Below are 48,417 nucleotides of genomic sequence, written 5' to 3'. Positions count from 1 at the left end.
TATATTAATGGCCTGATAATTAATTCGAGTGTATTATTTATTGTGGCTTGATAAGAAGAAGGTGCTATTTCGATAATAAAAACATAATAACTAATGGATCTCTGCTCCGACCAAACAGGATTAGCGAAAGCTTGGTTGTTCGTTCCTTAGCGCTTGCATCTGGCTTGCTTGTTCGCATGGAGTCGAACAAGCAAGCCGGATGCAAGCCAGAAGCAAGCTCTAAGCAAGCCACAAATGGCGTTTATATCTCCATGCCTTTATATCGGTCTTACCTGGTTCTATTCAGGTTGGATAACATTTTAAGGTTCGATCTTTTACCAGATTATGCCCTTTAATTATTTGAAGAAACATGGAAGATATTAAAACTTGTGAGTAAGGTTTTTGGGTAATAAATATCGTTCCTCCAAAAGTTACAGTTCCGTAATTCTTCTTGTATCTATCACAGGGCTTAATTGGCTCCAAAAGTCTGGTTTAGAATAATACAGTTTTACCTTTTTTGTTAACGAGTCTTTTCTTTAAATTTCAAGCATTAGTGCCGCTTATACTAAAAATTCGATCTTTTATTTTCTCAATATAAAAGATCGCAACAGCAGGTTTATTTATCAAATCAAATTTCCTTTACCTAAAAATAAAAATAGTTTATAGTCCATACCAATTTTAAGATTGTAGCTTTTAGCAATCAATAATCCAGTTATTGAATTATTGATTGCTAAAAAAATTACGATAAAAAAGTTGTAGCTTTTTTGCTGACTAACAAAAGCGACATTATTTTCTTATTGGTAAGATTTAAGCGATGCCAATTGTTGTGAAGTTTTTGTATAAATAAGTCTCATCTCGAAAATATGTTAAACTATTTTATATATTATTCCGTTTAGATAATTTATTCACATATTTACATTTCACACATATAAAATAAATTCGATATGGCAAAAGTTACAGAGCAGGACATTATTACTTTTTTACAGGAAAAAGTTAGCACTCTACAAATTGAACTTAATAAAGCTCAATCTGCTCTAGAATCATTCTCAGGATCAGCACCTAAAGCAAATGCAAAGCCGGCGTCAGATACATCGGTTGAAAAAGTTAAATCTGTTCGCGGAAAGAAAGTTCCTGCTTTGAAACCAAGCAAGCCACTAGCTGTTCCCGAACAATTTAATGCTGATGATAAAATGGATAAAAAACTGGCTTACATATTATCAACTTTAGGAGCCTCTTTTAATTCGGAAGTAGTGAGTAAGATTCAAGAATTAGAACCCGAAAAAGATGCTGATAAATTGGGCAAAGCGGTTATTGTTAAACTAGCCTCTTTATTTAAAGCAGGTCGCATTAAAGGAACTAAATTAAATGGCAAATATAAATATGAGCTTTAAGTAGTTTAAACAAGACAATTAATTAATCATATAAAATAAAACCCCGATAAGACTGATCTTACCTGGGTTTTATTTTATATGATTTTTGATTTGAATTCAGAAGCAAAATTGCAATTCTTTATTATCCGATACTGAATTTCTAAATGGAATATAAAATCAGTAGTCAACATGCTAGCAATTTATGTAGTTCTTAAGCATTGAAGAATAAGTGCCTGCTATTTATTAATAAAGACAACTTTGCTTGGGCTGATTCCTACGTTAATACGATATCTTAATGTTCCCGTTTTATCAAAACAGAATACTTCTCCATTTGTTGAATAATTTTTTGCATCAGTTACAAATACTTCGCCTGAAATATCATCTACAGCAACTCCATATGGGGATGTTATACTTGTTCCATCGCTGATAAAGTTTTCTTTTTCAAGAAGTTCTGTTTTTACATTGAATAACTGAACCGTGCCATCCCATTTTGTAATATAAGCATAATCGCCACTGATGGCTATTGATCCACTGGTAAAGTCTTTTTGTGATTTAACTACATCTGTCTTGCTATCAATGATAGCCATGCTGGCGTTGATTGTGGTATAGTTACCAACTGATAATACATAAACGTCACCATATTGATCCGCAACAACGCTTCCTGGATTATCAACCACTGTAATTTTTTTGGTTTCAGTAAGTGTAGTCAAATCAATAACGGAAACGGTTTTGTCATAATTATTGGGCCAACCCAGACCACCTGAATTAGCTACATACAACTTTCCATTTGCTATAGCCATTCCTTCTGGGTTACGGCCTACGGTAATGTATTTGTCAATCGTTAAGGATGCGGTGTCCATTACGGCTACTGTACCGTCGAAACAAGAAATGAATGCTTTGTTTTTGTCAAATACAATACTACGGGGTTGTCTTGCAGTTGTTCCGTTCTTCACGTCAATCTTTTTAATTGATACCGCAGTTCGGGCGTTAACCACTTCTATTGTACTAGATACGTTTACTACAATGTACATTTTTGATCCGTACACTTGTACATCATTACCCGTATCGCCAAGTCCGCGGTTGTTCACTTTATTGAACTGATCAAAGGTAAATGCACGATTGTCGTAGTCAAAATAGGAGAGTGTTGAATTGTTAAGATTGATACCTCCCTGACTTAAAACATAGATTCCCTGACGTTCCGCCGTTGGCTCAGTTCCTGATCCGTCCTCTATTCTGTCTTTTTTACAAGATCCAAGAATGGTCAGTACAAGTAAAGAAGAGAGCAGAAATTTGAGTTTTAGTTGTTTCATATTAGTTTATTTTAATTTTTAAAGATTCGGAGATTAAATTTTTATTTGAAAAGAAAATCGGACAGAGCGCCCAGGCATAGGGAAACTCCGGATGAAGGCATACGAATTATTGAAGATGTTATTAAGTTCGGTGGAAAAGTTGATTGCATTTCCTCCTGCAAAAAACTGGTAACTAGCAGATGCATCACTTACTGTAAATCCGGGAACATAGTTTTCTGGGAGGTTCTCCCGTAAAAAATAGCGGGAAGAGGACACAATCTGGTTGTAATAAAGACTAAAGCGATTGTTATGAATGCCTGCATTTACAGCAGCAGTATGTTCGGGTGTATACGGAATTTGATTTAAGTAGACAGATGACGAGGGATCAGTTATGTCAATCGCTTCCTGGTAGGTATAGTTTCCGGAGATTGATCCTTGCAGGGAAGAGCTTAGTGGAAGTTCTGTTTTTATCCCCAGATCCAGACCTTTGATCTCCACTTTTCCTAAGTTCAGCATCGTCCATGTAAATAGATCTTTATTTGGGATGGCAATGATTTTATCTTTTACGTGGTTGTAGTAGGCATCGGCAGTAATGGTTAAATAATTCAACAGGTGTGTGTAAGCCTTGCTGTAGGTGATGCCGAGGTTTACTTGTTTGGCTAATTCAGGTTTCAATGTACGGTTGCCCAGACGGGTATAATACAAATCGTTGAAAGTAGGGTTGCGAAATATATCTTTATAAAATGCCCTGATCAGAAAAGGGGAATGCTCGCTTGGTTTATAGGTGGCGGACAGGGCTGGCGACCAAACAGTTTTCGATGGTGCTGCCGATCCGGTTTGAATCTGTTCCGTAATATGCGTATTGAGCAGGTTTCCCTGGAAAGTATATTTATTCCAGCTAAACCGTGATGCCAGGACATTTAAGTAGGTAAATCGTTCCGGGTAATCGTAGTTAACCAAATTGGTTTTTAAAGCGTTCCATGTAACGTCACTGGAATAGGAAATCTCCCAATTTTTAGAAAGTGCATAGGAAAGGGCTGCAGATTGATAGATTTCAGTCTGAGTGTATTTTTGATTGAGCTCTCCTGCTTCATTCAGGAAATCGGGATCCAGATAGCGAATATAGTTTTTAGCGTACTTTGCATTGAGAAGCAGGTGGAATCCATTGTCCCATTGTTTTTCGTATCCGCTTTGTAAAAATAGGTCACGGTTCCAAAGATGCTGATTGGACGTGGGGTTGTAATAAACGACTGCACCGGGAAGTCCACGATCTGCACGATAGTAATTAATCCGGAAATGAAAACGGTTACTGTCATTGCGACTCCAAAAAAGGGAAGCATTACTTTGCAGGGATTCTAAACTGGCATTATTGCGGGTGGCCAACGTATCCGATCCATCTCCATCCACTTTGTATTTGTAGCGGCCATTGGCCTTCTGCCAGTTGTTGGCCATGCTAAACGACCATTGTTTGCTGATCCGTTGTTGCCAAACGAAGGAAGGGTTGATCAATCCAAATGAACCTGTTTTGTAATTAAGTGAGAGATGAGTTGGCTTTTGGGATTCAAAACGGGGCCAGATGGTTTTAATCATCAGTATGCTGGAGGATGCAAATGAACGGGCGGGCTGACAAATATCTTCCGACGTTCCGTTAAAGAGGGTTATGGATTCTACGTTGTCGAGATTGATGGTACCCAGATCGATCTGTCCGTTTTGTGCATCGGTGAGTTGAACGCCATCATAGAGCACACCGGTATGGTTGGCTCCAAGACTTCGTACCGATACTGTTTTTATTCCCCCAATACCGCCGTAGTCTTTGATGCTGACACCCGAAAAGTTTTTGATGGCGTCTGCCACATTAAAGGCATTGTAGCGTTTGAAGTCGTCTGCGTTAACTTGCTGCGATGGATTGACGGTTTGTACTTGTGGAATAGAAGAGGTTGATACCTTGACTTCTTTTAAGGTGCGGGAAGTGTCTGCTTGTGCGAATGACTCTGATGAAAGGAACATCAGCAACAGTGAAACTGAATAAGTCAGTCTTTTGAAAAATTTACGCACCCCCGATTTTGTTTTCATACCTATGGTTTAATCCATAGCAAACGGCATAGAGAATACGATAAAATGGAAATACACCATTGGTATTTTCATTCCAGCTTCAATCCCCGAAAGCTATGAATCTATAATGCGATGGCAGGTTTTCTGACTTACTCCCTAATGGTACGGTCTTCCCATCCGCCGGAGCGGACAGTGACACTACATGTGTACCTTAGTTATAGAGCTTACAGCTGCGGGACAGTTCTGGAATTTTACCAGATTCCCTTTTAATCCCAATCAAGAATTGGGAACCAAAAGCGTACAAATGTAGGCCTTTGCTTTGTGAATAACAAGAGAGGAAAGCGGTTAGCTGATATAATCGCGGTCTTCGTCGCTTAGTTTACCGCGGTATACGTTCGTTAGGGGTTGGTTTTCATCCTCCTCCGGGTATTCTTTTTCTTCATCAGGTACAATGACCTTTTTGCGGGAACGCATGGCAAGGGCACCTACACTAAACCCGGCAAGGAAGACAGCTGCAAATATATAAAGCTTGGAAATTCGTTTAACGCCAAAGATCCACATATCAATTTCTTCGGTATTGTTCATTAAAATGATAGTTACCAATGCAGTGATCAGAATGATGAAAATGGTTTTGACTTTCATAGGTTAAAAGCTATAGGTTGCAATAGTTTCGAATACGGGATTACGATGTGGTTTCTCATTTAAAAATACAACTTTTCCACCAAAGTTAAAAATAGGAAGAAAAAAACGAAGTATGTTCACATCTGCACGAAGTTCTGCTCCATAAGACCGTGGAGAAAAACTTTTCCCTTTGCCGATGTTTTCGAAGTCGCTAAATAAACCTCCTTGAATCCGTTTGATGTAGGCGAGGGGGCCAATGGCAAAATCGGGATAAAAGAGTGGGAGCCGGTAATCCAGCAGCAGCGTATTGTTGGTGTTGCCTATTGGGGTCAGGAAGCTGTAGCCGGATACCCTGGGAATGTCTACCGAGTTTTGGTAACTGCCATCGCCATCCTGAAAATTGAAGCTTGCCGCAAAAGAATGATTTTCTGCAAGGCCAGGAAAATAGAAAGTGCTCTTTGCTGAAAATAGTTTTCCTTTTACCTGATCCTCAAAAGGGAAATGCCGATAGAGGAAGCTGAAGTTCTGTCCCCATTTTGGTGCCAGGTCTCTTGAGCTTCGCCTCGTATTATGAGAGGCATAAAACTGATAATGCATGGGGAAATTTAATCGGGTGATGAGCGAAGTCATTCCGTTTTCAACGTCATAGCGATTGGTGAAACTGGTTCCGGTTTTTAAACCCAGACTGTAGGAATGGTTGAAGCGGTTGAAGTTGAACGGGATGGTCATCTCGGCTTTAATTTCATTTTCGCGCCAGGTAACCGGACTGTAAGTGGTGACCTTATTGACAGTTGTCTGCCGATATATTAATCGTGGCCTGTTTGTATAGTTGACACTGAAAATAGGGAAGAATCTTTTATAGGCAAAACCGGCCAGGTATTCACTTTTCTGCAAAGCGTTATTGAACTGGTAGCCGGTATAAAAGCTCATGGTGTTCAATTTATTATCTGACTGGAGTTCGATACCAAAATTGGAGTCGTCGAAATAGGCATTGTCCTCCACAATGGGGATGATGCTGTGGAAGTAAAACAGGTTGCTCCATTCCCTGTATTTGCGGCTGGGATAGGTTTTGTAATTCACATTTTGCAGTACATTGTTGTTGCCTTCCTGCTCCTGGGCTTTGGCACCATAATCTACAAAATGACTTTCGAGGGTGTTTATGTTTTTATTTAAAAGAGATTTCGTATTTAGAGCCGCTATATCGTGTCCGAATACAGTATAGGTGTTGAAGGTTAAACGCCCTGAGATCGTGTCGTAGAAGGGGTTATATGCGCCGATTTTATCGGATGTAACCTGATAAGTTTGCCTGTCTGTTAAATTAAAGCGGTAAATGTTATCGGTTCCGTTGTAGTGTGCTTTGAAGAAAATGTCCTGATTGCCATAAACGGGACGAAGGATCTCCTGCAACTGGAAGGGTAGGAGGGAGGTAAAAGTGCCCGTTTTTGTATCCAGTTCATAGATCGTTTTGCCGCTATCATTTACACCCACAACCACAACTTTAGAGCCGTCCGGATTGAAGGATGGCATCTGCAGCATGTTGTTATCGGGACTGTCATATCGCTTCAGCTCCCGTCCATTTTCAGGATCAAATTCCACCAGTAAAATTTGATTGGAATAGGAGACAGAAACGGCAATGATTCGCTTGCCGTCCGGAGATAATGAAGGGGAAAATAACCGGGTTTTATGTGTGATCTGTCTGGCCCTTTTTGTGGTCAGGTTATAGACGTTGATGACGTTGAAAGAGCGTTGGTGAAAGCGGGCATCAGAGCGGTACTCATCCCATGTAATTTTGCCCCCTCCATAGCTGAACCATGGGAGCTCTTGGGCGCCTATATTTAGGATCTTTTTTTCTTTGCCTTCTGGCGTGATGAGGACTATTTTGGGAACGCTGGCTTTGCCCTGTTTCAGGGCAAGAATGTTGCCGCCTGCTACTGGTTGAGGGAGGTTGTAGTTCTCGGGTGTATTCGTTTTCCTTTTGTTAATGCTGGGGTAGTCTATTGGGTTAGATTGATCGGCCTGTGCCTGCCATAGATCCTGAAGTTCTTTGATGGTGGCGTCGTGCAGTTGACGGGTATTCATACCGGTTATTTTATGAATAGCACGACTGAGGTTGTAGGGCCTTAGCGGGTTCCGGGTCATGGTTGAGTAGATCGAGTCCATAATGTTGGCCCCATAGTCTTTTCGGAGTTTGCTGGTCATGAAGTAGCCGAGCTGGTAGTATCCGGGTGTGAAGTCTTTTAATGATCCGAGGTAGTTCTTGGAGTAGGAGAAGTTTCGCTGACTCAATGTGTTTGCCCGAAGGATATTGCTCCACTCTGGAATCCTTCCCCTACCTGCATCCGTTAGTGCGGTTTCCATACCTACTGCATCCCCTTCGTAAAACCAGGGGGGAAGGGTAATGCCAAATATAGCGAGGGCAAGTTCTTCAAAAAAAGGGGCGTTGAGCTTACCTGTCAGTTTGTCAAACTGGATCACGTGTCGCATCTCGTGTACAGCCAGACTATTGAGCCAGCTTTGGAAGTCGAAGCTTTGGGAAGGGGTGGTGTAAAACTCCGAACGACGAGGTGCTAGTTGCACAAATCCATTAGCGGTAGTGCCCTGGTTTTGCAATATGATGGAGATCTTCTTTTGCCGGGCTTTAATAGAGATTCGCTCCCTGACCATAATGGCTTCAAGAACGGAGAGGATCCGTTGGGCCTCTGACTCCAGCTCCATGGGGTAGATTACCTGCAGATATTCGGTATTAATTTGTCGCCATTTTATGGAAGGTGGATTTTGCTCTGAGTCGAATACTTGTGCATTTAACTTACCTGTTAAAATAGTTAAACTAAATATGAATAAAAAGCTGAATAGTAGTTTTATATGTTTGTTAAAAAAGATCAATAGTATCACTTGCTAAATAAATTAGTTAAAAAGAGAAGATAATGAGTGAGTTATATGCTTTAAAACTTTAGATAAATTAATTAAATTATTCATTATTAAAAATTTATATCTATTTGGTAACAGAATAATTTGCTTTAGCTAGTCTGAATTTACGCATTAATATCAACATTTTATGGGTATTGTTTTGTAAGCGGTGTAATTATTTACTTAAGGTCGAAAATCTCTTCAGTATTATACGATTTTGAGTGCAAGGTCTTTTCCTGTTAAGGGTAATGGATGGTGATTTGATTAGTGGATTTGAAATGTAGGAATCAAGATGAGGTAATTAAACAAGGCGAATCTTTGATTATATTCTGATGTTTTATAGGGGATCGGGTTTTTGCTTTCTGAAAGGCAGGGACAGATTAATGGGTCGTAGAGATGTGTGGAATGTTGATTTATACGACGCTAGAAGGAAGAAGAGGATAGATAGAAAAAGGAAATTACTCTATTTGTTGAGGAGCAAATTGGTTATGCTTAACATGTCAAAATGACTGTTTTTGGTTTTGATCAGCGGTTTAAGCTACAAAGATTTAAACTCTGAATGAGGTCTTCTTATCTGTTTAGTAGCAAACTATAGAGGGGGAAACAATAAGATTTCGGACAATTGGTAGCTGGATTTAGTCCCTCTGACTATAGTGATTCCTCTTTAGAGTACTAAGAATAACGTCCATTTGGTATGCGAAATAAGGCCCTCTATAGATCGCAATTCTTCTATATACCAATAGGAATTGCTCTATTTATTAGAACAAATTAACCCCTCTATAGATAGTAATTCTTCTTTATTACAATAAGGGAAGCTCTGTTTATTACCTCAAATGAGCCCTTCTGGCGACAGTAATTCTTCTTTATATAATTAAAACCAGGTAAGAAATAGGTGTTGTTTTCAATCATATAAAGATAATAGCCTTCAGATTTACATGCTAAAATCAATAAGATTTATTCTGAAAAATTGGATACAGCTATGCATATATCCTTTTAAAAAGGCATTAAAAACAGGAGTACTTGAATGAATTAACGTTTAAACCTGCGGCAATAATTTATCGATCCGATGCTTTTCAATCTTGTTTTTAAGATAAGGAAAGATGAAAATCGCACTCAAAATGATGACTGCCCCAGTATAAAAACCAAGGGTCATGTGTTCCTTTTTACCATAGAAAAGGAAGGCTAACATGATGCCATAAACGGGCTCCAGGTTGGTGATCAGGGCAACACGAAAAGCCGACAGTTCCCGCATCACAGAGACCCCGGCAACATAGGCTACAGAGGTACAAATGATCCCCAGGATCAACAGATAAATCAGGTCAGAATTGTGCAGTTTCATGGAAGAATTGAAGCCTCCGCTGATCAAAAGATACAGCGAAATCCAAACAATTGCCCCTCCTATTTCATAGAAACTGATGAGGCTTGCAGGGTGCTTTTGTACCTGTCGGGAGTTGATAATGGAGAACAAACTTGCACAGAATGCACTACATAATCCGAGGGATATTCCAAGGGTATATTTAGTCTCAAATTTGAAGATTAAAATGATTCCGGAGATGATTAAAAGGCCGGTAAATATCTCCAGTTTAGAGATCTTTTTGCGACTTATAAAGGGTTCTAAAATAGCAGTAAAGAGGGTCAGTGCGGAGAGGCAAACCAGGGCTACAGAGATGGTGGAACTCTTGATGGCCTGGAAGAATAAGATCCAGTGACTGCCTACCAAAGCACCCGTAAAAAACAGTTTCAACAGCGTTATTCCCGGTAGCTTGATGGATGTCCTTGTGGCCTTAAAATAGATGAATAAAGTAACAAAAGCGATGATAACACGATACCAAACGAGGTGTACTGCAGAAAGGTTAATAAGTGCTCCAAGGATACCTGTGAAACCCCAAACGAGTACTGTTCCATGGAGGATAAGAAGATTTCGATTACGAGAAAAAAATGGCATGTTTTTATTTGGGCGCTTTAAACAAGAGATAAACACCGAGAGCACCAAACACGATGTTAGGGATAAATACAGCAAGGAGAGGAGGTAATCCTCCCTTTAAAGAAAACATAGTTGCAAATTGAATAAACAAGATATAAGCGAAGCTTAGAAAGATTCCGACCCCTAAATGTAATCCTATACCTCCACGTACCTTTCGAGAGGACAGAGAGACTCCCATGAGGGTTAAAACGAAGGCTGATAAAGGGTTTACGAAGCGCTTATACTTTTCCAGTTGTAAGAGCTGCATCACTCCTGTTCCCCTGGTCTTTTCTTTTTTAATCCGTTCTGAGAGCTCGGATGTAGACATAGCCGAATAAATATTGTCGTATACAGCAAAGTCAACAGGTCTCATATCCAGTGTGGTATCCTTTTTAATACCGGATGTCATGGTTTCTTTAAGTCCGTTTATGGTCCGGATAGAGTAGTTATCAATTCTCCACTTCATTTGAACGGAATCCCATGTAATCCGGTCAGCCATAAGTCTTTCTACTAGTATATCGCCATTAAACTTCTCCATGATGAAGGTATACCCTACTTTCTGCACATTGTCGAAATTTTTGATAAAGACCAATGTGTTTTTATCAATCTGCATATGTGTTTCCGCCTTAGAGTCATTGTTTGCAGGCTTAATATATACATTTTCAAAGCCGATCATCAGCTTATTTGTTTGCGGTATGACATAGATATTGGCTACAAAACTAATGCTGAAAAGGATAAATGAGGCGACAAAATAAGGCCATAAGAACCGGTTAAAACTAAATCCTCCACTTAAAATAGGGACTATTTCTGTTTGATCGGCCATCTTTGCCGTAAAGAAAATTACGGCAAGGAAGTTGATTAAGGGCCAAAGGAAATTGAGATAAAAAGGAATAAACCCGGCATAATAATTAAATACAATTTTATAGAATGGAGCCGAATGTTTCAGGAAATCATCCAGCTTTTCGGAGACGTCAAAAATTACAATGATTACCGTAAAAATAGCACAGGTAAATACAAAAGTACCCAGATACTTCTTGATGATATACCAATCTATAATCTTGATGTATCTATTCATTTTCTTATAAACGTTGAGCTAATTGGATTACCATTTTCTTCTTCCAGTCATAAAATTCACCTGAAATAATCTTTTCACGGGCTTCATTTACCAGCCATAAATAGAAATGCAGATTGTGAAGTGTTGCAATTTGTGCGCCAAGTATTTCTTTTGACGTGATTAAATGACGCAAATATGCTTTATTATAAACCAAATCGGAAAACAGCTCACTGTCCGCTTCAATAGGAGAGAAGTCGTTTTTCCACTTTTCATTCCTCATATTCATGATCCCGTTTTTGGTAAAAAGCATGCCATTTCGGGCATTCCTGGTTGGCATAACGCAATCGAACATGTCAATACCAAGGGCAATATTCTCTAAAAGATTGACAGGTGTGCCTACTCCCATCAGGTAACGGGGCTTTTCAACAGGAAGAATGCCGCATACAAGTTCTGTCATGGCATACATTTCTTCTGCAGGTTCACCTACAGAGAGACCTCCAATAGCATTTCCTTCTCTCTCAAATGAAGCAATGGCTTCAGCAGATTTAATCCGCAGATCTTTATATACAGAGCCTTGTACGATGGGGAAAAGGGTTTGTGAATACCCATATTTGGGCTCGGTCGTATCAAACCGGTCGCAACAGCGCTTCAGCCAGCGATGAGTCATATCGATAGACTTCTTTGCATAATTGTAGTCGCATGGGTAGGGTGTACACTCATCAAAAGCCATGATGATATCACCGCCAATAACACGTTGGATATCCATGGCAACCTCCGGAGTGAACAAATGTTTGGAGCCATCAATATGCGAGCGAAAAGTTACGCCCTCTTCTTTGATTTTCCGTACATCTGAAAGAGAATATACCTGATATCCGCCACTATCCGTGAGAATTGGACCATCCCATCCATTAAATTTATGCAATCCACCCGCTTTTTCCAGTGTATTTAACCCTGGCCTTAAATATAAATGATACGTATTTCCCAGAATAATCTGTGCTTTAATATCATCCTTAAGTTCCCGCTGATGGACGGCTTTAACCGACCCTGCAGTGCCTACAGGCATGAAAATGGGTGTTTTTATGGTACCATGATCGGTACTGATTTCTCCAGCTCTTGCCTTCGAAAATTTATCACTTGCCTCTAGTTTGAATTTCATTTTAAACACGCAAAGGTAAGAATTTGATTGAGGTTCCAACTTTACTTTTAACTTTGCCTAAAGAAATGAACACACACCTTGACTAATTTCCCATTTTTACTTGTTTTTGCTTTATTACAAATCGCTCTGATTGTACAGTTATACTTTATTATTGTGGTCCATGGCCGACTAAGAGGGTATAAGAAAATTGATTCTGATGAAGATGTTTTATTACCGGTTTCGGTTATAATTTGCGCCCGTAATGAAGAAGTCAACCTGGAAGAGAACCTGAGTTTCTTTCTGGAACAGGACTATCCTGATTTTGAAGTAGTGGTTGTGAATGATTGTTCTTCGGACGACTCTGAATTCATATTGAAAAAATTCTCCGAAAAGTATTCAAACCTTAAAATTGTAACGCTGAATGAACACGATCGCTATAAACACGGGAAAAAGTTCGCTGTGACTCTTGGTATTAAGGCTGCCCAACATGAGCATTTGTTGTTTACCGATGCCGACTGTCGTCCTGCTTCCTTAAACTGGATCAGGCTGATGCAGCAAAACTTTAAGGGAAACACCGCTATTGTTTTAGGTTTCTCTCCTTATAAAAGATCAAAAGGCTTTTTGAATGTCTTTATACGCTTTGAAACATTCTATACAGCATTAAATTATCTTTCTTTTTCATTAGCCGGTAATCCGTATATGGGCGTAGGAAGAAACCTGAGTTACACCAAGACTTTGTTTTTTAAATGTAAAGGGTTTGCCTCACATATGCATATTCTTTCCGGAGATGATGATTTGTTTGTAAATGAAAATGCAAACCGCAGTAATACGGTTATTGAAATAGATCCGGAGAGCCATACCTGGTCGGAACCTAAGAAAACCTGGGCTTCTTTATGGAAACAAAAAATCCGTCATATGGGTGCGGGCAAGGCTTACAAAAGTAAACATAAACGGGTTTTAACCATCCAGGCAGGCTCTTCAATCGCTTTCTACGTCCTTTTGGGCGTGATGTCTTTTATGCAAATCCATTGGTGGGTATTGCTAAGTATCTATTTTATAAGGCTAATTGTTCAGATAATTGTTTATTTTCCGTCCATGCGGAAGTTAAAATGCAAAAATTTAATTTGGTGGTTTCCAATCTTGGATTTGTTCTATATTTTCTTTATAATCGTACTAGGGATAGGGTCTTCATTTAAGAGAAAAATCCAATGGAAGTAAATCCTAATTTTTCAAGTAATGCCATTAATGACTTTAATCAGGTAGTACGTGCCCGGGAAGGAGATCAGAAGGCTTACGCGGAGTTGATGCAGCGTTATAAGGACTCTATTTACTTTATGGCGATCAAGATGGTGAATAATAGGGACGATGCGATGGATCTGACTATTGAAACTTTTGCTAAGGCCTTTGAGAACTTAGAAAAGTACAAGCCTGATTTTGCATTCAGCACCTGGTTATTTCGCATTGCGACTAATAATTGCATTGATTTTATTCGTAAAAAGCGTCTCAATGTTGTTTCCATGAATGCGATGGAAGATAAAGAAGGCGAGGAACGGTTTTATGATATCAAATCGGATGTGCTTAACCCGGAAGAACGCGCCATTAAGAAACAGCAAAAGGAAACCCTTCAATTAATTGTAGATAAGCTGCCCTTGCGCTATAAAGTATTAATCAACCTCCGGTATTTTGAAGAGATGTCTTACGAAGAGATCTCGAAGCAACTGGATCTTCCCCTTGGAACAGTCAAAGCACAGCTGTTTAGGGCGCGTGATCTTTTAGCTAATATTTTAATCCGCCGCAAAAAAAACCCTGCAAGTGACTTCTGAACTTATTACATACTATTTTCCTGATCTCAGCACCGAACAAAAGAACCAGTTCAAACAGCTAGAAGAATTATATAGCATCTGGAATGCTCAAATTAATGTAATTTCCCGAAAAGACATCGAAAGTTTGTACTTGAAACATATTTTGCATTCGCTGGGTATTGCCCGGATCATCTCTTTTTTACCTGGTGAAAAGGTATTGGATGTGGGTACCGGAGGCGGTTTTCCTGGCATTCCACTGGCTATTCTTTTTCCGGAAACACAGTTCCACCTGGTGGATTCAATTGGCAAAAAGATTAAGGTGGTTAAAGAAGTTTCTTCGGCTATTGGTTTAAAAAACCTGGAAGCTACGCATGCCCGTGCAGAGCAAATCGATGACAAATTTCACTTTATTGTGTCACGTGCCGTTACTCAATTGAAAGATTTCTACCCCTGGATTAAAGGTAAGTTTGAATCGCAATCCCATAATTCTTTAAGCAATGGCGTCCTATATTTAAAAGGAGGCGATTTAGAGCAGGAGATAGCCGATTCCGGCTTGAAAAAGGTGACGATATACCCATTATCAAAATACTTTGAAGAAGAGTTTTTTGATACAAAATTAGTGGTATATTGCCCTGCCCAATAGAACCTTATGTCCGCTTTATACGAAATTGCCTTAACCCTTATTCCCGGCGTTGGTGTCGTTACTTCCCGTTTACTTTTAGATCAATTTGGAGATGCGGCAGACGTATTCAAAGCCAGCCGATCGCAGTTAATGTCTATAGCCGGTATTGGTCCCAAGACAGCAGATAGCATTCTTTCCAAGAGCTCTCTGGACCGTGCTGAAGAAGAGTTGCTTTTCGTGAAAAAGTATAAAATTCAAACCCTCTTCTATACGTCCCCGGACTATCCACAGCGCCTACAGAATTGTTATGATGCTCCGGTATTGTTGTATTATAAAGGTAATACCGACCTGAACAAATCCAAAGTGATCAGTATAGTAGGTACCAGGAATGCGACCGGATATGGAAAAGAACTCACCACTCAGCTCATTGAAGGCTTACAGCAGCACGATGTACTCGTTGTAAGCGGTCTTGCTTATGGTATTGATGTGGCAGCTCATAGGGCCTGTATGAAGTATGGCGTGCCCACTATTGGTGTTGTAGGTCATGGTCTGGATCGAATCTATCCCTCTCAGCATCGTTCACTGGCAGAAAGTATGTTAGGCTGTGGTGGTTTACTCACCGAATTTATTTCTCAAACCAAACCAGATAAGGAGAATTTCCCTAAGCGTAATCGGATCGTTGCCGGTTTATCCGATGCCACGATCATTGTGGAGGCGGGTTTAAAGGGTGGTGCCCTCATTACTGCGGAGTTAGCTAATTCCTACGACAGGGACGTCATGGCTTATCCCGGCAGAGTGAATGATATCTACTCCGCCGGATGTAATTTCCTGATCAAATCTAATCGTGCACACCTGGTTACAGGGATCAAAGATGTGGAGTATTTACTCGATTGGTTGCCCTCTGCTACTCCTAAACAAGTGAATGATCAGCTTCACCTGCCTTTAAATTTATATGGTGATGAAAAAGTTATCGTTGAATTTCTTAAAACGCGTGTTTCTGCGTCTTTAGATGAATTACAGCTCATAACCAATCTGATGCAATCTAAACTTGCCATGGTACTATTGAACCTGGAAATGCAGGATATTATCGTCGTGCTTCCGGGTAAAATGTACCGGTTAAGATAGTATTGAATCTATTTCTGTATCACTTTTAGGGAAGTCAAAAAACTTTAAACTCCCGGTCTCATAACTTACCATCTCCCAACTAGTGAAAGGAAAGTGGATCATGACCATGCCACAAGTAGGAAGGTTGTACATACCGCTATCACAAAGATGGAGAATCAGGTCAGTAAGCCCTGGATTATGGCCAATTAAAGCAATGTATTTATACTGATCATCAAACATATTAATCAATCCCAGCAAATCCGTAGAGGTAGCTTCATATACTTCTTTTGAATACTGGATCTCTTTATCTGCAATTCCCAATGTTTTTGCAAACATTTCTGCGGTTTGTTTTGCCCTTAATGCAGGACTGCTAACTATCTTTTGAGGGATGATGTTATTGTCCAGTAAACGCTGCGCCATCATAGGTGCATTTTTTAATCCTCTTTCGTTTAATGGGCGCTCGAAATCACTCAAATCTGGATTGTTCCAATCTGACTTTCCATGGCGAATTAAAAGTAATTTTTTCATGCTGTTATTATTAATACAAATTTAAACATCAGCTTCAATTCAGTAAATTCTGATTGATTCCACTTATTACGGCTCTAATCAGGCATTAAGAATTGCAGCTATTGCAGTTTCATTCTGATTATTCATACATTTAAAATGTCCTCTTGGACACTTTTTAAATCCAATTTTAGAGCAAGGCCGACAACTTAATCCCTTTACTTCCATGGCATGATGCTCATCAACCAGGTAAGGATACATGCCAAATTCAGGTATCGTATTGCCCCACACTGAAATGATTTTCTTATTGAATGCCGCGGCGATATGCATTAATCCGGTGTCGTGACTAATAATCTGTTGCGCTTCTTTAACCAGAAACGCAGATTCGTTCAAATTGAATTTTCCGCAGGCATTAAAAACATGCTTTCCTGCCGCTCGTACAACTGCCTCACCAGTATTAAAATCTTCTTTCCCGCCAAGTAAAACGATGGGGGACTGAACTAACTGACAAATGCTGATCAACTTATGGACAGGCAGCCTTTTTGTAAGATGTTGTGCTCCAATAACAAAGCCGGTATAAGAATGAGGACTGTCCGGCAAAAGTTGTTCCAGCGAATATTCCTCACCAAGAAAATAATCCAAACCTTTTCCATCATTTTTAACTCCCAGTGCGGATACCGTATTTAGATACCGATCTACAATGTGTACAGGAGGTAAAATATTGATCATCAGGTGAACCAGAATAAACTTAGCTATATTCAGCTTGTTAAATGAAAAGGAGGGAACGCCAAGAGCCCGTTTGATGCGGAGAGTCTTAAAGTTGTGATGCAGGTCAATAATATAGTCAAACTTTTCTGGTTTAAGCAGTTGAACCGCCTCTGAAACAGACCCACTAGACAGATGAAGCTTATCTATATATGGATTAAACTGCAGTACACTTTCATAAGCCTTTTTAGTGATATAATGGATTTCAACACCGGGAATCTGCTGCTTGATACAACGAATTACAGGAGTAGTGAGCACGATATCACCGATAGAACTGAATCGTATAATGAGTATTTTCAATTCCTTGTAATTAATCGTTTTCGTTCAAAAAATAGATTGATTTCATCGAGGCTGAGTGCGTTGAGGCAGTTTGCAGCCGAAAGCCCACCTTTCCTGGCGGCCATTACACCGTAGTGTGTATCGCGGAAACCATTTATACTATGCGCATCCGGATTAATGGAAAGCATAACTCCTTTCTCTAGCGCGTATTGATGCCAGCGCCAGTCAATGTCCAGGCGTAAAGGATTCGCGTTAATTTCAATAACCACACCATTTTCAGCACAAGCATCAATTACTTTTTTGATGTCAACAGGATACCCGCTTCTGCTTAATAGTAAACGTCCGGTTGGATGTCCCAGAATCGTTGTATATGGATTTTCAATCGCTTTAATCAACCTGCTTGTGGCTTTCTCTTCCGACATCTTAAATACGGAATGGATCGAAGCTACGATAAAGTCAAACCGTGATAAGATTTCAACAGGATAATCTAACGACCCATCAAAGAGAATGTCTGATTCAATGCCTTTAAAGACTTTGAAAGGGGCGTATTTGGTATTCAGCAGGTCAATTTCTGTTTGTTGTGCCAGCACCCGTTCTTCACTTAGTCCCTTTGCATAAAAGGCAGATTTGGAGTGATCACAAATTCCCAAATATTGCAGATGCATCTCCTCTTTACAATAAACAACCATCTCCTCCAGCGAATTGATACCATCGCTCCAGGTACTATGATTATGCAAAGAGCCTTTTAAATCTGTTTGCTTGATCAGAACAGGCAATGCTTTTTGATCTGCCAGCTTAAACTCAAATTCTCCTTCGCGTAATTCAGGTTCTATAAAAGGTAAATCGGCTAAAGTGTAGAGTTCTTCTTCTGATCCCACATCAGGGAGAGCGGAGCCTATTCTGATTTCCAGTTCTTTAATATGTTCAGGACTTCCCGACTGCAAAACCAAGTTCTTATAATAATTTTCGGGATTGCAGAAACGGATGTATACTTTAATGCCTGCCGGACTTTCTGCCTCAATGCTGTTATCTTTTGTTTCTACAACTTTAAGATAGTCAAGGGTATGTAAATAATCTAATAGGGTAGGGTTGAGAGCACATCCTACCAGTATATCCAGGCCATCTATAATTTCCACTTTTCTTCTAAAGGCGCCCACAAACGAAATTAATTCATGAGTAAGAACCTTTTTAAAGTCATTTAGCAAAATATTACCAAAGCTTTCCGCCTGGGAATATAAAAAGCGACCATTACTGGCCATCTTAAATTCAATAGCTTTTTTTATCTCTTCCTGCGTTTTTAAACCAAAACCTTTCGCTTCGATGAGCCTGTTTTCGTTACAGGCATAATAAAGTTCACCTATGTTTTCAATCCCCAGAGACTTCCATATTACCAGAACTTTTTTAGGTCCCAGACCTTTTATGGTCATTATTTCCACCACACCCGGAGGGGTATCGGCCAGTAATTCATCCAGTTCTTTTAAAGACCCAGTTTCAATCAGTTCCTGCACTTTTGCTGCAACACTTTTACCAATTGCTCTGATTCCTTCCATCTCCTGCAAACTTTTCTTCGCAATAGAAAAGGGCAGTTTGTCAATTGTAAATCCAGCAGTCGCAATAGTCTTAACCTTAAAAGAGTTTTCCTCATGGAGCTCCATCAGTTGACTTAGTAATTTTAAGACTCGTGCTATGGGTTTGTTTTCCATACTTGTCAAAAATAGGAAAAAGGTATAAAAAAAAGAGGCATGCAGGTTTTGCCCGTATGCCTCTTTTTAATTCAAGAGTTATTTTAATTGATATTAAGCGTATAAGGTAATCTGGCTTGAATGCCGGTTATCTTTAAAGCAGTTTGCAGTTGTTGATAATACACGTAGTTTTCTCCGAACTGTAATTTAGAAAAATGCTCTTTTAATTTATCCTCACCGCCACTGAATATCGCTTCAAAAGGATCTTTCTGTACTGGATAAGAAACTAATTTGTAATTTTTAACTTTAGCCATCTTAGCAGCAGAACGAATAGCATCGTCAATATTTCCTAAACGATCTACCAATCCTATTTTCAGCGCTTCGGTACCGCTCCAAACTCTACCCTGACCAATGCTATCCACATAAGCTTGTGTCTTTTTTCTGCCGTCCGCTACTCTTTTAGTAAAGGTAGCATAGATCCGGTTCACTTCAGTCTGAATAATAAAACGTTCTGATGCAGTAAGTGGCCTTACAGTGGAACCCAGATCGGCATGTTCAGCTGTCTTTACGCCATCGAAAGTAATGCCTAGCTTATTGTTAAAGAACTTCTGCATATTGGGGATAATTCCAAATACACCGATGGAACCAGTAATGGTATTCGGTTGAGCAAAGATAGAGTCAGCAGCACAAGCAATATAATAACCACCAGAAGCGGCAACATCACCCATAGAAACAATTACCGGTTTTACCTTTTTTGTTAACGCAACCTCTCTCCAGATTACATCAGAAGCAAGAGCACTTCCACCTCCCGAGTTAATCCGAAAAACAACTGCTTTTATTTTTGGATCCAGGCGCACCTTTCGCAGTGCTTTAGAAATTCGTTCAGATCCGATAGACTCATCGTCACCTTCTCCACCAGTAATTTCTCCTGAGGCATATACAACAGCTACACGTGAATCCAAATCGCCCTCTTCAGGCTTATTCGCCTTCATATAATCCATCAGGCTAACCGATTTGAGATCTGTTTTTTTATCAATACCCGTTCTGGTCTTTAATTCATCAATCACCTGATCTTTATAACGAAGACCATCAACCAGTTTATAGGTCACCGCATCCTGTGCTTTTTGAATTTTTAACTGATTAGCCATAGCAAATAGTGAATCTGTAGAGATCTTTCTGGAGCTTGAAACGCCGGAAAGCATATGCTGATACAGGGATCCAAGAAATGAAGTAACCTGTTTACGGTTGGCGTCACTCATTTTATCCAGGATAAAGGGTTCCACAGCACTCTTATACGTTCCCACTTTAATCACTTGAGCTTCAATTTCCAGTTTCTCCAGTGCACCCTTAAAAAAGGGCGATTGCGAACTTAAACCAGTAAATTCTAATATTCCTTCCGGATTAATATATATTTTATCGGCTACAGAAGCTAAATAATACGCCTTTTGAGAGTATATCTCACTGTAAGCAAGAATAAACTTTTTAGACTTTTTAAAATCCAAAAGACCGTTTCTGACTTCTTCCACCGTAGCCATACCTCCCTGAACACCAGAAAGATCCAGATAAATTCCCTTAATATTATCATCGGTTTTAGCACGTTTTAGTGCAGCAAGGATATCGTTCAATCCAAGCGTTTTATTAGACTGAATACCAGCAATATCAATATTGTCGAGTGGGTTTTTTACAGTCCGTTCTACAATCGGATAATTTAAGGAGAAATGAATGATCGAGTTAGCTTCTACTTTAGCCGGTTCCTCACCAGCAGCAGAAATTAAACCAACAATACCCACTACAAGAAGTAACCCCAGGACGATAAACGACAGGATAAACCCAAGCATGGAAGCGAAAACAAATTTAAAAAAACCCTTCATGGAAGTAAACTTTTATAGTAATACAATTATATGCAATTAGATATGAATATATTTGAAACGTTACAACCTAAATAAGTTTTTATGCATACTATATATTTGTTACTAGGCAGTAATCTTGGAGATAGATCATATTATTTGGGAGAAGCAGCTAACTTAGTATCCGAGGACATCGGTAGGATCATAGAAGGATCATCGATCTATGAAACGGATTCATGGGGAATAGAAAATCAGCCAAAATATCTGAATCAAGTGCTGCAGGTTGAAACTGAACTAGGTCCTAAAAAATTGCTTGATGAGATACACACTATCGAAAATCTGCTAGGTCGGGTAAGAGGTGAAAAGTGGGATTCCCGCGTTATAGATGTCGATATCTTGTTTTATGACCAGAAACATATTCAAAGACCATACCTTATTATTCCCCATCCGCTGCTGCATACACGTAGGTTCGTACTTACTCCTTTAAATGAAATTGCACCATCCTTAATGCATCCCGTACTTAAATTGCAAATTTCTGAACTATTTAAACAACTTTTAGATAACTTGCATGTATACAAATTTTTCCCAACAGAATATGAAAACGAAGATATTTGACGTAAATCTCGCCTATTTAAATGACATCGCAGGAGGAAGTACTGAGTTTATCATTGATATGATCGATATATTTATCGAGCAGACTCCTATCTATTTTACGCAATTAGGCGAAGCCATTCAGCAAAAAGACTGGAAAGCTACAGCTGATTCAGCGCACAAAATAAAACCAACACTTGCTTTTGTAGGTGCCGATGAACTTAAGGATATGATGTCCGTTATTGAATCCAATGCCCGGAAATTAGTTGATTTAGATACAATAGAAAAAGATTTTTTAGAAATAAATGAAACCTGCGTCTTGATTTATGAAGGATTAGCGAAAGCAAAACAAGAACTTTTAACCAAAATATAAGTCAAGCTAATATAATAAGCAAAATAACAATACCCATAAACTATACATCCTCATAAATAGAGTCTCATCAGCGCTGTATTTTTGAGGATGTTTTTATTGAACCGATTCCGGTTACATTAAACTTTACGAATTTAAAATTTAAGGAATTCCTCTATACTTGGTTTAGTTATATCACAACCTGTTGATCCTTTACAGCTTAACATCACCTTTTAGTATACAATTTCTTTTGGAAACTTTTAATAACTAAAAAGTTTTCCTAGTTTTATGTTAGAATGATCGTGATGACAACACCCGAATTAAAAGAAAGAATTTTGGTACAGGCTGAAGTTTTGTTTTGCCACTATGGCATCAAGCGAATCACTATGGATGATCTGGCCCGTGATCTGGGTATCTCTAAAAGAACGATCTATCTTCATTTTAAAGATAAAGATGAGCTGGTTCATTTGCTTATTACGGAAATGCTTGGAAGAGAATCCAGTGTAATGATTAGGAATGAGTTGGAAGCTAACAATGCAGTAGAAGAGATCTTTCATGTGGTGGCACAGTTGAGTGGCCTCATCTCACGGATGAACCCGATTATATTTTATGATCTTCAGAAGTTTCACCCCCAAACATGGCAATTATTCAAGAACCATCGTTATGATAATATGCGGGGTTGCCTAATCAGGAACTTCAAAAGAGGTATCCGTGAAGGTCTTTACAGGAAAAATATAAATATGGAAATGCTTTCTATAATGCGTATGGATCAGGTAGATGCAATCTTCAACCATGTTGTTTATCCAGTAAGTGATTTTGATTTATCTGAGGTCATGACCGAGATTACAGAGCACTTCCTGTATGGTTTATGCAACTTAAAAGGACATAGCTTAATCAATCAATACAAACAAATAACAGAAGAATAACATAGGATTATGAGAAATACCCTATTGGTCACCTTCATACTTTTCAGTAGCGTTACTACAAGGGCGCAACAAAATTCCCAGGAAAGAACATTTAAGTTCAACTTACAGGAATGCCTGGAGTATGCTTATGAAAACCAGGACTCTTTAAAAAATGCAAAACTGGATATCGAAAAAGCGAATTATGCTGTTAAAGAAACCATTGGTACTGGTTTGCCGCAACTCAGTGCAAACGCTGATTTTCAGGATTTTTTAAAGATTCCTACTACACTTCTTCCAGGAGAGTTTTTTGATGAACCCGGCACGTTTATACCAGTAAAATTTGGTGTGAAATATCAATCCAGTGCTGGGGTTACACTCAATCAGCTTTATTTAGCGGAAGTTATATCGTTGCCTTAAAAGGGTCAAAAACGTATAAAGAACTTAGTGTGCGGAATTTTAACCGCACCAAAATCGCCACAAACGTAGCGGTTACTAAAGCCTACTACCAGGTTCTGGTCAGCAATGAACAACTTCGGCTTTTAGATGCCAACGTAACTCAATTAGGTCAGCAGGTAAAAGAAACTACAGCATTAAATAAACAGGGCTTCGCTGAAAAAATAGATCTCGACCGCATAAATGTGCTCTACAATAACCTGTTAACCACAAGAGAGAATACGCAACGATTGATCGTGTTATCCAATCAATTGTTAAAGTTCCAGATCGGTATGAAAGTGACAGATAGCTTACTGGTAGAGGAGAAAATTGTGGACGTGGTTTTCGACAGCAATACACCACTTGAGGTAGATACTACAGCCTATCAGAACAGAGTGGAGTATGGATTATTAGAAACGCAGCGAAAATTGAATGATCTTAATTTACAAAGACTTAAATCCGAATATCTGCCCACACTCTCTGCCTTTGGGAGTTCCACTTATCAATATCAAGCAGAAAATTTTGGCGATCTGTATGATATTAAATATCCCAGTACAGTAATTGGATTACGACTTAGCATTCCCATCTTCAGTGGTTTTCAACGCAAATACAGGGTCAAACAGGCAGAGGTAGAGCTTAAAAAAAACGACAATACCTTGGTTAATGCAAAAAATGGAATCCTCTTGCAGCAGGAGCAAGCTCGTATTACCTACCAGAATGGCGTAAAATCGTTAAAAAATCAACAAGCCAATATGGAGCTTTCACAAGAAGTTTTACGGGTTTCAAAAATAAAATACCAGGAAGGTGTAGGGTCAAGTATTGAAGTTACCCAGGCTCAAACCGAGTTAGAGCAATCCGAAAATAACTATATCCAGGCATTATATGATGCTTTGATAAGCAAAGTAGATTTAGAAAATGCCTATGGGCGGATCCATTAAAAGAGCAAATAGAAAAATAATGAAGAACTTAATTTATTTGGCAGTACTGGTTTTCATCGTTGCATGTGGAAAACCCAAAGATAAAAAAGCTGAATTGGAGAAATTAAAAAAGGAGCGTACTTCTCTTGACGGCAAAATTGCCGATCTGGAAAAGGAAGTTGGCACCAAACCTCAGCAGCAAACCGTAGACGTGGCGGTTACTGAAGTAAAACCGGTCACTTTCAACAGTTATGTTGAGGTGCAAGGGAAAGTGGATGCACAGGAAAATGTGCAGGTTAGCGCAGAATCTCCCGGGGTCATTACCGCCATCTACGTAAAGGCAGGCCAAAACGTAAGTAAAGGACAGGTACTGGCTCAGCTGGATAATAAGGTACTTCTTCAGAACGTCGCACAGGTACAAACTCAACTGGATTTGGCTAAGAACATCTTTCAGCGTCAGAAGAATCTTTGGGACCAGAAAATAGGTACTGAAGTGCAGTATCTGAATGCGAAAGCCCAAAAAGATGGCTTGGAAAAACAAATGGCTGTACTGCGATCCCAGCTTTCTACTTTTAGACTCAAATCTCCAATAACAGGAACGGTAGACCGGATGGATCTGAAACTGGGACAATCCGTTAGTCCGGGAATGCCCGGAATCACCGTCGTGAATGCCAGTAATCTCCGCGTTAAAGCAGAGCTGGCAGAATCGTACGGCTCCATGGTGCACTCTGGAGATGATGTGAAGGTGGTTTTTCCTGATATTCCGGACAGTTTAAACACACAGGTTACCTTCGCCTCCAAGGTTATTGATCCCTCTTCCCGAAGTTTCATGGTTGAAGTCAAACTGCCTCCAAAACGCAGCTATCGTCCCAATATGCTTGCCATTCTTAAAATTGTAGATTTTGAATCCAAAAACACCCTTACTGTGCCAATCAATAGTATTCAACGGTCCGAAAGCGGCGAATATGTTTTCATTGCCGAAAAAGGAAAAGCGAAACGGACAACGATCAAATCAGGTAAAATATCAGCCGGACAAGCTCAGGTATTAAGCGGATTAAAAGCAGGGGATAAGGTTATTACCGCAGGATTTCAGGATTTGAATGATGGCGATTTGATTAAAATTTAAAATTAAGATCTCTCTAAAGCGCATAGGTCTTACCTCACAATACCGATCACATGAAAGACTTAAATAAAGAATTTGGACCCTCCAGCTGGGCAATAGATAATAAGATGGCCATCTATGTGCTGACTATTATTGTTACCCTGATGGGAATCAGAGCCTATAATAGTCTACCTAAGGAGAACTTTCCGGAGATTATTATTCCTAAAATATTTATTCAGACCATCTATCCGGGAACCTCTCCAGCGAATATGGAGAACCTGGTAACCAAACAGATCGAAAAGGAATTACGAGGAATCAAAGGGTTAAAGAAAATAACATCCAATTCGTACCAGGACTTTTCCATCATCACAGCAGAGTTCAACACCGGGGTACTGATTGAAGATGCCAAGCAGCGGGTAAAAGATGCCGTGGACAAATCGCGGCAGGATCTGCCAACCGACCTGCCAAACGAACCGGATGTGCAGGATATCAACCTGTCCGATCTTCCCATCATGTACGTCAATATCTCCGGCGATTACGACCTTAAAAGTTTAAAGAAGTATGCCGATGATCTGGAAGATCAGATTGAAAGTTTAAAAGAGATCTCCGGGGTGGATATCGTAGGAGCCCTTGACCCTGAAGTTCAGATCAATGTAGACCTTCAGAAAATGGATGCCGCAAAAATCTCCTTTACTGATATAGAAAATGCCGTGAAGTATGAAAATATGACTATTTCCGGTGGTACAGTAAAGATGGATGGCGTTCGGCGTACCCTAAACGTAAAAAAAGACTTTGTAAGTGCTCAAGAAATAGCCGATATCATAGTAAAATCGGCCACCGGAGCTGTCGTATATCTAAAGGATATTGCACAAGTAGAAGATTCCTTTAAGGAGCAAAATAGCTATGCCCGTTTGTATGGCAAGAATGTAATAACCCTGAATGTAAAAAACGAAGTGGCGAAAACCTGATTGAAGCATCTGATAAGATCAATGCGTTAATCAAAGAAATGAAGGGAACGACCTTGCCCCAAAACCTGGAGATCACTATAACAGGAGATCAGTCAGATCAAACCAGGGTAACACTCCATGACCTGATCAACACCATTATCATTGGTTTTATCCTGGTAACCATCATTCTGATGTTTTTTATGGGTGTCACCAATGCCTTGTTTGTGGCCATGTCAGTCCCCTTATCCATGTTTATCGCGTTCCTAACCATGCCCGCACTGGGGGCAGTGTTCGGTTTCAGCTTTACGATGAACATGATCGTGCTGTTCTCCTTCTTGCTGGGGCTGGGTATCGTAGTAGACGATGCCATTGTGGTGATAGAAAATACACACCGGATCTTTGACAACGGTAAAGTACCCATCAAAAAAGCCGCTAAAATGGCCGCTGGCGAAGTATTCCTTCCCGTACTTTCGGGAACATTAACCACGCTGGCTCCATTTATACCGCTCTTGTTCTGGCCCGGAATTATAGGCGAATTCATGTTTTTTCTTCCCGTAACCCTTATTATCACGTTACTAGCCTCCCTGGTGGTAGCCTATATTATTAACCCGGTGTTTGCGGTAGATTTTATGGAATCGCATGAGGAGCACGAGGCGAATCAAAAGCCTGCATTTGACCGGTCAGTTAAACGTGTACTTGTCGTGATGCTTGTTCTGGCGGGCATATGTTACTTGTTCAGCTTTGGCTTAGGCAACTTTGTCGTCTTTTTAGCCCTTATTTATCTGGCTAACCATTTCTTTTTTACGCGAGCCGTAAAGTCATTCCAGGAAACTGCCTGGCCAGCTTTTCAGCGAAAGTATGTGAAGCTGTTAACCTGGGCAGTAGAGCGTCCCCGCACCATTATATTCAGCACCATCGGGCTGTTTGTTTTGTCCCTTCTTCTGGTAGCTGTAGTGCCACCAAAAGTTGTATTCTTTCCCGAGTCAGATCCCAACTTTATCTACGTGTATGCGCAGTTGCCGGTTGGTACTGATCAGGCCTATACCAATGAAGTAATTAAAAAGCTCGAAGATCGGGTCACTCAGGCCGTAGGAGGGAAAAAAAATAAAATCGTTTCTTCCATTATTTCAAACGTCACAGTTGGAGTTACCGATCCGCAGGATGAAGATCAGGGGGAATACCCTAACAGGGGGAAAGTCACGGTGGCCTTTGTGGAGTACGGAAAGCGTCATGGCGAAAACACTTCCCTTTACCTGGATAAGGTGCGAAATGCAGTAAAAGGAATTCCCGGAGCCGCCATTGCGGTTACGAAAGAGCAATCCGGACCACCAACTGCAAAACCTATTTCTATTGAAATAACGGGAGATAACCTCGATTCCATTGTTAAAGCATCAGACAGGCTCAAGAAATACCTTGATGCACAGAATATCGCCGGTGTAGAAGAGCTTAAATCTGATTTCCAGAACAATAAACCGGAAATCCTTTTCAATATCAATAGGGAGAGGGCAAACCGAGAAGGTATTTCCAGCGGACAGATCGGAATGGAACTTCGTACCGCCATATATGGAAAGGAAGTATCTAAGTTTCGAGACGATGATGAAGATTACGAAATTAATGTAAGGGCAAAAGAAGACCAGCGCAATAACCTGCAATCCTTAAGAAACATGAAAGTTACGTACCGGGATATGGCTATGGGCGGACAAATACGTCAGGTTCCACTATCCTCATTTGCCGACGTGGATTATATCAATACCTATGGAGGGATTAAAAGGAAGCAGCAAAAGAGAATCATCATCCTTTCATCCAACGTTTTAGGCGATTATAATGCCAACGAAGTGGTTGCATCTATTCAATCCGAAATAAACCAGTTTAAGGTACCAGATGGAGTTCAAATAAAGATGGCCGGTGAGCAGGAAGAACAAATGGAAACAGCCGCCTTTTTAGGAGGTGCACTCATGACAGCTTTCGGTTTGATCTTAATTATCCTGGTGCTGCAGTTTAATTCCATCAGCAAACCACTTATTATATTAAGTGAGGTATTGTTTAGTGTAATAGGCGTATTGCTTGGTGTGGTTATTTTCCGGATGGAGATGTCTATCGTCATGTCCGGTGTAGGGATCATTGCCCTTGCCGGTATAGTAGTACGAAATGGAATTCTTTTAGTGGAGTTTACAGAGCTGATGGTAGAGCAGGGGATGTCGACAAAAGATGCCGCTATTGAAGCTGGAAAAACGAGGATGACCCCGGTATTACTAACCGCAACCGCTACTATGCTGGGATTGATCCCATTAGCAGTAGGTTTGAATATCGACTTCGAGTTGTTGTTCAGTGAGTTTAATCCTCATTTATACTTTGGAGGAGACAACGTGGCATTCTGGGGACCTTTATCCTGGACCATGATCTTCGGACTCAGTTTCGCCACTTTCCTTACTTTAATACTGGTACCATGTATGTATCTTATTGCTGATAAAGGATCAAGGAAGGTTAAGGGGATCTTCAATACCACTAAGATAGAGGGAGAAACAGAACAGACACCATAAAATGATGCATAAAAAAACTCAAGTTGCCAGATAAACAAAGGCAACTTGAGTTCATGAAATGAGAGCTGTATCGGTCAGCTGCTATTAAACTGCCGTTAGTTCAAACTCATAGCTTTCCATAATCAGGTTAGCTAATAGTTTTTTACAGGCAGTATCTACTTTCTGACGTGCAATTTCTTCAGTGTCGGCATCTATTTCAAGTGTAATATGCTTGCCAATACGGATGTTTTGAATTTCAGCAAGATCCAGGTTTTTCATACTACCGGTTACGGCTTTACCTTGAGGATCAAGAATTTCTTTTAAAGGCATTACATTGATTTCGGCAATAAATTTCATCTTATAAATGTAAATTGAATGATGGATAAAACGATATATAAAAATATAAGTATCGGAACAGCTGCAAACTTAAAGATTAAGATCAGGATCACCGCAGATAATATCAATATATAGCGAAACAGGTTTTCTTTCAGTTCAAAGTTCTTGAATTTAAAAGAAATCAGTGGAACTTCCATGACCAGCAAAATACCTGATCCAATACTAAAAATAAACAGAAAGAATGGATTCTGTATAAAAGCCATCCAAAAACTGCCACCACCGGCAGTAATAAATGGTAAAGAGGCAACTAGTATGGCCACAGCAGGAGTAGGAAGTCCAATAAAATGATCCCCCTGACGCGGGTCAATATTAAACTTAGCTAACCGTAAAGCCGAAAACATGGCAATAAAAAATGCCGAGTAGTTCAAATACACACTCATCTCTCCCAATTGTGGTGCCTGCAAAAAGAGCTGGTATACAATAGAGGCTGGCAAAAAGCCAAAACTAACCATGTCTGCAAGCGAATCAAGTTCCTTTCCCAGGGGGGAATGCACCTTTAAAATCCGGGCTGACATTCCATCCATAAAATCAAATCCAGCTGCAATAAAAATGAAGATTGCAGCATAGGTCAGATTGTTACTGAAAGCAAACGTAACGCCAATACACCCGCTTAATAGATTAAGACAAGTGACGGCGTTAGGTATATGTTTTCTCATCCCGATTAACTATTCATGGATACTAAAAACTCCTCATTGGACTTAGTACCCCTCATTTGACTCAGCAAGAATTCCATTGATTCCTGAGAATTCATATCTGCAAGATGATTACGTAGGATCCAGATCCGTTGTAAACTTTCTTTATCCAAAAGAAGATCATCACGACGTGTGCTGGAAGCAGTAAGATCAATCGCAGGGTAAATACGCTTGTTAGCCAATTTACGATCCAGTTGAAGTTCCATGTTACCGGTACCCTTAAATTCTTCGAAAATAACCTCATCCATTTTAGAACCTGTATCAATCAATGCAGTAGCTAAAATAGTAAGCGATCCACCATCTTCAATGTTACGTGCAGCACCAAAGAAACGTTTCGGTTTATGTAACGCGTTCGCATCCACACCACCGGAAAGAATCTTTCCTGAAGCAGGAGCAACCGTGTTGTAAGCACGGGCTAAACGAGTGATGGAGTCAAGTAAAATTACTACATCATGTCCGCATTCCACCATTCTCTTGGCTTTTTCAAGCACGATATTGGCAATCTTTACATGGCGTTCAGCAGGCTCATCAAAAGTAGAAGAAACTACCTCTGCACGAACACTTCTTGCCATGTCAGTTACTTCTTCCGGACGCTCATCAATTAGCAGGATGATCAGATATACTTCAGGATGGTTTTTTGCAATCGCATTAGCCACATCCTTAAGTAAAATAGTTTTACCAGTTTTAGGTTGAGCCACGATTAAACCACGCTGACCTTTACCAATCGGGGTAAACATGTCAATGATGCGCGTTGAACTATGAGTGGTATCCATGAAAAGATTTAACTTTTCTGTAGGAAACAAAGGAGTCAGGTAATCAAAAGGAACCCGGTCCCGTACTTCAGCAGGCATGCGGCCATTAATGGCTTCCACGCGAACCAATGGGAAATACTTTTCACCTTCTTTTGGAGGACGGATACTGCCTCTTACCGTGTCACCGGTTTTTAAACCGAATAACTTAATCTGCGACTGTGATACATAAATATCATCCGGAGAGGATAAGTAATTATAATCCGAAGAGCGCAAAAATCCGTACCCATCAGGCATAATTTCTAAAACACCTTCATTGACAATTACATTATCAAAATCCAGGTTAACAGCAGCATTCTGATCAGAAAGACGTGTTTCCTGTACCACAGGACGGCTTTCAACAGATCTTCCTGAAGCGGTATTGAATCTTTTTTCAAATCGTGGTGCTCTTGGTTCCGCAGAAGCAGACTCTCCATTCATTGAACTTTCTTCCCTTCTGGATGGAACTTCGACGTTTGCCGGAGCTTCCACTCTTCGGGATGGAGCTTCTGTATTTCCAGATGGTTCCACTCTCCTTGAAGAAGGCTCAGCCGGTGCAGCAGCAATACGCTCCTGTTTAATGGTGATCTGTCTTCTCGGTCGGGGTAAATTAGGAACAGCAACAGCAGGTTGCTCCGTAACCGCAGGTTCCGGTGTTACTTCTACTTGGTTAACTACTACTGCTGGTTCTTCAACCGGAGTAGGAGCTGCAGGTATAGTTGCTGCCTCTACAGGAGCAACAGTAGGCTCTTTTGGAGCTTCTTCTTTCGTTTTTATAGTCCGGCTACGCTTTTTTGGCTTTTCCTCCTCAACAGTTGCCGCAGGCACTGGGCTTATTGCTTCTGTTGTTGGAGTATTGTCGCTAGCAACCGCAGGTTGTGAGGTATGCTCCTTTATTTTAGTGATAAGTTCTTGTTTTCTTAAGACATCAGCGCCATCGACACCAAAGGATTTAGCAATCTCACGAAGCTCGGACACAAGCTTGTCGTTCAATTCAGTACTTTTCATTCAATTTTGAAATAATATATAGGATTCTTTTTTAAGAGTTAATCCACAATCATAAGAGAAAATCACATGTGCAAAGAAGACTTAATGAATTTTCTTGATGAAGAGGGGATTGCTTTTTTAGAGATAAAGCACAATTCTAAATCAATAAATTGGTAAAAACAAAAAAATAGTAAAAAAAATTTTAAAGCCCTTGACTTATTTGGTTACTTTGAGGGATATTCATACTATGAACCGTAAAAAGCTAATTGAGCAGATCCGTCTAAAGAAATCTTTCCTTTGTATAGGTCTCGATACCGATATTACCAAAATACCAGCACATCTTCTGGATACCGAAGACCCGGTATTCGAATTTAATAAACAGATCATTGACGCAACAAAAGAATATTGCGTATCCTATAAAATAAACACCGCATTTTATGAAAGTCGTGGATTGGCCGGATGGAAAAGTCTGATTGACACCTGGAATTACCTGCCTAAAGACACCTTTAGTATTGCAGATGCCAAACGGGGCGATATAGGCAACACCTCTGAGATGTATGCAAAGGCATTTTTTGACCAGGAATCCTCCGGAATGAGCTTCGATTCCGTTACGGTAGCACCCTATATGGGGACTGATTCTGTTAAACCTTTTCTGAAATTTAAAGATAAATGGGCCATCATACTTGCCCTTACCTCTAATGAAGGCAGCAAGGACTTCCAATTTCTGCAGGCAGATCCTGAAAATAAGCTCTTTGAAAAAGTGATTCAAAAGGCAGCAGATTGGGGAAGTAATGAAAATATCATGTTCGTGGTAGGCGCAACAAGAGGCGATGCCTTTTTAACGATCAGGAAACACGCACCAAATCACTTTCTACTCGTTCCGGGTGTTGGTGCTCAGGGTGGTAGCCTAGCGGACGTTTGTAAATATGGAATGAATAAAGATTGCGGATTACTCATTAACTCATCACGTGCTGTGATATATGCATCCTCCGGACATGATTTCGCCCAGGCTGCACGTGAGGAAGCACGTAAGGTTCAAAATGAAATGGCGATTATACTTGAAGCGATGTAAGTGCTGCGTTTTCTGCTATAAATAAAATATAGCCGATAGCAATATGAATGAAGACTTTATCAATTTTGTCTGGAAATACAGGTTGTTTAATCAAAAACTGCTCTGTACAACAAAAGGAGAAACTATAGAAATTATTTCTCCAGGATTATCTAATAGCCATGCCGGTCCTGATTTCGTTGACGTACACGTCAGGATCGGCAGTACCACATGGGTGGGCAGTGCCGAAATACATATCAGGACCTCCGACTGGGAGCGCCATGAGCATACCCGTGACAAGGCCTATAACAATGTTATTCTCCATGTGGTATACGAAAACGACTGCAACGCATTCCGTGAAGACGGCACAGAGCCATCCGTACTTGAGATTAAACCCTATATCAACGAAAATATAGAAAGCCGGTACCACCTCCTTATTGAGAACATGACCTGGATCCCTTGCGAAAAACAGTTGGCCTTGGTAGATCCTGTACATGTTCAAAGTTGTTTGCAGCGCATGCTTGCCGAGCGACTGGAGGAAAAATCAAATGCCGTATATACGCTTCTGGAAGAAAATAAGGGCGATTGGAGTCAGACTTTCTATGTCCTGCTTGCCCGTAACTTCGGATTTAAACTCAATGCACTGCCCTTCGAACTCGTAGCCCGCTCCTTAACCTCAAAGATTCTGGAAAGGCATAAAACAAGCCCCTTTCAGCTCGAAGCTTTAATCTTTGGACAAGCCGGCTTCTTAGAAGAACCAGCAGAGGATGAATATATCGGCACGCTCCAAAAGGAATACCAGTATCTGAAGCATAAATATCAGCTGCATCCTATCGACTCTTATTTGTGGAAATACCTCAGGTTACGGCCACAAAATTTCCCCGCTATCCGTTTATCGCAGTTTGCCGCCTTGCTTCATCATTCCACTCAATTATTTTCAAAGTTGCTTGATGCCCGGGATGCAAAGGAAATTAAAGCGCTTTTCAGTTCTGTAAACGTGAGCCCTTATTGGCAAACGCATAATAAACCAGGTAAAAGCTGCCGTCCCGGAGCCCTTTCACTAGGCAAAGAATCCATTGTCAATATTTTAATCAACACGGTATCGGTCCTGCTCTTTAGTTACGGTAAGTACATTTCCAATGAAGAAATCAGCAACCGTGCCTTAGATTTGTTAGAAAATATTCCAGCTGAAACAAATCATATTATATTGCGTTATAGACAATTAGGAGTAAAAGCTTTAGGTGCCGATAGCTCACAAGCATTACTTCAATTAAAAAAAATATATTGTGATAGAAAAAAATGCTTAAATTGTGCAATCGGAGCAAGAATTATTAATTCCGCTTAAAATGATACAACGTATACTAACCTTTTTTGAGCGATATTCATTTGGAGTATCCACCTACCTTGGGGAAAAGTTTGATATGTCTATTTCCAAAATTCGTTTATTTTTTATTTATTCCTCTTTTTTAGCAGTAGGTTTTCCAATCATATTTTATTTTCTGGCGGTTTTTGTACTGGGTATCAGGACTTATATGAAGCGGATCCGTACCCGGATCTGGGATTTTTAGTCCAACACCCGCTTTCACCACAACCCATTTGCGAATACCTTATTTTTAAAAATAATATCTTTCATATATTTGAACGGTTAAAACCGCTTACAAATGCCGGTAAAAGGAAATCAGTTCAGATCAAATACATTTAGGGAAGAGGGCAAGATAAAAACTACCGCAAAGGAGCGTTTATCAAAAGATAGAACCGAAACCTTACCCCAGTTTACGTTTAATAACGGCAGACTGATTAAAATTGTGGGCTTATTTTTCTTAATCCTATCTATTTACTTTCTAATCGCCTTTAGTTCCTACCTTTTTACATGGCAGGACGATCAGAGTTATGTTTCGGGACCAAATGGGGGATGGAATAAACTTTTCGGACATACTGATGGCGTTCTTCTTGCAGGACCTCAGCAATTACCTGTCGAAAACTGGCTAGGCCGATTGGGTGCACTATTATCCGATCAGTTTATCTACCAATGGTTTGGCATATCATCCTTCATCTTTATAGGCATCCTTTTCATTATCGGTTATCGCCTATTATTTAAGGTGCAGATCTTACCATTGGTCAAATCATTAGGATATTCCTTTTTTCTGCTGATCTTCATCTCCGTTACATTAGCCTTCTTTCATAGTTTCACTTCCGATTACCCACATTATCTCGAAGGAGAGTTTGGCTTTTGGACGAATCGTTTACTGCAAAGCGAGATTGGTAATTCTGGTATAGCAGGCTTATTAGGTTTTGCTGCATTAACGGCCCTGATCATTGCCTATAATATAGACTTTAAGATCCCTGAAAGAGAGAAAAAGATCCACGACATTGAACCTGTTCTGGTTGGAGACCCTGATATTGAAGAAGAATATAGGAGTGAGGCAGTGGAATTTCCGCTTGCAAACCGCAGAAGTCGCCTGAATCGCGATCAGCAAAAGCCCGAAGAGGGAGCAACTGATTTACCTTTACAACAGGAGCGCATTACAAAACCTTTAGAATACGAAGCACCTGTTGAGGCTAAGCCGCTCGTACCCAGGGTAACTATTCCATTTGAAACAATCCCAGCTGTAGCATCCGCAGCTGCATCAGCTGCAGCACCACTTGCCGCTGTTGTCGCATCTGCTATTCCTTTAAATGTGCAACGCAACGAGGAACCAAAGGAAGCGGAAGAAAAACCACAGCCTGCATTTACGGTAGTCAAAACAGAAGAAGAAAAAACTGCTGATAACCTGGTGGAAAAATTCGGACAATATGATCCGAAGCTCGACCTGTCCTCCTATAAATACCCTACACTCGACCTGCTGGAGAACTATAAGTCCAATAAAATATCAGTGGATGCAGATGAGCTGGAAGCCAACAAAAACAAAATTGTCGAAACGCTGAATCATTACAATATCGAGATTGATAAGATTAAGGCAACCATTGGCCCTACAGTCACCCTTTATGAGATCATTCCAGCTCCAGGCGTCCGGATTTCCAAGATCAAAAACCTGGAAGACGATATCGCACTTAGTCTGGCTGCTTTAGGCATCCGTATCATTGCCCCAATGCCTGGAAAAGGAACAATTGGTATAGAAGTGCCCAACCAGAATCCCGAGATGGTGCCTATGCGCTCCATCATGAATACCGAGAAGTTCCAGAATACAACCATGGATCTTCCCATTGCTTTAGGGAAAACGATTTCCAATGAAGTGTACATTGCCGATTTAGCTAAAATGCCCCATTTACTGGTAGCAGGAGCAACCGGACAAGGTAAGTCGGTCGGTATCAATGCGATCCTCGTTTCACTTCTCTATAAAATGCATCCCTCACAGCTGAAGTTTGTGTTGGTCGATCCTAAAAAAGTAGAGCTTACCCTGTTCCGTAAAATAGAACGACATTTCCTGGCTAAACTTCCCGGAGAAGAAGATGCCATCATTACTGATACTAAAAAGGTAATTAATACATTAAATTCACTTTGTATTGAAATGGATTTGCGTTACGACCTGCTAAAAAACGGCCAGGTGCGTAACCTCAAGGAATACAATCATAAGTTCGTCAACCGTAAGCTGAATCCCGAAGAAGGCCATCGATTTATGCCTTTTATCGTGCTGATCATTGATGAGTTTGCCGATCTGATGATGACTGCCGGAAAAGAAGTAGAGACCCCTATAGCGCGTTTAGCACAGCTAGCCCGTGCCGTAGGGATCCATTTAATCATTGCCACACAGCGTCCATCCGTAAATATTATTACCGGTACGATTAAAGCCAATTTCCCTGCCCGTTTAGCCTTTAGGGTACTTTCAAAGATTGACTCCCGTACCATACTTGATTCAGGAGGAGCAGACCAGTTAATCGGACGAGGCGATATGCTTTTATCCACAGGTAGCGAACTGATCAGGTTACAGTGTGCCTTTGTAGACACCCCGGAAGTAGAACGCATCTCTGATTTCATCGGTGGACAACGCGGTTACGACTCCGCGTGGATGTTACCCGAATATGTAGATGAAAGCGGTGATGGAGGAAGTATCAAGGACTTTGACGCCAGCGACCGTGATCCACTGTTTGAAGACGCAGCCAGACTTATCGTGATGCATCAGCAGGGATCAACCTCATTGATCCAGCGCAAGCTTAAATTAGGGTATAACCGTGCCGGAAGAATCATCGATCAGCTGGAAGCAGCAGGTGTGGTAGGACCATTTGAAGGAAGTAAAGCCCGTGAGGTACGACTTCCGGATGACTATGCACTGGAGAGCTTTCTCGAAAACCTGAAAAAATAACTAAACTATTCGCTCCAAATAAAGTCTATACCAATACCCGCCTTCATCAGGCAGGATTTGTAAAAAACAACACATGAAAAAATTACTCTTCACAATCCTAATTCTCTTTTCCATATCGGCTATAAGCAGTGCTCAAACAGATCCAAAAGCAAAGGCAATCCTTGCCGCTGTAAGTAAAAAATATTCCGCTTACAATATTATCAAAGCAAACTTTAGTTACACCATAGAAAATCCGCAAAGCAAAATCAAGCAAACCGAGTCAGGCACGCTTTATACAAAATCAAAAAGCAATAAATTTAAAATTATTACCTCTACACAGGATATGATCAGTGATGGAAAAAGTCAGTGGACCTATCTGAAACAGGATAAGGAAGTCAACCTGAGTAATGTAGACAATAGCAGCAATTCCATTAACCCCGCTAAGATCTTTACGATCTATGAAAAGGGGTATAAATACGTATCCATGCCCGATATTAAGGAAAATGCAAGAGTCTATAATGTCATTGATCTTACTCCAACCGCTTCAGGAAACAATTTTTTCAAGATCAGACTTACCATTGATAAGCTGAATAAGCAAATTTATAAGGCGATGATATTTGACAAAAACGGAAGCCGTTATAGCTACCTGATCAAATCACTTTTACCGGTAAAAATTTCAGAATCTATATTTTCATTCAATCCACAGAGTTATCCCGGAGTAGAAGTTGTAGATTTACGGTAACAAAAGCAACAGAATGCCAATCACTTACACGAAACATACACTGGAAAAGCTTGAATCGGTACTGAAAGACCAGCAATATAAAGTGCGGTATGAAAAGGGGAATTTTAAAACTGCCGCATGTGTGTTAGATCAGAACAAGGTGATTGTAATTAATCGCTTCTCCACATTGGAGAGTAAAATTAATGAACTGTCCCAATTGTTATTGCAAATTCCTTTAGACGAAAATGCGCTGAATGATAAACAAAAACAGTTTCTTTACACATTGAAACAATTTACTTTACAGCTGTGATCGTTACATTTTTAGGAACAGGGACCTCTCAAGGCGTGCCGGTAATCGGATGTCAATGCGCGGTATGCACTTCAGCAGACCCGAAGGATAACCGTTTGCGCAGCTCTGTGATGGTAGAAACTAATGGAAAGAATATTGTTGTAGACACTGGTCCCGATTTTCGCTATCAGATGTTGCGTGCGAAGGTAATGAGGCTCGATGCAGTCCTGTTTACCCATGAGCACAAAGATCATACAGCAGGTCTGGATGATGTGAGGGCGTTCAATCACATGCAACACCGGGCGATGGACATTTATGCCCATCCAAGGGTGCAGGAATCACTAAAGCGTGAGTTCCATTATGTATTCACTGAAAAGAAGTACCCCGGGATTCCTTTGCTTAACCTGCATGATATCAGTAAAGATCAACCTTTTGTTGCAGCAGGTGAAACAATCATTCCCATAGAGTCGATGCATTATATGCTACCTGTCTTAGGCTTCCGTTTTGAAGATTTTACGTATATTACAGACGCAAAGACTATTTCGGAAACGGAGAAAGCAAAAATAAGAGGTACGAAGGTGTTGGTATTGAATGCATTGCAAAAAGGGTCGCATATTTCACACCTGACCCTTAGTGAAGCCATAACATTAGCACAGGAAATAGGGGCAGAGCGGACGTACTTTACTCATCTTAGTCATACTATGGGTAAACATGCGGACGTAAGCAAAGAGCTGCCGGAAGGGATCTTTATCGCTTATGATGGCTTGCAAATAAAAATTTAGTCTATATTTTAAACCAGGGAGGTATCTCAGGTGTTACTTATAAAATTAATATTATGAGCACAAGACCAAGTTTTTCAGATATTATACACTCGGATAAACCCACGCTGGTAGATTTTTCTGCTGATTGGTGTGGGCCATGCAAAATGATGTCGCCCATTCTCAGCGAACTCAAGTCCGTTTTAGAGGACACCGTAACCATCATTAAAATAGATGTAGATAAAAACCCGGCAGCAGCGCAAGCATATAACGTACAAGGCGTTCCAACGCTGATCTTGTTTAAAAATGGGGAAATAAAATGGAGGCAGTCTGGTGTGTTGACCAGTGTTCAATTGCAACAAGTTATAAATCAGCACACTTAAATTTTTTTAAAACATCGCGGGTAATTCCGTATTTATATAGTATGGATCATTCAGTATTTCTATTGGTAAAAGACCCTCATAACAATTGCCAGGATGTTATAAGGCATCGTGACGGATCGCTAAGAATAAGGGTATACTGTCTGGGTACAGATAAATTTGATCCACAGGAAGACGAACTCCAGTTTTATGCCAATGATAATGGTGATCTTCTTGCATTTGAAACAACAGAATATGATGGCAATGATCCTCTGTTGGTTATTGAGGCCATCAGATGGTATGCAGAATACCTTCGAAATCCTAAAATGGAGATCTTGGCGGAAGATCCTCGGTAAATAATTGCATGTGATTCTTCGAGTAGATCTGCTGAACTAATTATAACCTTTGTGTTTTTTCATCTAGTATTTTAGCAATATGAATCGGGTATGAGTCCAACTTACATGTGTTGAAGTCGGACTTATGAGGGATTTTTATGAGCTGATTTTTGCTTTGAATAAGTTTCAGGGTGTCTCTTGTCCTGTTGTTTTTCCCTTTGAGGTTTTGAGTAAGCCTTCTCTTAAAACTCTTTATTGGTAATTCATGTCGTTTCGTGTTGTTTAATGGAAGATTTGAGAATATTTAGCCTTTCTTTCATTCTTTGGAATCTTTAGTCATTTCTTTGTGTGAATAAATGAAAGATTATGGCAACTATATATAAGAAAGGAATGGTACATGGAACTGCAGGTTCGGTGATTTACCGGGAGTACCGGGGTAAGACCATTATTCAGGGTAAAGCAAAAGCATTTAAGCAGACTGAAAAGACTAAAAGGAGTGCTACTGAGTTTGGAATTTCGAGTTCTGCGGCAGCGGTTATTAGGGCTGCATTTGAACCGGCTTATTTTTTTAAGGATGGGACGGCAGCTTATAGGAGTACGCAAATGGTGTACCGGTCAATATTGAATAATGTGAGTGGAGAGAAGGGGAGAAGGGATTTGCATGATGGGGATTTGTCTTTAATTGAGGGACTGGACTTTAATGCCAACAGTAAGCTGGCTGATGTGCTGCAGATGGGGCACTCAGTAAGTAAAAATGCTGAAGGGTTGGTTCGTGTTACTTTGGGTTCTTTAGACACTAGAACAGGGATTAAAAGGCCTAAAGGGGTGAGTGGAGCCTATATGAAACATCGTTTAAGGCTAATGTTGGTGGCTTTTAACTTCAGGGAAGAGTATTATGAAAATTTGGGGTATCAGGATGTCGATCTGGAAGGGTATCAAATTTTTGAAGGGCAGGTGGTTAGTTTTACTGAGTCAGTACCAGAGGATTGTCTGGCATTGGTAAGTATGTCGGTGATGCTTTATTCCACTATTAGCCAAACCAATGAAAGTGTCTTGCTGAATAGTGCCGCGTTCAGTCCCTGCGCGATAATTGGTTCATTTCAATCTGAAAAGGCTTCTGATTACCCTATAAAAGAGGTTAATATGCAACCCTCTTCATATCCGGGGAGGGAAGAGAAGATCTCTGAAATGTTTTATAAGGGTAATTCACTGAGGCTGGGGCTCTCAACCAGTATAGATAAACAGGTCGGTTCAATCAGCAAAAGTACTAGAGTTAAGGAAGTGGTTCCTGATGTTACTTTACATAAGCGGGTGTTTTTTAATAAGAAGGGTTAGGCGCAAAATGGCCTTATATTTGTCACTTTTGCCCCTCACCCATGTACCGTATCTATTCTAACTTCGTACTAACATTATACCTGTAGAAAAAATGAGAAAGATTAGAATCATGGAGCATATTTCGCTTGACGGCGTAATCTCGCCTAGCGCTAGGGATGAAGAGGACGATGATTTTGTGCATGGCGGATGGACAGAACCGTATAGAAGCCCAGCTGGGTTAGAGTCTGTTATAGAGTCACATGGTAGCATCTTCGATTTGTTGCTTGGACGTCGTACCTATGATCTCTGGTCCGGGTACTGGCCGAAGGCCGGGAATAGTCCGCTAGCGAACAGTCTTAATGCTGCCACGAAGTATGTCGCAACCCACAGACCTGACAGCCTCGAATGGGGTCCAGTAGGGGATCTGGGTGCGGACATTCTAGAGGGTATTCGTAGCATCAAGTCGATGGACGGTCCGGATCTGATTGTCTGGGGAAGTTCAACATTGACATCGGTTTTGCTTGAGCAAGGACTGGTTGACGAGGTTGTGCTATTCGTCTACCCAGTCTTGCTAGGCCTGGGCATACGCTTCTTTTCGGACAACGTTGCCCCACGCGAACTCACTCTTGTCAGTACAAAGACCTTGCCCACAGGCGTATTAGTAAACACTTATCAATACGTTGGACCGATTTTATCTGCCAAGTGACTAGGAAAGATATTGGACCATAAGCATGTGACACGGTATTATAAAGCTTTTATACCTGCACTTGTGGCTAGTTGTGCCAGTTACCTGGTTTTTGTGTTGATCACGCATCTCAATCTGGGACCTACATGGAATTTTCCTGCTTATACAAATCCTAAAGTTGGTGACATCTTTTATGCCGTTGCTTACTCATTAGCTGGCGCAGCTATAGGATGGATCTTTATCCTGTTTGTCAGAAACTTTAAGCTTGTTTTTAAGAGGTTGAACCTGGCTATTTATTTGCGACTAACAATTGGGGGATTTGTACTGGGGATCATATCTTATTATATCCCGCTCACCCGATATTTTGGACATGAGCAGTTAACAGAGGTACTTAAAAGCACTTTTACTTTACAGTTTTTATGTGTCTTGCTATTATTCAAGCTCATAGCTATTGCCGTCACAGTCACAGCTGGCTGGAGAGGTGGCTTTATCATACCCTTATTATTTGCAGGTACCGTTTTAGGATTAATAATTTTTCAGTTGTTTCCAGGACAAAACTTAGCCTTAATTACAGTATGCTGCATGGCATCATTAAATGCTTGTGTAACGCGAACACCAGTAAGTATTATCATTTTACTGGCAGCAATGACCGGTCTTCACAATATTGTTCCTGTGATATTTGCCAGTTTAACAGGATATTTTCTTGCACCAAAATTACCATTAATTCAAGCTCAATTAAGAAGAGAAAAAAGTAATGATAGTTTGCTGTAAGGCTACTAATTAAATACAATCATTTTAAACATTGTTTTAATCGAGCTCTTTGCTGTGGGATAAATAATCACTTCTGTCAACTATTAATGATCTTATGATTCCAGATAAAAAATAACAAGAGGATGGCAAGTCCTATTAAAATAAAGAAATAAGCTTTATTGTAATTGAAAAATCTATAAGATATATAAAAATTCACAATGCAAACTGGTACTGTTTTGTTGATACCTGAATTATAAAACTAGGAGTAATCGAACTTCTCTTATCTTTAAAAAACTTATCAGACAAATGAAAAAGTCAGACTCGCTATTTTTTTTATTGTTCTATCCTTTTCGTCAAAAGCTCAGTATTTAACATTTGATCAACTTGTAAACCTACGTTTCAGAGTTCTTGAATATGTAAACGGATTTTTAATTGCTAAAGGTTAAGCTTTTAATGATTCGCAGGAAGAAACTGAAGATAGTTATGGAATAGCGACTTGGTCATACCTCAAAGATTATCTTAACAGTGAGAAAGCTCATGGCTGGTTTAAGTTGTATTACAGCCCAGGGTATTTTACTTATCTTTCTTATCAGGTATTTAATAAATTACAATATTCTACTTTGAAAAAAAGGATAAGTTTAGGTTATACATATCAATATCGGCCATGAACAAATAAAATTGAGCACTTTGAATAAACGATGGTCCTGTTCTCTATAACTCAGTCCTTTTTGAAATTTATAGGTATTTGCCTTAGATTAAGTAGGTTATTCAATTAATCGTTTAAGTAGGCTTATTAAGGCAATAGGGATTCCACCTATCAATTCAAGAAGCAAGCCTAAAATTGGCAAAAGTAAATATGCCCAAAAGGGATATTTAAACCTTGTTGTTGTACCATTGGTAAAATTTTGAATTGCTGGTAAAACTTTTTCCTTATAATGCCAAAGAACCAAAAAAGTCAATAGTAAATAAAATGGAATTCTTATAGTAAATCCGGTATAAAGTCCCATGAACGTCATATCCCAAATAAGTATATTAATCCAGATTGGGATAGCCATAAATGCACCTAAGATAACAGTACGATTATAAACAAGCAAGGCTCCCACTATCATTTGAGAGATTCCTATAAAAGATTTGAAAGGTTCATGATCCGCCAGATACCATGATAGATTGAATAAACCAACTTCTTTTAATGGTAAATTCATAGTCGATTTACTTACTCCAAACTGTCCGTCTATAAGTTTAGAATAACCATATCTTAACAAGGTAAGCGCCAACCATATTCTCGCTATTAAAATAAAGTAGTCCCATAGTTGCGCTTTAGATATATTTTTCATAGATATATTTTAAAACCAAGTATTTCCATTAATCTGATATTGTGATAATTTATTTGCACACTACTGAATTAGCAGATAAAAGAACGAAAAAAATATTATTTTACCTTAACAAAGCAATGATTATCAAATGACTGCCGACCTAGGGCTATCAGAGTATTTGTCTATAAAACTACTGACGGAGAAATAGTCTTGTCCCTGAATATAGAATCATAAAGGGTTATTTCGACCATAGACTGAGATTTGAAGATGATTGAAATCATGTTTTGTGGTTATATTTACGGTCGAATAAAATGCTATTTAGTACATGACGTAAGGGTCTTACATGTAAATTAATACAAATGAACAATTTATTAAGTCAAGTGAACTTCATTAAGGAGATCGACAAATTAAAATATATTCAACGTAAAACTAAGTTATTTAATAGTGATAGATGCGAAAATGACGCAGAGCATAGTTGGCATTTAGCAATGATGACTATTGTTTTAGCCGAGCATGCAAATAAGCCGATTAACGTACTTAAAGTTTTGAAAATGGTTTTGATCCATGACATAGTAGAAATCGATGCAGGTGACACATTCCTTTATGACACAACTAAAAGTCATACAAATACAGAGCAAGAATTTTTAGCGGCACAACGGATTTTTGGACTTTTACCAGCAGAACAAGCAGAAGAATTTATAGCAATCTGGTTGGAATTTGAAGATGGGATTACTGAAGAGGCGAAATTTGCAAGATCTATGGATCGTTTTGAACCACTTTTGCAGAACACCTCCAATGATGGTGGAACCTGGAAAGAATATAATGTTAAATACCAGCAAGTCTATGATAAAAAGGTAGTTATCAAAAATGGTTCGGAATCCATTTGGAAGTTTGCTGAGAATTTGCTGGAAGAAAGTGTAGAAAAGGGAATTCTTGAAAAATGATGTATTAGGACAAATATCATTTAATTGCAGAGTTTCAGGATGATGTCGACCTCTTCTTTTCGAATAGTGTAAGCGAGATAAACTTTCGAACTTATGGTCGTTTGACATTTATTAATAGTAAAATTTAAAGACCGCCAGCTTTTTGTTTGACAAATCTTTCATTCCGTTTATTGCTTAAGTATTTCCTTAGGGGGATATCGTAAATTACTATTACCAGGTAAGCGGCTCCAACCAACAGGATTAGCCCTGATATGATGATGAAAGTCAATTGCATAGTGCCCGGCTTATGACTGGTGTAATAATTACCGAATATCCATAATACGGCATAGTGAGTCATGTACAAGGGGTAGGAGATCTTTCCCGAAAATATGCAAAGCTTTTTTAAGCCTGGTTTTAACATAGCCCCTGCGCCTAAAGCTATCAGTAAGGGAAAGTATAACAGTACTACCAAAGGTTCGGATAACCAGTTCCATTTTGAGAATGGCATTATAAAGGCCAGGAACAGCAATGTTGAAAGTCCTATAAATCCTAGTTTGTTTTTGATGATCCAGTTGGAACGATAAATAAGCAATCCTGCTAGAAAAGAGTATGATATGCGGGCGCTTCCGTCCCAAAAGGTTGGGCCACTCCAGCCGCCTAATAAATTACCGGAACGGTAAACTACAAAGCAAATAGCCAGGGCTGAGAGTATGGTTAACAGCAGCAAAAGGTTACGGCCAATTCGATAAAGCACAAATGCGTAAACAATATTGGCTATGTATTCCCAAAATAGTGACCATGCAGGTGCATTGAAGCTGAACAGGTTAAAGCCACGATCTGCTATTACAGGTAAAGGAATAAGCAGTATGGAACAAAAAAAAGTCAAAATAATTTTACCCGTACTATATAATTCGAGATGGCCGCCAAAGGGGTCGAATAAAAATGCCAGGAGGCCTAATACCGATCCTGCTATCACGAGCGGATGTAGTCTGATGATCCTTGATATGAAAAACTTGAGCACGCCCATTTTGGCTATACGATCGTCATAGGCATATCCGATTACGAATCCGGAAAGGCAGAAGAAGAAATCGACAGCTAAAAAGCCGTGTCCTATAAAGTTCGTGCTGGCATCGGTATAAATCCATTCCATAAAATGGAACGTTACAATGGCCAAGGCGGCAATTCCCCTTAATCCGTCTAGAATTTCAAAATGCTGTTTTGATTGCAGGATTGTTGCAGTGGTTTTGTTCGTATCCATTAATGTAGATCCTGTAGGATTAAGTTTAATGTGGCGATAAAGCCAGATTCACTGATGCCCAAGGTATCTAAATTAATGACTCAATCAAAATTGGAGTAAAGTAATTGGGTGGAGATAGCTTTCTCCACCGGGATAACCTACAGCCCTCTTCCTGTTTTATGCTGTAATTCATCTATACGTTTCGACGCTTCAGATTTGCTTAATGTCTCATCAAAATCCTCACCTGCTTCATCAGAAAGTGTCTTAAGATAAGAATGTTGCGCCCCGGTCATAGGTTCACTTCCAGTAGTCCATTCATCAGGGTCCTTAATGGTGTTTGACCCTTTTAAATCTGCATTCGGATTTTCCTCATTTTTCTGTTCGTTGAACAGTTCATCTTCTTTATTTATCATATGCTTTCAGTATCGGTAGATATAAAATTTAGATGATAAACAGAGATAATTAGGCATTGTTTGTATATGTCTGTAAGGAAAAAATATTCGCAAATATGAACATGCGTTTTAAGTAAATATGTTGTTTTTTTCGATGCTAAAGGTCATGGATGTATATTCATCATTAGATTTAGCTTCAAGCTTTCCATGGTGGGCGCGAGCGATTTCGGATGCAATATATAGTCCTAATCCTAAACCTTCGTGTCTAGAAGTGATCTCTCCTCTTGAAAATGGTTTGAATAGGTTGTTCATTGTTTCCTCAGGAATCTTTGTGCCAGGGTTTGTAACAATTAATTCGAAACCTTTTTCATTGCTTAACGCACGAATTACAACTGGCTGATCTTTCGCACCATGGGTAAGTGCATTTCCTAAGACATTGGAAAATAATTGGGCAACCCTTTTATGGTCGCATCTGATTTCTTCCTTCAAATTCATTTCTACCTCAATTACCCGATCTGGCGAGATCGTTCTTAGTTCTGTAATTACTTCATTTAAAGTATTCTCAAGTTTTTTGCCGGCGGTATAGTTTAAAGCTATTCCTCTGCCTAACTTCCCTTGCGCTAAGTCAAGCATCGTGTTAATTAGTCCTATTGTCCGTTTAGATGAATCCTGTATTATTTTAGCTAATTTAAAGGTGCGTTCATCAAGAGGAAGTCTCAGTTGTAATTGAACAGCGCTATTGATCGCCCCTACAGGATTCCTTAGATCGTGACCTAAAATGGCTATGAACTGTTCCCTGAATTTGGCTTCTTTCCTTTCTTCTTCTAATTTAATTTGTGACACTCTGATTTCTTCCATGGCATTTAGATGGAATGAAATAAGATCGGTGAATAAATTAAACATGCCCCTAACTTGTGCGGTTTTTACTTTTGCCGGATTAGGGTCGATAGCGCATAATGTTCCAAAAAAATCACCATTTTTTAGAAATATAGGAAAGGAGATATAACTTTTAAGTCCATAGATAAGAGGAGTTTGATGGCATTTATACATTTCATCCTCTTCGAAATTATCAACTACAACAGGCTCATGGTGTTTTAAAATTTCGTTACATATTGTGGTATTGATATTTAATTCGCCTCCTGATGTTAAACCGAAGTTTATATTATCTTTCACTGCGAGGGCAATCCACCTTTTTTCAGTAACTCTGGCTACGACAGCAAATCCCATTCCTGTGGTCTGACAAATAACCTCCAGAATATTTATTATCGCAGGATTATGGTTTATCTCCTCAATCTCTTCTTGAATTTTTTTGTCAAACTTGATCATTAAATGGACCTATTTATTTGGGTTAAAAAGTAATAGTGAGTTAAATTACTCGTTTTTTGAATCAAATTTGCTTTGGGGTACTATTTTGTACCAAAATTGTTTAATTCTGTGATTGGATTTATTGAAATTTTAATTTTTGCTATATCATATAAATTACATATTGGAGAGAGCGAATGAGGTATATATGGCTAACCATTTGTTATCAGTTACATATCAATGTGAACCTTTTTAAGAGTTTACTACTTGCAATCATTAGTTGTACAGTGATATTAGCAGAAGCAAAATCCTTGAAACCAGCTTCGGTTTATCAAAGGGTTTGTGGTGTTACACCTGTTGAATTGGGTGCAGGGGGTGATATGGCATTTGATGGAGATGAGGAATGGGCCTATTTTAGAGTTGGTTAAGAGGAGGCTGCAAAACATTTGTTGCCGGGAACAAAATTAGAAAGTGCTTTCGGTCCTTGTAAGATGGGTGCAGGACCTGCAGGAATTGCAGGTATGCAAGTGAAGACCGGTGCAATAAAATATGTGGTTTCTGTACCTTTTCAAAAAAGATGTAGTGGCGATGGCGATTATGGGACATCGGGAGATTCCTGGTATAAGTGGTCATGTTGCTCCGCAAACAGCTTTTAACGGACCCAATCCGGGTTAGGAAGTCACATAGGGTCCTTCTGGCACAAGAGAAAGACCAACGGGACTGGCTGTTGTAAATCTGCGTACGCGCGAGATGACGATTGCTGGGCAAACTCCCTGCTGAAGCGGACTTTGGCATGTGAGTGGATCCCCAGACCAGAGAAGGGCTGTTGGAGATGATTTTTCGCGAAGTATTTATTTGATAGACAGACAAACGCATGAGATGATCATGCTATCTACAGGTCATAAAGAGACGGCGGCAGATCATCCACATCCTACGATGAGTCAGGATGGTACTAAGATTGAGACTCAGTCAGCTATGTTATCTAAGGATACCCGTTCTATGAATATTTGTATTATACCAGTGCCAGAGGTATGATTAAAGAGGGATTATGCTTTAAGTAAAACGGCTAATCCGTAATGATTAAGTTGGCTGTTGCTTAAAGGTAACATAC

Annotated in this window: 46 protein-coding genes, 1 pseudogene and 1 riboswitch; of the genes and pseudogenes, 29 read left to right on the top strand and 18 right to left on the bottom strand. The window is 39.8% G+C overall.

Annotated elements, in window-relative coordinates; genetic code table 11:
• The first annotated feature begins 131 nt into the window (after positions 1-131).
• Both ADIARSV_RS22475 and ADIARSV_RS08940 read left to right on the top strand, forming a co-directional pair.
• Positions 132-335 (top strand): hypothetical protein, encoded by a 204-nt coding sequence (locus ADIARSV_RS22475; RefSeq protein WP_235048386.1) that lies wholly within the window; start codon positions 132-134, stop codon positions 333-335.
• 588 nt (positions 336-923) lie between these two features.
• On the top strand, positions 924-1,370 hold the full coding sequence (locus ADIARSV_RS08940) for a hypothetical protein (protein ID WP_016195152.1): 447 nt from the start codon (positions 924-926) through the stop codon (positions 1,368-1,370).
• A 215-nt stretch (positions 1,371-1,585) separates the two neighbouring features.
• Here the strand turns inward: ADIARSV_RS08940 and ADIARSV_RS08935 are convergent, their stop codons facing one another.
• The 7 genes from ADIARSV_RS08935 to tgt all read right to left on the bottom strand — a co-directional run bounded on the left by ADIARSV_RS08935 (position 1,586) and on the right by tgt (position 12,391).
• Positions 1,586-2,659 (bottom strand): YncE family protein, encoded by a 1,074-nt coding sequence (locus ADIARSV_RS08935; protein ID WP_016195151.1) that lies wholly within the window; start codon positions 2,657-2,659, stop codon positions 1,586-1,588.
• A gap of 33 nt (positions 2,660-2,692) precedes the next feature.
• Positions 2,693-4,711, bottom strand: a complete 2,019-nt coding sequence (locus ADIARSV_RS08930; protein WP_016195150.1) for a TonB-dependent receptor plug domain-containing protein — start codon at positions 4,709-4,711, stop codon at positions 2,693-2,695.
• A 96-nt stretch (positions 4,712-4,807) separates the two neighbouring features.
• A riboswitch (cobalamin riboswitch) is annotated at positions 4,808-5,000 on the bottom strand.
• A 35-nt stretch (positions 5,001-5,035) separates the two neighbouring features.
• Complete coding sequence (locus ADIARSV_RS08925; protein WP_016195149.1) at positions 5,036-5,332, bottom strand: hypothetical protein; 297 nt, start codon at positions 5,330-5,332, stop codon at positions 5,036-5,038.
• A gap of 3 nt (positions 5,333-5,335) precedes the next feature.
• Positions 5,336-8,203, bottom strand: coding sequence for a TolB family protein (locus ADIARSV_RS08920; protein ID WP_016195148.1), 2,868 nt, complete (start codon positions 8,201-8,203; stop codon positions 5,336-5,338).
• A 1,051-nt stretch (positions 8,204-9,254) separates the two neighbouring features.
• Positions 9,255-10,163, bottom strand: coding sequence for a DMT family transporter (locus ADIARSV_RS08915; RefSeq protein ID WP_016195145.1), 909 nt, complete (start codon positions 10,161-10,163; stop codon positions 9,255-9,257).
• A gap of 4 nt (positions 10,164-10,167) precedes the next feature.
• Positions 10,168-11,256, bottom strand: coding sequence for an LptF/LptG family permease (locus ADIARSV_RS08910; RefSeq protein ID WP_016195144.1), 1,089 nt, complete (start codon positions 11,254-11,256; stop codon positions 10,168-10,170).
• A 4-nt stretch (positions 11,257-11,260) separates the two neighbouring features.
• On the bottom strand, positions 11,261-12,391 hold the full coding sequence (gene tgt, locus ADIARSV_RS08905; RefSeq protein WP_040299591.1) for a tRNA guanosine(34) transglycosylase Tgt: 1,131 nt from the start codon (positions 12,389-12,391) through the stop codon (positions 11,261-11,263).
• A gap of 153 nt (positions 12,392-12,544) precedes the next feature.
• On the opposite strand from tgt, the gene ADIARSV_RS08900 reads away from it, so the two are divergent.
• From ADIARSV_RS08900 to dprA, 4 genes are read left to right on the top strand one after another with little or no spacing between them, the layout of a single operon-like run.
• Positions 12,545-13,588: a glycosyltransferase gene (locus ADIARSV_RS08900; RefSeq protein WP_016195142.1), complete on the top strand. Its 1,044-nt coding sequence runs from the start codon at positions 12,545-12,547 to the stop codon at positions 13,586-13,588.
• Positions 13,579-14,193, top strand: a complete 615-nt coding sequence (locus ADIARSV_RS08895; RefSeq protein ID WP_016195141.1) for an RNA polymerase sigma factor — start codon at positions 13,579-13,581, stop codon at positions 14,191-14,193. The genes ADIARSV_RS08900 and ADIARSV_RS08895 overlap by 10 nt, the downstream gene beginning before the upstream one ends.
• Positions 14,183-14,815, top strand: a complete 633-nt coding sequence (gene rsmG / locus ADIARSV_RS08890) for a 16S rRNA (guanine(527)-N(7))-methyltransferase RsmG (RefSeq protein ID WP_016195140.1) — start codon at positions 14,183-14,185, stop codon at positions 14,813-14,815. Before ADIARSV_RS08895 ends, rsmG begins: the two co-directional genes overlap by 11 nt.
• A 6-nt stretch (positions 14,816-14,821) precedes the next feature.
• On the top strand, positions 14,822-15,919 hold the full coding sequence (gene dprA / locus ADIARSV_RS08885) for a DNA-processing protein DprA (RefSeq protein ID WP_016195139.1): 1,098 nt from the start codon (positions 14,822-14,824) through the stop codon (positions 15,917-15,919).
• On the opposite strand, the gene ADIARSV_RS08880 is transcribed toward dprA, so the two are convergent.
• The 4 genes from ADIARSV_RS08880 to sppA all read right to left on the bottom strand — a co-directional run bounded on the left by ADIARSV_RS08880 (position 15,911) and on the right by sppA (position 20,999).
• Positions 15,911-16,426, bottom strand: coding sequence for a SixA phosphatase family protein (locus ADIARSV_RS08880; RefSeq protein WP_016195138.1), 516 nt, complete (start codon positions 16,424-16,426; stop codon positions 15,911-15,913). The two genes, dprA and ADIARSV_RS08880, sit on opposite strands and share 9 nt — an antisense overlap.
• A 78-nt stretch (positions 16,427-16,504) precedes the next feature.
• On the bottom strand, positions 16,505-17,467 hold the full coding sequence (locus ADIARSV_RS08875; protein ID WP_016195137.1) for a glycosyltransferase family 9 protein: 963 nt from the start codon (positions 17,465-17,467) through the stop codon (positions 16,505-16,507).
• A complete protein-coding gene (locus tag ADIARSV_RS08870; RefSeq protein ID WP_040299588.1) occupies positions 17,464-19,149 on the bottom strand; it encodes a DNA polymerase/3'-5' exonuclease PolX in 1,686 nt (561 codons plus the stop codon). Before ADIARSV_RS08870 ends, ADIARSV_RS08875 begins: the two co-directional genes overlap by 4 nt.
• A gap of 83 nt (positions 19,150-19,232) precedes the next feature.
• The gene (gene sppA / locus ADIARSV_RS08865; RefSeq protein ID WP_016195135.1) at positions 19,233-20,999 is read right to left on the bottom strand and encodes a signal peptide peptidase SppA; all 1,767 of its coding nucleotides are present in this window, start codon (positions 20,997-20,999) and stop codon (positions 19,233-19,235) included.
• Between the two features lie 81 nt (positions 21,000-21,080).
• Between sppA and folK the strand changes: the two genes are divergently transcribed.
• From folK to ADIARSV_RS08835, 7 genes and pseudogenes are all read left to right on the top strand, one after another.
• Positions 21,081-21,590, top strand: coding sequence for a 2-amino-4-hydroxy-6-hydroxymethyldihydropteridine diphosphokinase (folK, locus tag ADIARSV_RS08860; RefSeq protein ID WP_040299587.1), 510 nt, complete (start codon positions 21,081-21,083; stop codon positions 21,588-21,590).
• Positions 21,571-21,939, top strand: a complete 369-nt coding sequence (locus tag ADIARSV_RS08855) for an Hpt domain-containing protein (protein ID WP_040299585.1) — start codon at positions 21,571-21,573, stop codon at positions 21,937-21,939. The genes folK and ADIARSV_RS08855 overlap by 20 nt, the downstream gene beginning before the upstream one ends.
• A 281-nt stretch (positions 21,940-22,220) precedes the next feature.
• Positions 22,221-22,841 (top strand): TetR/AcrR family transcriptional regulator, encoded by a 621-nt coding sequence (locus tag ADIARSV_RS08850; protein WP_016195133.1) that lies wholly within the window; start codon positions 22,221-22,223, stop codon positions 22,839-22,841.
• Positions 22,842-22,850: 9 nt separating this feature from the next.
• Positions 22,851-23,237 carry a TolC family protein gene (locus ADIARSV_RS22830; RefSeq protein WP_016195132.1) on the top strand — a complete coding sequence of 129 codons (387 nt, stop codon included), beginning with the start codon at positions 22,851-22,853 and terminating at the stop codon, positions 23,235-23,237.
• A gap of 29 nt (positions 23,238-23,266) precedes the next feature.
• Positions 23,267-24,190: a TolC family protein gene (locus ADIARSV_RS22825; protein WP_016195131.1), complete on the top strand. Its 924-nt coding sequence runs from the start codon at positions 23,267-23,269 to the stop codon at positions 24,188-24,190.
• A 19-nt stretch (positions 24,191-24,209) separates the two neighbouring features.
• A complete protein-coding gene (locus ADIARSV_RS08840; protein ID WP_040299594.1) occupies positions 24,210-25,295 on the top strand; it encodes an efflux RND transporter periplasmic adaptor subunit in 1,086 nt (361 codons plus the stop codon).
• 50 nt (positions 25,296-25,345) lie between these two features.
• Positions 25,346-28,758, top strand: a pseudogene (locus ADIARSV_RS08835) (efflux RND transporter permease subunit).
• Between the two features lie 84 nt (positions 28,759-28,842).
• Here ADIARSV_RS08835 and purS read toward each other — a convergent pair.
• From purS to rho, 3 genes are read right to left on the bottom strand one after another with little or no spacing between them, the layout of a single operon-like run.
• Positions 28,843-29,094, bottom strand: coding sequence for a phosphoribosylformylglycinamidine synthase subunit PurS (purS, locus tag ADIARSV_RS08830; RefSeq protein WP_016195127.1), 252 nt, complete (start codon positions 29,092-29,094; stop codon positions 28,843-28,845).
• Positions 29,091-29,789, bottom strand: coding sequence for a CDP-diacylglycerol--serine O-phosphatidyltransferase (gene pssA / locus ADIARSV_RS08825; RefSeq protein ID WP_016195126.1), 699 nt, complete (start codon positions 29,787-29,789; stop codon positions 29,091-29,093). Before pssA ends, purS begins: the two co-directional genes overlap by 4 nt.
• 5 nt (positions 29,790-29,794) lie before the next feature.
• The gene (gene rho, locus ADIARSV_RS08820; RefSeq protein WP_016195125.1) at positions 29,795-31,621 is read right to left on the bottom strand and encodes a transcription termination factor Rho; all 1,827 of its coding nucleotides are present in this window, start codon (positions 31,619-31,621) and stop codon (positions 29,795-29,797) included.
• 226 nt (positions 31,622-31,847) lie between these two features.
• Here rho and pyrF point away from each other — a divergent pair, with 226 nt between their 5' ends.
• The 12 genes from pyrF to ADIARSV_RS08760 all read left to right on the top strand — a co-directional run bounded on the left by pyrF (position 31,848) and on the right by ADIARSV_RS08760 (position 42,160).
• Positions 31,848-32,672, top strand: a complete 825-nt coding sequence (gene pyrF, locus ADIARSV_RS08815; RefSeq protein ID WP_016195124.1) for an orotidine-5'-phosphate decarboxylase — start codon at positions 31,848-31,850, stop codon at positions 32,670-32,672.
• Between the two features lie 43 nt (positions 32,673-32,715).
• Positions 32,716-33,993 (top strand): DUF2851 family protein, encoded by a 1,278-nt coding sequence (locus ADIARSV_RS08810; protein WP_016195123.1) that lies wholly within the window; start codon positions 32,716-32,718, stop codon positions 33,991-33,993.
• 1 nt (position 33,994) lies between these two features.
• Entirely contained in the window at positions 33,995-34,216 is a 222-nt protein-coding gene (locus ADIARSV_RS08805; protein WP_016195122.1) for a hypothetical protein, read from the top strand.
• 93 nt (positions 34,217-34,309) lie between these two features.
• A complete protein-coding gene (locus ADIARSV_RS08800; RefSeq protein ID WP_016195121.1) occupies positions 34,310-36,949 on the top strand; it encodes an FtsK/SpoIIIE family DNA translocase in 2,640 nt (879 codons plus the stop codon).
• 73 nt (positions 36,950-37,022) lie between these two features.
• Positions 37,023-37,670 carry a LolA family protein gene (locus tag ADIARSV_RS08795; RefSeq protein ID WP_016195120.1) on the top strand — a complete coding sequence of 216 codons (648 nt, stop codon included), beginning with the start codon at positions 37,023-37,025 and terminating at the stop codon, positions 37,668-37,670.
• Positions 37,671-37,683: 13 nt separating this feature from the next.
• Positions 37,684-37,959 carry a hypothetical protein gene (locus tag ADIARSV_RS08790; protein WP_016195119.1) on the top strand — a complete coding sequence of 92 codons (276 nt, stop codon included), beginning with the start codon at positions 37,684-37,686 and terminating at the stop codon, positions 37,957-37,959.
• Complete coding sequence (locus ADIARSV_RS08785) at positions 37,956-38,720, top strand: MBL fold metallo-hydrolase (protein WP_040299584.1); 765 nt, start codon at positions 37,956-37,958, stop codon at positions 38,718-38,720. The genes ADIARSV_RS08790 and ADIARSV_RS08785 overlap by 4 nt, the downstream gene beginning before the upstream one ends.
• Positions 38,721-38,773: 53 nt before the next feature.
• On the top strand, positions 38,774-39,079 hold the full coding sequence (gene trxA, locus ADIARSV_RS08780) for a thioredoxin (RefSeq protein ID WP_040299582.1): 306 nt from the start codon (positions 38,774-38,776) through the stop codon (positions 39,077-39,079).
• Between the two features lie 41 nt (positions 39,080-39,120).
• Positions 39,121-39,411, top strand: a complete 291-nt coding sequence (locus ADIARSV_RS08775) for a hypothetical protein (RefSeq protein ID WP_016195116.1) — start codon at positions 39,121-39,123, stop codon at positions 39,409-39,411.
• 345 nt (positions 39,412-39,756) lie between these two features.
• Entirely contained in the window at positions 39,757-40,725 is a 969-nt protein-coding gene (locus tag ADIARSV_RS08770) for a hypothetical protein (protein WP_016195114.1), read from the top strand.
• Between the two features lie 91 nt (positions 40,726-40,816).
• Positions 40,817-41,410 carry a dihydrofolate reductase family protein gene (locus ADIARSV_RS08765; RefSeq protein ID WP_016195113.1) on the top strand — a complete coding sequence of 198 codons (594 nt, stop codon included), beginning with the start codon at positions 40,817-40,819 and terminating at the stop codon, positions 41,408-41,410.
• A 27-nt stretch (positions 41,411-41,437) separates the two neighbouring features.
• The gene (locus ADIARSV_RS08760; RefSeq protein WP_016195112.1) at positions 41,438-42,160 is read left to right on the top strand and encodes a chloride channel protein; all 723 of its coding nucleotides are present in this window, start codon (positions 41,438-41,440) and stop codon (positions 42,158-42,160) included.
• Between the two features lie 743 nt (positions 42,161-42,903).
• Here ADIARSV_RS08760 and ADIARSV_RS08755 read toward each other — a convergent pair.
• A complete protein-coding gene (locus tag ADIARSV_RS08755; protein ID WP_016195110.1) occupies positions 42,904-43,473 on the bottom strand; it encodes a hypothetical protein in 570 nt (189 codons plus the stop codon).
• 338 nt (positions 43,474-43,811) lie between these two features.
• On the opposite strand from ADIARSV_RS08755, the gene ADIARSV_RS08750 reads away from it, so the two are divergent.
• On the top strand, positions 43,812-44,396 hold the full coding sequence (locus ADIARSV_RS08750) for an HD domain-containing protein (protein ID WP_016195109.1): 585 nt from the start codon (positions 43,812-43,814) through the stop codon (positions 44,394-44,396).
• Between the two features lie 124 nt (positions 44,397-44,520).
• On the opposite strand, the gene ADIARSV_RS08745 is transcribed toward ADIARSV_RS08750, so the two are convergent.
• The 3 genes from ADIARSV_RS08745 to ADIARSV_RS08735 form a co-directional block, all read right to left on the bottom strand.
• Positions 44,521-45,633: an acyltransferase family protein gene (locus ADIARSV_RS08745; protein ID WP_016195108.1), complete on the bottom strand. Its 1,113-nt coding sequence runs from the start codon at positions 45,631-45,633 to the stop codon at positions 44,521-44,523.
• A 137-nt stretch (positions 45,634-45,770) separates the two neighbouring features.
• Positions 45,771-46,025, bottom strand: coding sequence for a DUF3072 domain-containing protein (locus ADIARSV_RS08740; RefSeq protein ID WP_016195107.1), 255 nt, complete (start codon positions 46,023-46,025; stop codon positions 45,771-45,773).
• A gap of 108 nt (positions 46,026-46,133) precedes the next feature.
• Positions 46,134-47,330 carry a GAF domain-containing sensor histidine kinase gene (locus tag ADIARSV_RS08735; protein WP_016195106.1) on the bottom strand — a complete coding sequence of 399 codons (1,197 nt, stop codon included), beginning with the start codon at positions 47,328-47,330 and terminating at the stop codon, positions 46,134-46,136.
• Positions 47,331-47,503: 173 nt separating this feature from the next.
• On the opposite strand from ADIARSV_RS08735, the gene ADIARSV_RS20525 reads away from it, so the two are divergent.
• The 3 genes from ADIARSV_RS20525 (at position 47,504) to ADIARSV_RS21060 (ending at position 48,341) form a co-directional block, all read left to right on the top strand.
• Positions 47,504-47,734, top strand: coding sequence for a hypothetical protein (locus tag ADIARSV_RS20525; RefSeq protein WP_052016983.1), 231 nt, complete (start codon positions 47,504-47,506; stop codon positions 47,732-47,734).
• A gap of 21 nt (positions 47,735-47,755) precedes the next feature.
• A complete protein-coding gene (locus ADIARSV_RS21460; RefSeq protein ID WP_016195104.1) occupies positions 47,756-47,962 on the top strand; it encodes a hypothetical protein in 207 nt (68 codons plus the stop codon).
• A 139-nt stretch (positions 47,963-48,101) separates the two neighbouring features.
• On the top strand, positions 48,102-48,341 hold the full coding sequence (locus ADIARSV_RS21060; RefSeq protein ID WP_200864734.1) for a hypothetical protein: 240 nt from the start codon (positions 48,102-48,104) through the stop codon (positions 48,339-48,341).
• Positions 48,342-48,417: the final 76 nt, after the last annotated feature.

The sequence above is a fragment of the Arcticibacter svalbardensis MN12-7 genome (assembly GCF_000403135.1).
Taxonomy (GTDB): domain Bacteria; phylum Bacteroidota; class Bacteroidia; order Sphingobacteriales; family Sphingobacteriaceae; genus Arcticibacter; species Arcticibacter svalbardensis.
Note: the sequence above shows the minus strand (reverse complement) of the source record. Positions and strands in the feature narration are given on the sequence as shown.

Coding starts and splice junctions, on each gene's coding strand:
- ADIARSV_RS08940 (WP_016195152.1), top strand. CDS start 924: ATGGCAAAAGTTACAGAGCAGGACATTATTACTTTTTTACAGGAAAAA.
- ADIARSV_RS08935 (WP_016195151.1), bottom strand. CDS start 2,659: ATGAAACAACTAAAACTCAAATTTCTGCTCTCTTCTTTACTTGTACTG.
- ADIARSV_RS08930 (WP_016195150.1), bottom strand. CDS start 4,711: ATGAAAACAAAATCGGGGGTGCGTAAATTTTTCAAAAGACTGACTTAT.
- ADIARSV_RS08925 (WP_016195149.1), bottom strand. CDS start 5,332: ATGAAAGTCAAAACCATTTTCATCATTCTGATCACTGCATTGGTAACT.
- ADIARSV_RS08915 (WP_016195145.1), bottom strand. CDS start 10,163: ATGCCATTTTTTTCTCGTAATCGAAATCTTCTTATCCTCCATGGAACA.
- ADIARSV_RS08910 (WP_016195144.1), bottom strand. CDS start 11,256: ATGAATAGATACATCAAGATTATAGATTGGTATATCATCAAGAAGTAT.
- tgt (WP_040299591.1), bottom strand. CDS start 12,391: ATGAAATTCAAACTAGAGGCAAGTGATAAATTTTCGAAGGCAAGAGCT.
- ADIARSV_RS08895 (WP_016195141.1), top strand. CDS start 13,579: ATGGAAGTAAATCCTAATTTTTCAAGTAATGCCATTAATGACTTTAAT.
- dprA (WP_016195139.1), top strand. CDS start 14,822: ATGTCCGCTTTATACGAAATTGCCTTAACCCTTATTCCCGGCGTTGGT.
- ADIARSV_RS08880 (WP_016195138.1), bottom strand. CDS start 16,426: ATGAAAAAATTACTTTTAATTCGCCATGGAAAGTCAGATTGGAACAAT.
- ADIARSV_RS08870 (WP_040299588.1), bottom strand. CDS start 19,149: ATGGAAAACAAACCCATAGCACGAGTCTTAAAATTACTAAGTCAACTG.
- sppA (WP_016195135.1), bottom strand. CDS start 20,999: ATGAAGGGTTTTTTTAAATTTGTTTTCGCTTCCATGCTTGGGTTTATC.
- folK (WP_040299587.1), top strand. CDS start 21,081: ATGCATACTATATATTTGTTACTAGGCAGTAATCTTGGAGATAGATCA.
- ADIARSV_RS08855 (WP_040299585.1), top strand. CDS start 21,571: ATGAAAACGAAGATATTTGACGTAAATCTCGCCTATTTAAATGACATC.
- ADIARSV_RS08850 (WP_016195133.1), top strand. CDS start 22,221: ATGACAACACCCGAATTAAAAGAAAGAATTTTGGTACAGGCTGAAGTT.
- ADIARSV_RS22830 (WP_016195132.1), top strand. CDS start 22,851: ATGAGAAATACCCTATTGGTCACCTTCATACTTTTCAGTAGCGTTACT.
- ADIARSV_RS08840 (WP_040299594.1), top strand. CDS start 24,210: ATGAAGAACTTAATTTATTTGGCAGTACTGGTTTTCATCGTTGCATGT.
- purS (WP_016195127.1), bottom strand. CDS start 29,094: ATGAAATTTATTGCCGAAATCAATGTAATGCCTTTAAAAGAAATTCTT.
- pssA (WP_016195126.1), bottom strand. CDS start 29,789: ATGAGAAAACATATACCTAACGCCGTCACTTGTCTTAATCTATTAAGC.
- rho (WP_016195125.1), bottom strand. CDS start 31,621: ATGAAAAGTACTGAATTGAACGACAAGCTTGTGTCCGAGCTTCGTGAG.
- pyrF (WP_016195124.1), top strand. CDS start 31,848: ATGAACCGTAAAAAGCTAATTGAGCAGATCCGTCTAAAGAAATCTTTC.
- ADIARSV_RS08810 (WP_016195123.1), top strand. CDS start 32,716: ATGAATGAAGACTTTATCAATTTTGTCTGGAAATACAGGTTGTTTAAT.
- ADIARSV_RS08805 (WP_016195122.1), top strand. CDS start 33,995: ATGATACAACGTATACTAACCTTTTTTGAGCGATATTCATTTGGAGTA.
- ADIARSV_RS08800 (WP_016195121.1), top strand. CDS start 34,310: ATGCCGGTAAAAGGAAATCAGTTCAGATCAAATACATTTAGGGAAGAG.
- ADIARSV_RS08795 (WP_016195120.1), top strand. CDS start 37,023: ATGAAAAAATTACTCTTCACAATCCTAATTCTCTTTTCCATATCGGCT.
- ADIARSV_RS08790 (WP_016195119.1), top strand. CDS start 37,684: ATGCCAATCACTTACACGAAACATACACTGGAAAAGCTTGAATCGGTA.
- trxA (WP_040299582.1), top strand. CDS start 38,774: ATGAGCACAAGACCAAGTTTTTCAGATATTATACACTCGGATAAACCC.
- ADIARSV_RS08775 (WP_016195116.1), top strand. CDS start 39,121: ATGGATCATTCAGTATTTCTATTGGTAAAAGACCCTCATAACAATTGC.
- ADIARSV_RS08770 (WP_016195114.1), top strand. CDS start 39,757: ATGGCAACTATATATAAGAAAGGAATGGTACATGGAACTGCAGGTTCG.
- ADIARSV_RS08765 (WP_016195113.1), top strand. CDS start 40,817: ATGAGAAAGATTAGAATCATGGAGCATATTTCGCTTGACGGCGTAATC.
- ADIARSV_RS08755 (WP_016195110.1), bottom strand. CDS start 43,473: ATGAAAAATATATCTAAAGCGCAACTATGGGACTACTTTATTTTAATA.
- ADIARSV_RS08750 (WP_016195109.1), top strand. CDS start 43,812: ATGAACAATTTATTAAGTCAAGTGAACTTCATTAAGGAGATCGACAAA.
- ADIARSV_RS08745 (WP_016195108.1), bottom strand. CDS start 45,633: ATGGATACGAACAAAACCACTGCAACAATCCTGCAATCAAAACAGCAT.
- ADIARSV_RS08740 (WP_016195107.1), bottom strand. CDS start 46,025: ATGATAAATAAAGAAGATGAACTGTTCAACGAACAGAAAAATGAGGAA.
- ADIARSV_RS08735 (WP_016195106.1), bottom strand. CDS start 47,330: ATGATCAAGTTTGACAAAAAAATTCAAGAAGAGATTGAGGAGATAAAC.
- ADIARSV_RS20525 (WP_052016983.1), top strand. CDS start 47,504: ATGAGGTATATATGGCTAACCATTTGTTATCAGTTACATATCAATGTG.